The organism is Aeromonas sp. 1805, from assembly GCF_013085525.1.
Lineage (GTDB): Bacteria > Pseudomonadota > Gammaproteobacteria > Enterobacterales > Aeromonadaceae > Aeromonas > Aeromonas hydrophila.
Genome location: NZ_CP038515.1, coordinates 1,277,641 through 1,334,928, shown reverse-complemented (window position 1 = coordinate 1,334,928; position 57,288 = coordinate 1,277,641). Strand labels below are relative to the sequence as shown.

The 57,288-nt window shown below is 62.3% G+C and carries 48 protein-coding genes and 1 tRNA gene (1 of these 49 only partly in view); 24 read left to right on the top strand and 25 right to left on the bottom strand.

The features are described from left to right. The 5 genes from cysG to E5E96_RS06345 form a co-directional block, all read right to left on the bottom strand. Positions 1 to 247, bottom strand: partial view of a siroheme synthase CysG gene (gene cysG / locus E5E96_RS06365; protein ID WP_171281762.1) — the start only. The gene continues 1,160 nt to the left of window position 1, outside the view; only the first 247 of its 1,407 coding nucleotides appear in the window; the start codon lies at positions 245 to 247; its stop codon lies beyond the left edge, outside the window. 12 nt (positions 248 to 259) lie between these two features. Continuing rightward, entirely contained in the window at positions 260 to 1,072 is an 813-nt protein-coding gene (gene nirC / locus E5E96_RS06360; RefSeq protein WP_171281761.1) for a nitrite transporter NirC, read from the bottom strand. Between the two features lie 134 nt (positions 1,073 to 1,206). Further along, positions 1,207 to 1,524 carry a nitrite reductase small subunit NirD gene (nirD, locus tag E5E96_RS06355; protein WP_171283209.1) on the bottom strand — a complete coding sequence of 106 codons (318 nt, stop codon included), beginning with the start codon at positions 1,522 to 1,524 and terminating at the stop codon, positions 1,207 to 1,209. After that, positions 1,524 to 4,070: a nitrite reductase large subunit NirB gene (gene nirB / locus E5E96_RS06350; RefSeq protein WP_171281760.1), complete on the bottom strand. Its 2,547-nt coding sequence runs from the start codon at positions 4,068 to 4,070 to the stop codon at positions 1,524 to 1,526. Before nirB ends, nirD begins: the two co-directional genes overlap by 1 nt. A 287-nt stretch (positions 4,071 to 4,357) precedes the next feature. Continuing rightward, positions 4,358 to 5,269 carry a LysR family transcriptional regulator gene (locus E5E96_RS06345; protein ID WP_171281759.1) on the bottom strand — a complete coding sequence of 304 codons (912 nt, stop codon included), beginning with the start codon at positions 5,267 to 5,269 and terminating at the stop codon, positions 4,358 to 4,360. 168 nt (positions 5,270 to 5,437) lie between these two features. On the opposite strand from E5E96_RS06345, the gene E5E96_RS06340 reads away from it, so the two are divergent. Then, on the top strand, positions 5,438 to 6,862 hold the full coding sequence (locus E5E96_RS06340) for an MFS transporter (protein WP_171281758.1): 1,425 nt from the start codon (positions 5,438 to 5,440) through the stop codon (positions 6,860 to 6,862). A 92-nt stretch (positions 6,863 to 6,954) separates the two neighbouring features. Here E5E96_RS06340 and hslU read toward each other — a convergent pair whose 3' ends face one another. The 4 genes from hslU to argS all read right to left on the bottom strand — a co-directional run bounded on the left by hslU (position 6,955) and on the right by argS (position 11,685). After that, complete coding sequence (hslU, locus tag E5E96_RS06335; protein ID WP_024945162.1) at positions 6,955 to 8,283, bottom strand: HslU--HslV peptidase ATPase subunit; 1,329 nt, start codon at positions 8,281 to 8,283, stop codon at positions 6,955 to 6,957. 92 nt (positions 8,284 to 8,375) lie between these two features. Then, positions 8,376 to 8,909, bottom strand: a complete 534-nt coding sequence (gene hslV, locus E5E96_RS06330; RefSeq protein ID WP_005306539.1) for an ATP-dependent protease subunit HslV — start codon at positions 8,907 to 8,909, stop codon at positions 8,376 to 8,378. Positions 8,910 to 9,096: 187 nt separating this feature from the next. After that, entirely contained in the window at positions 9,097 to 9,936 is an 840-nt protein-coding gene (locus tag E5E96_RS06325) for an SPOR domain-containing protein (protein ID WP_011707775.1), read from the bottom strand. Positions 9,937 to 9,939: 3 nt separating this feature from the next. Continuing rightward, positions 9,940 to 11,685 (bottom strand): arginine--tRNA ligase, encoded by a 1,746-nt coding sequence (gene argS, locus E5E96_RS06320; protein ID WP_171281757.1) that lies wholly within the window; start codon positions 11,683 to 11,685, stop codon positions 9,940 to 9,942. A 313-nt stretch (positions 11,686 to 11,998) separates the two neighbouring features. Between argS and E5E96_RS06315 the strand changes: the two genes are divergently transcribed. From E5E96_RS06315 to E5E96_RS06305, 3 genes are all read left to right on the top strand, one after another. Further along, positions 11,999 to 12,565 (top strand): LON peptidase substrate-binding domain-containing protein, encoded by a 567-nt coding sequence (locus E5E96_RS06315; RefSeq protein ID WP_065475158.1) that lies wholly within the window; start codon positions 11,999 to 12,001, stop codon positions 12,563 to 12,565. Between the two features lie 132 nt (positions 12,566 to 12,697). Further along, complete coding sequence (locus E5E96_RS06310) at positions 12,698 to 13,267, top strand: sigma-70 family RNA polymerase sigma factor (RefSeq protein WP_171281756.1); 570 nt, start codon at positions 12,698 to 12,700, stop codon at positions 13,265 to 13,267. Further along, positions 13,260 to 13,925, top strand: coding sequence for a ChrR family anti-sigma-E factor (locus E5E96_RS06305; RefSeq protein WP_065475162.1), 666 nt, complete (start codon positions 13,260 to 13,262; stop codon positions 13,923 to 13,925). Before E5E96_RS06310 ends, E5E96_RS06305 begins: the two co-directional genes overlap by 8 nt. A gap of 61 nt (positions 13,926 to 13,986) precedes the next feature. Here E5E96_RS06305 and bacA read toward each other — a convergent pair whose 3' ends face one another. The 6 genes from bacA to galE all read right to left on the bottom strand — a co-directional run bounded on the left by bacA (position 13,987) and on the right by galE (position 20,571). Continuing rightward, the gene (bacA, locus tag E5E96_RS06300) at positions 13,987 to 14,802 is read right to left on the bottom strand and encodes an undecaprenyl-diphosphate phosphatase (RefSeq protein WP_011707770.1); all 816 of its coding nucleotides are present in this window, start codon (positions 14,800 to 14,802) and stop codon (positions 13,987 to 13,989) included. A gap of 192 nt (positions 14,803 to 14,994) precedes the next feature. Continuing rightward, positions 14,995 to 16,005, bottom strand: a complete 1,011-nt coding sequence (locus E5E96_RS06295) for an aldo/keto reductase (protein ID WP_171281755.1) — start codon at positions 16,003 to 16,005, stop codon at positions 14,995 to 14,997. 185 nt (positions 16,006 to 16,190) lie between these two features. After that, positions 16,191 to 17,183, bottom strand: coding sequence for a galactose-1-epimerase (gene galM, locus E5E96_RS06290; protein ID WP_171281754.1), 993 nt, complete (start codon positions 17,181 to 17,183; stop codon positions 16,191 to 16,193). Positions 17,184 to 17,247: 64 nt separating this feature from the next. Then, complete coding sequence (gene galK / locus E5E96_RS06285) at positions 17,248 to 18,396, bottom strand: galactokinase (protein ID WP_171281753.1); 1,149 nt, start codon at positions 18,394 to 18,396, stop codon at positions 17,248 to 17,250. Beyond that, entirely contained in the window at positions 18,393 to 19,451 is a 1,059-nt protein-coding gene (locus tag E5E96_RS06280) for a UDP-glucose--hexose-1-phosphate uridylyltransferase (protein ID WP_029302305.1), read from the bottom strand. Before E5E96_RS06280 ends, galK begins: the two co-directional genes overlap by 4 nt. 106 nt (positions 19,452 to 19,557) lie before the next feature. Beyond that, positions 19,558 to 20,571, bottom strand: coding sequence for a UDP-glucose 4-epimerase GalE (galE, locus tag E5E96_RS06275; RefSeq protein WP_171281752.1), 1,014 nt, complete (start codon positions 20,569 to 20,571; stop codon positions 19,558 to 19,560). A gap of 204 nt (positions 20,572 to 20,775) precedes the next feature. Here galE and E5E96_RS06270 point away from each other — a divergent pair, with 204 nt between their 5' ends. The 6 genes from E5E96_RS06270 (at position 20,776) to E5E96_RS06245 (ending at position 30,684) form a co-directional block, all read left to right on the top strand. Beyond that, the gene (locus tag E5E96_RS06270; protein ID WP_011707764.1) at positions 20,776 to 21,780 is read left to right on the top strand and encodes a substrate-binding domain-containing protein; all 1,005 of its coding nucleotides are present in this window, start codon (positions 20,776 to 20,778) and stop codon (positions 21,778 to 21,780) included. 218 nt (positions 21,781 to 21,998) lie between these two features. Then, on the top strand, positions 21,999 to 25,076 hold the full coding sequence (locus E5E96_RS06265) for a beta-galactosidase (protein ID WP_171281751.1): 3,078 nt from the start codon (positions 21,999 to 22,001) through the stop codon (positions 25,074 to 25,076). 234 nt (positions 25,077 to 25,310) lie between these two features. After that, positions 25,311 to 26,297 carry a galactose/glucose ABC transporter substrate-binding protein MglB gene (gene mglB, locus E5E96_RS06260; RefSeq protein WP_011707762.1) on the top strand — a complete coding sequence of 329 codons (987 nt, stop codon included), beginning with the start codon at positions 25,311 to 25,313 and terminating at the stop codon, positions 26,295 to 26,297. 54 nt (positions 26,298 to 26,351) lie between these two features. After that, entirely contained in the window at positions 26,352 to 27,872 is a 1,521-nt protein-coding gene (gene mglA, locus E5E96_RS06255) for a galactose/methyl galactoside ABC transporter ATP-binding protein MglA (RefSeq protein WP_011707761.1), read from the top strand. A 16-nt stretch (positions 27,873 to 27,888) separates the two neighbouring features. Then, positions 27,889 to 28,899 (top strand): galactose/methyl galactoside ABC transporter permease MglC, encoded by a 1,011-nt coding sequence (gene mglC / locus E5E96_RS06250; protein ID WP_011707760.1) that lies wholly within the window; start codon positions 27,889 to 27,891, stop codon positions 28,897 to 28,899. 51 nt (positions 28,900 to 28,950) lie between these two features. After that, positions 28,951 to 30,684, top strand: coding sequence for a methyl-accepting chemotaxis protein (locus E5E96_RS06245; protein WP_171281750.1), 1,734 nt, complete (start codon positions 28,951 to 28,953; stop codon positions 30,682 to 30,684). Between the two features lie 601 nt (positions 30,685 to 31,285). Here the strand turns inward: E5E96_RS06245 and E5E96_RS06240 are convergent. From E5E96_RS06240 to E5E96_RS06230, 3 genes are all read right to left on the bottom strand, one after another. Further along, on the bottom strand, positions 31,286 to 31,654 hold the full coding sequence (locus tag E5E96_RS06240; protein ID WP_011707758.1) for a CopG family transcriptional regulator: 369 nt from the start codon (positions 31,652 to 31,654) through the stop codon (positions 31,286 to 31,288). A gap of 1 nt (position 31,655) precedes the next feature. Next, positions 31,656 to 32,303 carry an AAA family ATPase gene (locus E5E96_RS06235; protein WP_011707757.1) on the bottom strand — a complete coding sequence of 216 codons (648 nt, stop codon included), beginning with the start codon at positions 32,301 to 32,303 and terminating at the stop codon, positions 31,656 to 31,658. A 100-nt stretch (positions 32,304 to 32,403) separates the two neighbouring features. Beyond that, complete coding sequence (locus E5E96_RS06230; protein WP_017409769.1) at positions 32,404 to 32,580, bottom strand: hypothetical protein; 177 nt, start codon at positions 32,578 to 32,580, stop codon at positions 32,404 to 32,406. A gap of 745 nt (positions 32,581 to 33,325) precedes the next feature. On the opposite strand from E5E96_RS06230, the gene arcA reads away from it, so the two are divergent. From arcA to E5E96_RS06210, 4 genes are all read left to right on the top strand, one after another. Next, positions 33,326 to 34,546, top strand: coding sequence for an arginine deiminase (gene arcA / locus E5E96_RS06225; protein ID WP_011707755.1), 1,221 nt, complete (start codon positions 33,326 to 33,328; stop codon positions 34,544 to 34,546). A 63-nt stretch (positions 34,547 to 34,609) separates the two neighbouring features. Continuing rightward, on the top strand, positions 34,610 to 35,536 hold the full coding sequence (arcC, locus tag E5E96_RS06220) for a carbamate kinase (RefSeq protein WP_073352119.1): 927 nt from the start codon (positions 34,610 to 34,612) through the stop codon (positions 35,534 to 35,536). A gap of 101 nt (positions 35,537 to 35,637) precedes the next feature. Beyond that, a complete protein-coding gene (argF, locus tag E5E96_RS06215) occupies positions 35,638 to 36,642 on the top strand; it encodes an ornithine carbamoyltransferase (RefSeq protein ID WP_017409770.1) in 1,005 nt (334 codons plus the stop codon). 123 nt (positions 36,643 to 36,765) lie between these two features. After that, the gene (locus E5E96_RS06210) at positions 36,766 to 38,169 is read left to right on the top strand and encodes a YfcC family protein (RefSeq protein WP_011707752.1); all 1,404 of its coding nucleotides are present in this window, start codon (positions 36,766 to 36,768) and stop codon (positions 38,167 to 38,169) included. Between the two features lie 177 nt (positions 38,170 to 38,346). On the opposite strand, the gene E5E96_RS06205 is transcribed toward E5E96_RS06210, so the two are convergent. The 5 genes from E5E96_RS06205 to E5E96_RS06185 form a co-directional block, all read right to left on the bottom strand. Next, entirely contained in the window at positions 38,347 to 38,838 is a 492-nt protein-coding gene (locus E5E96_RS06205; RefSeq protein WP_016352302.1) for an arginine repressor, read from the bottom strand. 217 nt (positions 38,839 to 39,055) lie between these two features. Beyond that, a complete protein-coding gene (gene pyrI / locus E5E96_RS06200) occupies positions 39,056 to 39,520 on the bottom strand; it encodes an aspartate carbamoyltransferase regulatory subunit (protein ID WP_011707750.1) in 465 nt (154 codons plus the stop codon). A 16-nt stretch (positions 39,521 to 39,536) separates the two neighbouring features. Further along, positions 39,537 to 40,457: an aspartate carbamoyltransferase gene (pyrB, locus tag E5E96_RS06195; protein ID WP_016352301.1), complete on the bottom strand. Its 921-nt coding sequence runs from the start codon at positions 40,455 to 40,457 to the stop codon at positions 39,537 to 39,539. Further along, positions 40,438 to 40,632 (bottom strand): hypothetical protein, encoded by a 195-nt coding sequence (locus E5E96_RS06190; protein WP_123785055.1) that lies wholly within the window; start codon positions 40,630 to 40,632, stop codon positions 40,438 to 40,440. Before E5E96_RS06190 ends, pyrB begins: the two co-directional genes overlap by 20 nt. A 99-nt stretch (positions 40,633 to 40,731) precedes the next feature. Then, positions 40,732 to 41,274 (bottom strand): hypothetical protein, encoded by a 543-nt coding sequence (locus tag E5E96_RS06185; protein ID WP_049045510.1) that lies wholly within the window; start codon positions 41,272 to 41,274, stop codon positions 40,732 to 40,734. 208 nt (positions 41,275 to 41,482) lie between these two features. Between E5E96_RS06185 and E5E96_RS06180 the strand changes: the two genes are divergently transcribed. The 3 genes from E5E96_RS06180 (at position 41,483) to E5E96_RS06170 (ending at position 45,364) form a co-directional block, all read left to right on the top strand. After that, positions 41,483 to 41,559, top strand: a tRNA-Trp gene (locus E5E96_RS06180). Between the two features lie 291 nt (positions 41,560 to 41,850). Further along, positions 41,851 to 43,221, top strand: coding sequence for a phosphatidylserine decarboxylase family protein (locus E5E96_RS06175; protein WP_171281749.1), 1,371 nt, complete (start codon positions 41,851 to 41,853; stop codon positions 43,219 to 43,221). A gap of 250 nt (positions 43,222 to 43,471) precedes the next feature. After that, the gene (locus E5E96_RS06170) at positions 43,472 to 45,364 is read left to right on the top strand and encodes a methyl-accepting chemotaxis protein (RefSeq protein ID WP_171281748.1); all 1,893 of its coding nucleotides are present in this window, start codon (positions 43,472 to 43,474) and stop codon (positions 45,362 to 45,364) included. 65 nt (positions 45,365 to 45,429) lie between these two features. On the opposite strand, the gene E5E96_RS06165 is transcribed toward E5E96_RS06170, so the two are convergent. Together E5E96_RS06165 and E5E96_RS06160 are read right to left on the bottom strand one after the other, a co-directional pair. Next, on the bottom strand, positions 45,430 to 45,942 hold the full coding sequence (locus tag E5E96_RS06165) for a lipocalin family protein (protein WP_171281747.1): 513 nt from the start codon (positions 45,940 to 45,942) through the stop codon (positions 45,430 to 45,432). Between the two features lie 17 nt (positions 45,943 to 45,959). After that, positions 45,960 to 46,862 carry an AraC family transcriptional regulator gene (locus E5E96_RS06160; RefSeq protein WP_010635812.1) on the bottom strand — a complete coding sequence of 301 codons (903 nt, stop codon included), beginning with the start codon at positions 46,860 to 46,862 and terminating at the stop codon, positions 45,960 to 45,962. Between the two features lie 146 nt (positions 46,863 to 47,008). On the opposite strand from E5E96_RS06160, the gene yqhD reads away from it, so the two are divergent. The 7 genes from yqhD to E5E96_RS06125 all read left to right on the top strand — a co-directional run bounded on the left by yqhD (position 47,009) and on the right by E5E96_RS06125 (position 57,159). Next, a complete protein-coding gene (gene yqhD / locus E5E96_RS06155) occupies positions 47,009 to 48,172 on the top strand; it encodes an alcohol dehydrogenase (protein WP_024945180.1) in 1,164 nt (387 codons plus the stop codon). A 507-nt stretch (positions 48,173 to 48,679) separates the two neighbouring features. Next, positions 48,680 to 50,206, top strand: coding sequence for a Re/Si-specific NAD(P)(+) transhydrogenase subunit alpha (gene pntA / locus E5E96_RS06150; RefSeq protein ID WP_011707743.1), 1,527 nt, complete (start codon positions 48,680 to 48,682; stop codon positions 50,204 to 50,206). 11 nt (positions 50,207 to 50,217) lie between these two features. Beyond that, the gene (gene pntB / locus E5E96_RS06145) at positions 50,218 to 51,702 is read left to right on the top strand and encodes a Re/Si-specific NAD(P)(+) transhydrogenase subunit beta (RefSeq protein WP_011707742.1); all 1,485 of its coding nucleotides are present in this window, start codon (positions 50,218 to 50,220) and stop codon (positions 51,700 to 51,702) included. 96 nt (positions 51,703 to 51,798) lie between these two features. Further along, positions 51,799 to 52,551: an ABC transporter substrate-binding protein gene (locus E5E96_RS06140; RefSeq protein ID WP_171281746.1), complete on the top strand. Its 753-nt coding sequence runs from the start codon at positions 51,799 to 51,801 to the stop codon at positions 52,549 to 52,551. A gap of 311 nt (positions 52,552 to 52,862) precedes the next feature. Then, positions 52,863 to 54,170: a serine dehydratase subunit alpha family protein gene (locus E5E96_RS06135; protein ID WP_049045902.1), complete on the top strand. Its 1,308-nt coding sequence runs from the start codon at positions 52,863 to 52,865 to the stop codon at positions 54,168 to 54,170. Between the two features lie 165 nt (positions 54,171 to 54,335). Then, positions 54,336 to 55,736 carry an L-cystine transporter gene (locus E5E96_RS06130; RefSeq protein WP_171281745.1) on the top strand — a complete coding sequence of 467 codons (1,401 nt, stop codon included), beginning with the start codon at positions 54,336 to 54,338 and terminating at the stop codon, positions 55,734 to 55,736. A gap of 94 nt (positions 55,737 to 55,830) precedes the next feature. Continuing rightward, positions 55,831 to 57,159 carry a CoA-disulfide reductase gene (locus tag E5E96_RS06125; protein WP_171281744.1) on the top strand — a complete coding sequence of 443 codons (1,329 nt, stop codon included), beginning with the start codon at positions 55,831 to 55,833 and terminating at the stop codon, positions 57,157 to 57,159. The last annotated feature ends 129 nt before the right edge of the window (positions 57,160 to 57,288 follow it).

The window sequence follows — 57,288 nt, the reverse complement described above, 5'->3', positions numbered from 1 at the left end:
GCCGATCGGTGGCGGCCACCACCAGCCACTTGCCCGTCAGTTGTGCCGGCGCGAATTCACCGGCCAGCCACTCGATGCTGCCGTTGGCAGCCAGTTCCGCCAGCTCGGGGTCGAGCTCGGGCGCGACCACGGTGAGCTGGGCACCGGCATCCAGCAGCAGGCGCGCCTTGCGCTCCGCTACCTCGCCGCCGCCGACCAGCAGCACGGGTTTGTTGTCGAGTCGGCAAAAGATGGGCAAGTAGTCCATGGGGCCTCCTGATCAGGCGGTTTGGGTCTGGCTGGCAGTGGTGGTGGTCTCGCTCACCGCGACCGGGCGCTCAGCCTTGGGGGTGGCATACCAGTAGCCGAGGCCCATGAAGAGGGCGCCGGAGACGGTGTTGCCCAGGGTCACCCACAGCAGGTTGTGGCCTATGCCGCCCAGGGTGTAGGCCTCGGAATGGGCACCGAACCAGGAGAGGGCGAACAGGGTCATGTTGGCGACCGAGTGCTCGTAGCCGGAGGCGATAAAGGCCAGCAGGCACCACCAGATGGCGATGAACTTGGCAGCACCCTCGGTGCGCAGCGCCATCCAGATGGCGAGGCAGACCAGCCAGTTGCACAGCACGCCCTTCATGAACAGGGTGAGCGCCGGTGCCTGGGTCTTGGCCAGCGCCACCTTGTGCGCCAGGCTGCCTGCGTCCGGCAGCAGGCTGCCGCCGTATGAGTAGATCAGCGCCACCGCGATGGAGCCGAGCAGGTTGCCGGCCCAGGTCTGCGGCAGGATGCGCAGCAGGTCGGCCATGGCGATCTTGCCGGTCTTTACCCCGAAGGTGAGGAACATGGTGTGGCCGGTGAACAGCTCGGAGCCGGCGATGACAACTAAGGTGAGGGCTATGCCGAAGGTGGCCCCCATCACCAGCGGACGGATGCTCGGATCCACCAGGTTGCCCAGGGTGAAGATGAGGATGATGCCAAGGCCCACATAGGCCCCCGCCATGGCGGAGCTGAGCCAGAAGCCGAGCTTGTCGCTGCGCTCGAAGCGGTTGATGCGGGCCGCGTTGGCGGCGCACTTGTTGATGGTTTCGGTATACATCTTTGTTTCCTTCAAGAGGGCCGCCCGCGGGCAGCCCTGATATGCATGGTGTTAGCCGATGACCCAGATCTGCGGATCACGTACTTTGACGGGGACGTAGCCCTGTACCGACATGGATCTGGGGTTTGTCGACATCAGACGGCAACCCAGACCTGCTGGTCGCGTACTTCAACGGGATAGCTTTGCACCGACATGGCAGCGTTCTCGAGGCAGTGGCCGTCGCGCAGACGGAAGTGCTGCTTCTTGAGCGGGCTGGCAACCCAGAGCTCACCCTCGTGTTCACCTACGATGCCGCGCGACAGCACGTTGGCGGCGAAGAAGGGATCCCGGTTGTCGATGGCGAACACCTCGTCCGCCGCGCTCGGGCGGAACAGGGCGATCTGGCGCCCTTCGAGCAGAGCGCACACACCGGTTCCCGGCATGATGTCGTTGAGTTGGCAGGCTAATTTCATCATTTGGTTTCCACCTCGATCTGGTAGACAGGGATGCGCTCGGCCGGGGTGGCCGGTCGGTGCTGGTCGCGTTCGCTGACGAACTGGACGTCCGGGTCGCGCTTGTCGCTGTTGATGAAGTGGCTGAAGCGTTTGAGCGCTTCCTCTTCATTGAGGGTGCGCGACCATTCGCACTCGTAGCTGTCGATAAGGCGTTGGATATCGCGTTCCAGGGTGTCGGCCAGCCCCAGCTTGTCGTCGACGATCACTTCGCGCAGGTAGTCGACGCCCCCTTCCAGATTGCCGAGCCAGACCGAGGTACGCTGCAGTTTGTCGGCGCTGGTGACGTAGAACATCATGAAACGGTCGATCAGCTTGATCAGCGTCTCACGGTCGAGATCGGAGGCCAGCAGGTCGGCGTGGCGCGGCTTCATGCCGCCGTTGCCGCCCACATAGAGGTTCCAGCCCGCGTCGGTGGCAATGATGCCGACGTCCTTGCCCTGAGCTTCCGCACATTCGCGGGTACAGCCGGAGACGCCGAACTTCATCTTGTGGGGGGTGCGAATGCCCTTGTAGCGGTTTTCGAGGAAGACCCCGAGGCCGACGCTGTCCTGCACGCCGAAACGGCACCAGGTGCTGCCGACGCAGGTTTTGGCCATGCGCAGCGCCTTGGCGTAGGCCTGACCGGTCTCGAAACCCGCCGCCAGCAGTTTGCGCCAGATGGCGGGCAGATCATCCTTCTGGGCCCCGAACAGGCCGATGCGCTGGGCGCCGGTGATCTTGGTGTAGAGCTTGTAGTCGCGGGCTACTTCGGCCACTGCCAGCAGCCCTGCCGGGGTCACTTCACCGCCGGCCATGCGCGGGATGACGGAGTAGCTGCCGTCTTTTTGCATGTTGCCGAGGAAGATGTCGTTGGTGTCCTGCAGCTGGGTATTGAGCGGGCTCAGCACATAGTCGTTCCAGCAGGAGGCGAGGATGGAGCCGACGGTCGGTTTGCACACCTCGCAGCCATGGCCGTGGCCGTGCTTGGCCAGCAGCTCGTCGAAGCTCTTGATCCCTTCCACCTTGACCAGGTGGAACAGCTCCTGACGGGAGTAGGGGAAGTGGCCGCAGAGGTGGTTGTTGACCTCGATGCCCTGCTTCACCAGCTCGGCGTTGAGCACCTGGCTGATGAGCGGCACGCAGCCGCCGCAGCCGGTGCCGGCCTTGGTGTGCTGCTTGATGGCGGCCAGGGTGGTGTGACCCTCGGCCACTGCTTGGGCTATGTCGCCCTTGGAGACGTCGAAGCAGGAGCAGATCTGGGCGCTTTCCGGCAGGGCATCCACCCCCAGGGTCGGTTTGGCACCGGCGTAGGCGGGCAGGATCAGGGTGTCCGGGTGGCTCGGCAGCGGCAGGGCGTTGAGCATCATCTGCAGCAGGTTGCCGTAATCTTCCACGTCACCCACCAGCACGGCGCCGAGCAGGCGGCTGTTGTCTTCGCTCACCACGATCTTCTTGTAGACGCCGGCCTGGTCGTCCTGGAACACATAGCTGTGGCTGCCCGGGGTGCGGCCATGGGCATCACCGATGGAGCCGACTGAGACGCCGAGCAGCTTGAGCTTGGCGCTCATGTCCGCCCCTTCGAAGCGGCTGTCGCCGCCGAGCAGATGGTCGACGGTGATCTGGGCCATCTTGTAGCCCGGTGCCACCAGCCCGAAGAAGCGGCCCTGCCAGGCGGCGCACTCGCCGATGGCGTAGATGTCGGGGTCGGAGGTGAGGCAGTGATCGTCGACAGCTACGCCGCCACGGTCGGCAATGGCCAGTTCACAGTAACGGCCCAGGGTATCCTGCGGGCGGATGCCGGTGGAGAAGACCACCACGTCTACTTCCAGCTGGCTGCCGTCGGCGAAGGCGAGGCGGTGCTGGGCGTCGCGGCCGCCGTGCATCAGGATCTCGCTGGTGCTCTTGCTGGTGTGCACCTGCACGCCCATGGATTCAATCTTGCGGCGCAGCAGCTGGCCGCCCTGACCGTCGAGCTGCTCGGCCATCAGCACTGGCGCAAACTCCACCACGTGGGTCTCGAGACCCAGTGCCTTGAGGGCGCCGGCGGCTTCGAGGCCAAGCAGACCGCCCCCGATCACCACCCCGCTCTTGCCGCTCTTGGCGGCGCTGCGGATGGCTTTCAGATCCTCGATGGTGCGGTAGACGAAGCACTCGTGGTGCTGACTGCCCTGGATGGGCGGTACCCAGGGGTAGGAGCCGGTGGCCAGCACCAGCTTGTCGTACTCGACCACAGTGCCCTTGTTGGAGTGCACTTCGCGGTTGGCCCTGTCGATTTTTTTCACCGCTTCGCCGAGCAGCAGGCGGATGCCGTGCTTGTCGTAGAAACCGGGTTTGACGAGGGAGAGATCTTCGCTGGTGTGATGGGAGAAGTAGGAGGAGAGATGGACGCGATCGTAGGCGGGACGGGATTCTGCACCGAAGACGGTGATCTCGTAGCGGCCCGGGTCGGCCCGCTCGATCAGCTCTTCGATGAAGCGGTGCCCCACCATGCCGTTGCCCACAACGACCAGTCTGACTTTGCTCATAGTTGCCTCAAGTTTGGAGTAATAAAACATCATTCTGAGGCTAGGCTACCCAGTCGGCAGGGGCAGACGATTGATGCAAATCAAGTGTCTATTTATATATCCCCTCAGGGGTAATTCCTGATAATTCAAAGCTATACATAAATAGGTATACCAGTGGTGCGATTGGTGGCGGAATGCGGATCGGGACCGCCGCCGCAGGGGCGGCCTGGCTGACCACGCAAAGCAAGGCCCGTACCGCCAAAAGACGTGAAAGATTCCTTCATTGGCAGTTTGGCGAGGGGAAGGGCCTACGACAGGGGACGGTAGGGGGGCTGGGCGCAGATATCGCGGATGAGGGTGCGCAGCCAGCGGTGGGCCGGATCCGCGTCCAGCCGGGGGTGCCAGAGCAGGGCGACCCGGATCCCGGGCAGCGTGAAGGGCAGGGGCCGTACAACCAGGTCGCCCAGCAGGGCAGCGCAGTGATGCTCCGGCACCGTGGCCACCAGATCGCTGCCGCGCACCAGCGCCAGCGCGGTGGCAAAGCCGGGTACCAGGGTGGCGACGGTGCGGGTCAACCCCAGCTTGGCCAGTGCCTCATCGACCGGGCTGTGGGGCTGGCCGCGGCGGGATACCTGCACGTGACGCGCCTCGGCGTAGCGGCTGGCGGTCAGCGGGCCGTCGCACAGTGGATGACCCGGCCGCACCACCGCGACGAAGTGGTCCTGAAACAGCGCCTGGGTACGCAGCTCGGGCGCCGTGGTGGCGCTGATGACCCCGGTCTCGAAATCCAGCTCGCCGCTGCGCAGGGGGCCGCTCTCCTTGTCGGGTTTGGCCAGAAAGTGCAGCCGCACCCCCGGCGCCTCGGCGGCGAGCCGGCTCAGCAGGGCGGCGCCGAACAGTTCCACCAGCCCCTCGCTGGCGCGCAGGGTGAAGGTTCGCTCCAGCCGCGCCGGGTCGACCTCTAGCCGTGGGCGCAGCACCTCCTCGGCTTCCTGCACCAGCCGGCCGACCTGCTCGCGCAGCAGCAACGCCCTGGGAGTGGGCACCAGGCTGCGGCCGGCCCGCACCAGCAGCGGGTCGCCGGTGGTCTCCCGCAGCCTGGCCAGGGCCCGGCTCATGGCGGAGGGGCTCAAGCCCAGTCGTCTGGCCGCGCCCGCCACGCTGCCTTCGTCCAGCAGGGCATCCAGGGTGATCAGCAGGTTGAGGTCGGGAGTGCTCATGTGCATGCCTTCATCGAGGTGGGAACAAAGGGGCCTGCTTCATCATACCCGAGAACAGGCACTCTCATGTGGCGTCCAGTGCATTGATAAGCTGCAACGGGTGCGTCTTCCGCCTGTTCACCGGCCCCACTAGCCTTGTCACCATCACCCCTTTGTGGAGCCCGGATCATGTCACCCTTCACCCGCGTTTTACCTCCCGCTGCGCGTCGCCTCGGTCTGCTGGCGCTTGGCCTCGCCACCCTGTTGCCCATGCTGGCGGGGAGCATGGCCAGCATGCTGCTGCCGGCACTGGGCGCGGACTTTGCCGCTCCCTTCGCCAGTCTGCAGTGGGTGCTGGTGGCCTATCTGCTGGGGCTCACCTGCCTGACGGTGGTGGCGGGCCGGCTGGGGGACAGGTTCGGCCGGCGCCGCCTGCTGCTCTGGGGCATGGGGCTGTTTGTGCTGGCCAGCCTGCTCTGCGCGCTGGCGCCGACCATCGGCTGGCTGCTCGCCGCCCGGGTGCTGCAGGGGGCGGGAGCGGCTTGCATGCTGGTGCTGTCGCTGGCTATGGTGGGTCAGCTGGTGTCGCCGGCCCGGCGCGGCTGGGGCATGGGGCTGCTCGGTACTCTCTCGGCCTGTGGCACGGCGCTCGGCCCCTCGTTTGGCGGTCTGCTGCTGGATATTGCCGGCTGGCAGCCGGCCTTTCTCGCGCTGCTGCCGATCGGCCTGCTGGCGCTGGTCTGTGGCCTGTTCGGTCTGCCTCGGGATGCGGCGTACACAGAGGGAGAGGGGCTCAATCTGGCGAGTCTGTCGCTCTTGCTGGTGGCGCTGCTCTGCTATGGGCTGGCCCTTACCTCGACGGGGGCGTTGTCTCTCTGGCTGGGTGGCGGGGCGCTGCTGGCCACCGCCTGGCTGGTGCGCAGCGAGCTGGGCTCTGCCGCCCCCCTGTTGCCGCTGGCGCTGCTGGGTACCCGTCGGCTGCGCGGTGGTCTGGCGGCCAGTGCACTGGTGGCCGGTATCATGGTGCTGACCTTGCTGATCGGCCCCTTCTATCTGCAGGGGGCATTCGGGCTCGACCCACTCACCAGCGGGTTGCTCATCTCGGGCGGGCCCCTGCTGGCGGCGCTGACCGGGCTGCCCGCCGGCTGGCTGGTGGACAGGGTCGGCGCCATCACAGTGGTGCGGCTGGGATTGCTGCTGATGAGCGGTGCCGCGGCCTTGCTGGCGGTGCTCAGCGCAGCCCTTGGCCCGCTCGGTTATCTGCTGCCGATCCTGTTGCTGACCGCCGGCTACGCCCTGTTTCAGACCGCCAACAACAGCGCCGTGATGGGGGGCAGCGGCGGACAGGCGCGCGGTGCCGTGGCCGGGTTGCTGACCCTGGCGCGCAATCTGGGTCAGCTGACGGGGGCGGCCGGGCTCGGCGCCCTGTTTGCCGGTCTGGCGGGCGGGGGCGATCCGGCCGTCGCCAGTGCCAGCGAGCTGCACTTCGCCATGCAGGCCAGCTTCGCCCTGAGCGGCGTGTTGCTGCTGGCTGCGCTCTGGCTGGCGGGAAGAGACCAGTGCGGTACGACTGACGATGCGACCCGGGCAGGCTGCGAGTCGGGAGGGCGCTGAAAACAAAGACGCCTCCACAGGGGAGGCGTCTTGTGATGAGATTGAGCGGTTCGCTTACAGGATAGTAAACCGCTCAGCTCCTCGTTCTCGATTTACAGGATAAAGCGGCTCAGATCCTCGTCTTCAATCAGTTTGCCGAGGTGGGCGTTGACGTAGTCGGTGTCGATGACGAAGGTCTCGCCGGACTTCTCGGAGGCGTCGTAGGAGATGTCTTCCATCAGGCGCTCCATCACGGTGTGCAGGCGGCGGGCGCCGATGTTCTCGGTGCGCTCGTTGACCTGCCAGGCCGCTTCGGCCAGACGGCGGATGCCATCCTTGGTGAACTCGATCTTGACCCCTTCGGTAGCCATCAGCGCCTGGTACTGATCGGTCAGCGAGGCGTTCGGCTCGGTCAGGATCCGCTCGAAGTCATCGGTGGTCAGCGCGGTCAGCTCGACCCGGATCGGCAGGCGGCCCTGCAGCTCGGGGATGAGATCTGACGGCTTGGCGATCTGGAAGGCACCGGAGGCGACAAACAGGATGTGGTCGGTCTTGACCATGCCGTGCTTGGTGTTGACGGTGCAGCCCTCGACCAGCGGCAGCAGGTCGCGCTGTACCCCTTCACGGGAGACATCGGGGCCCGAGCTCTCGCCACGCTTGCAGATCTTGTCGATCTCGTCGAGGAAGACGATGCCGTTGTTCTCGACCGCGGCGATCGCTTTCTGCTTCAGCTCTTCCGGATTGACCAGGCGGGCCGCTTCCTCTTCGATCAGCGCCTTCATGGCCTCTTTGACCTTGATCTTGCGTTTCTTCTTCTGGTTCTGGCCCAGGTTCTGGAACAGCCCCTGCAACTGGTTGGCCATCTCTTCCATGCCCGGCGGGGTCATGATTTCGACGCCCATCGGGGAGGCGGAGAGCTCCAGCTCGATCTCCTTGTCATCCAGCTGACCTTCCCGCAGTTTCTTGCGGAAGATCTGGCGGGTGTTGGAGTTGTCGGCTTTCTCTTCCTCGCCCCAGCTGTTGCGCGGGTTGGGCAGCAGGGCGTCGAGGATGCGCTCTTCGGCGGCTTCCTCGGCGCGGTATTTCATCTTCTCCATCTCGGTTTCGCGCACCAGCTTGATGGCGGCATCGGTCAGATCGCGGATGATGCTGTCCACTTCCTTGCCGACATAGCCCACTTCGGTGAACTTGGTCGCTTCCACCTTGATGAAGGGGGCGTTGGCCAGTTTGGCCAGGCGACGGGCGATCTCGGTCTTGCCGACACCGGTCGGGCCGATCATCAGGATGTTTTTCGGGGTCACTTCATGGCGCATCTCTTCATCGAGTTGCATCCGGCGCCAGCGGTTGCGCAGGGCGACGGCGACCGCGCGCTTGGCGTCGGCCTGGCCGATGATGTGACGATCCAGCTCGTGGACGATTTCTCTCGGGGTCATCTCGGACATGATGGCGTTCCTGTATCCGGGGCGGGCAGGGCCCACCCCTTGGAAAATGGGGTTTGGCTGGCGGCCTTATTTGGCGGCCCTATTTCGCCGACTTATTTAGCTGAATAATCCAGCACTTCGATGGTGTGGTTGCCGTTGGTGAACACACAGATGTCGCCCGCAATCTTGAGGGACTTCTCGACGATGCTCTTGGCGTCGAGCTCGGTGTTCTCCAGCAGGGCGATGGCGGCGGACTGGGCAAAGTTGCCGCCGCTGCCGATGGCGATGAGATCGTGTTCCGGCTGCACCACGTCACCGTTGCCGGTGATGATGAAGGATTTGTGCTCGTCGGCGACGGCCAGCAGGGCCTCGAGGCGGCGCAGAGCGCGATCGGTGCGCCAGTCCTTGGCCAGCGCCACGGCGGCGCGCTCCAGGTTGCCCTGATGGGCCTGCAGTTTGGCTTCGAAGCGCTCGAGCAGGGTGAAGGCGTCGGCGGTGCCGCCGGCGAAACCAGCCAGTACCTTGCCGTTGTAGAGGCGATGAACCTTGCGGGCATTGCCCTTCATGACGGTGTTGCCAAGGGAGACCTGGCCATCGCCACCGATGACGACCTGACCGTTGCGGCGAACTGAAACTATGGTAGTCACTTTACTTACCTCGCTTGAGCCGAATGACGGCCTGACTGTGCATGGCAAGAAAGATGGGGATGGCAAACCGGCTTTTCAAGCCTGCGGTGTGGCGAGACAGACGGGACGGGAGAGGCGCGGTGGCAACTGGCACCAAAAGAAACAGAGCCGGGTGTTGCCACCCGGCCCTGTGGTATGCATGCGGCGATCAGCCCTTCTTGGGGATGCAGCCACTGATGCCGGAGCCCTGCAGCTTGCGGTTGGCCGCATCGGCCGCCGCCTTGCCGCTGAAGGGACCGACCATCACCTTGTAGACGGCGCCACCGGCCCCGTTGACCACCTGCAGGCTGGAAGAGAGCCCGGCGGTGAAGGCGATGCGCGCCTTGAGCGATTCGGCGGAATCCTGCGAGCGCAGCGCGGCGCACTGCATCATGTAGCGTTCGTTGTCGGCCGTCGCGGGCGGGGTCGCCGCCTTGGCCTTGGCGGCCTCGGCCCGTTCCCGTTCCAGTTCGGCGCGCAGCTCCCGCTCCATCCGATCCCGTTCGGCCTTGCGGTCGATCACCTGCTCCTGGGCACTGGCCACCGGTGCGCCGGTCGCCGGCTTGGCCGGTTGTACCGGTTGCGGCTTGTAGGGCTGCACCTGACCGATGGGGGTACCCGGCTGGGGAATGTCGGTCGGCACCGGTTGCGGCAGCTTCTCCGGCTGCAGGGTCATGGTTTCCGCTGGCGGTGGTGGCAGCACGCCCGGCTGGGGCGGCGGCTCGGTGATATCGACCTGCTTGTTCTCCAGCCGTTCGATATAGCTCCACTTCTCCTGCGGCAGACCGTTGTTCTGTGCCTTGGGCTTGTTGGCTTTCACCTGCTCTTCGATGGTCGGGGCATCATGACCCTTGCCACTGATGGTGTAGAGGAAGCCGCCGAACCCTGCCAGCAGCGCCCCGGCCAGCAGGGCCGGGATAACAGGAAAGCGGCGAGGTGCCGCTTTCTTGGTGTTGCGACCACCCGCCCGACGTCGCGGGCGGCTGCCGACATAATCCCGGGTCGCCATCTATTACATGCGCTCCAGGGTGTGGATGCCCAGTACGCCCAGACCCAGCTTGAGGACCTTGGCGGTGGCGGCGCACAGCAGCAGGCGGCTCTGACGGGTCGCTTCGTCGACGCCATCCTTGTTGATCGGGCAGGCTTCGTAGAAGGTCATGAAGTTGCCGGACAGCTCGTACAGATAGGTACAGAGCAGGTGCGGCATGCCCTTGTCCGCCACGCCGTTGACCGCGTCGGAGAACTGGATCAGCTTTTGGGCCAGCACCTCTTCCGCTTCCTCGCTCAGGATCACATGACCGCTCAGGGTGTCGGCATCGACGCCGGCCTTGCGGAAGATGGACTGGATACGGGTGTAGGCGTACTGCAGGTATGGCGCCGTGTTGCCTTCAAAGGAGAGCATCAGATCCCAGTCGAAGATGTAGTCGGTGGTACGGTTCTTGGAGAGATCCGCATACTTGACCGCGCCCATGGCGATGGCGTGCACCACCTGGGCCTTCTCTTCGGCAGAGAGGTCGCTGTTGCGGCTCTCCAGCAGGGCGTTGGCGCGCTCTTCGGCTTCGTTCAGCAGTTCGACCAGCTTGACGGTACCGCCGGAACGGGTCTTGTAGGGACGGCCGTCCTTGCCCAGCATCATGCCGAAGGCGTGGTGCTCGAGCGGTACGGATTCCGGCACATAGCCCGCCTTGCGGGTGATGGTCCAGGCCTGCATCAGGTGCTGGTGCTGACGGGAGTCGATGAAGTACATCACCCGGTCGGCGCCCAGGGTTTCGTAACGGTATTTGGCACAGGCGATGTCGGTGGTGGTGTAGAGGAAGCCGCCATCGCTCTTCTGGATGATGACGCCCATGGGCTCGCCATCCTTGTTCTTGTACTCGTCCAGGAAGACGACGGTGGCGCCTTCGCTCTCGACCGCCAGGCCGCGCGCTTTCAGATCGGCGACGATCTCCGGCAGCATGTCGTTGTACATGGACTCGCCCATGATGTCCTTGTTGGTCAGGGAGACATTCAGGCGGTCGTAGTTGCGCTGGTTCTGCTCCATGGTCATGTCGACCAGCTTCTTCCACATGGTACGGCAGTACTCATCGCCGCCCTGCAGCTTGACCACGTAGTTGCGCGCGCGCTCGGCGAAGGCTTCGTCTTCGTCGTAGTGACGCTTGGCCTGGGTGTAGAAGGCTTCCAGATCGCGCAGCTCCATGTCGGAGGCGTGCTCGTTAGCCATCTTCTCCAGATAGGCGATCAGCATGCCGAACTGGGTACCCCAGTCACCGATGTGGTTGGCACGCACCACCTTGTGGCCGAGGAACTCCAGCGCGCGGGCGGCCACGTCACCGAGGACGGTGGAACGAATGTGGTGCACCGCCATCTCCTTGGCCACGTTGGGGGCGGAGTAGTCCACCACCACGGTCTGCGGCGCCGGCAGCTTCACGTTGGCGTTGGCAGAGGCGACCATGGCCTCCACCTGACCGGCCAGCCAGCTCGGGTCGAAGAAGAAGTTGATGAAGCCGGGGCCGGCGATCTCGACCTTGGCGATCAGATCGGAGGCGGGCAGGTGCTCGATGATGGCAGCGGCCAGCTCACGGGGATTCTTGCGGGCCGGTTTGGCCAGCAGCATGGCCAGGTTGGTGGCCAGGTCGCCGTGAGCCTTCTCCTTGCATCGGTCTACTTGCACGCGGGCTTCCAGGTCCGCCGGCAGGACGCCCGCTGACTTCAGATTGGCTACCGTTTGTTCAAGTAGATGATGAATATGCTCTTTCATAACTGACCACCAAGGTTGCGCGTCGAAAAATGACTGATATATAAGGGCGTGAATTTTACCCGCATCGGCCCGAGAAAACTATAGGGACGGCCCGCCGGAGTGGGACGGACGGATATTTCACTGCATTTGGCACCGTAATCCAGAATATTGGACGGAAATTGTGGTGCTTATCCATTTCTACTGCATATCGAAGCGGCTTGTCCAGGCTATTTTCCCCTGATTGTTAAGGGGTTTTTTATTCCAACTCGTTCTGAATGATCTGCCCCGTCGGCACGGTCGTATCAACAGGGACCTTTTACCGAGGAATCTGTCGATGAAACTGGCGCTGTTTCCCCTCTCGGCCCATCTGCTGCCCGGTGGCATCATGCCGCTGCGCATCTTCGAGCCCAGATACCAGCGCATGATCGCCCAGGCGGGAGATCAGGGCTTCGCCCTCTGCATGCTGGATCCCCGCCAGCCCGATGCGCTGCGCAACATGTACCCCATCGCCACCCGGGTGCGGATCGTCGACTTCGATCAACTGCCGGACGGCCTGCTCGGCATCACGGTGCTCGGCATGGAGCGGGTCAGGATCACCGATCTGTGGCAGGAGGCAGACGGCTTGCGGGTTGGGGAGGTGGAACAACTGCCCCCCTGGCGCACCGGCCGGCTCAATGCCGACCAGCACTCGCTGGCCAGGGCGCTGCAGGAGGTGTTCGAGGACTATCCGGAATACGCGGCCCTCTATCGCAACCCCGACTGGGGCGATGCCAGCTGGGTGGCCCAGCGCTGGCTGGAGGTGCTGCCCATTCCGGTGGAGCAGAAGCAGTGGCTGGTGGCGGCGGAAGACAACCAGCCGGCACTCTCCCTGTTGAGCGGGTTGCTGGTCGCCAGTCACTGAGCTCTCTTTGATACGGCGCCGGTGATCCTTTTGCTGCGGCGCACGTATTGGCACTCATCACCCTCTTCAAGGTACGGCGCCATGGCATATACTGGCCAATCACAATCGACTCCGCACAGGATATCGCCCCCCATGGATGACCCCGCCGGCGATCTGAAATCCCTGCTGGTGCGGGTGGCCGAGCATGGCGACAAGGCCGCCTTCGCCACCCTGTTCCAGCACTTTGCCCCGCGCATCCGCAGCTACGGGCTGCGCCACCTCGGCAGCGAGGCCAACGCCATGGAGCTGGTACAGGAGACCATGCTGCTGGTGTGGCAGAAGGCCCGGCTCTATCACCCCGACAAGGGGGCTGCCACCACCTGGATCTACACCGTGATGCGCAATCAGGGCTTCGACATGCTGCGCCGACGCCGCGCCAGCAAAGAAGAACTCTGCGCCGAAGAGCTGTGGCCCATGCTGGAGTTCAGGGCGGAAGAGGAGCACCTGAGCGGCGGCGAAGACGCCGTGCTGACCCGCCAGATGGCCCATTACGTGGGCACCCTGCCGGAACCGCAGCAGCAGGTGGTGCGCGGCATCTACCTGCAGGAGCTCTCCCAGCAGGAGCTGGCGGACCGGCTCGGTGTGCCGATCGGCACCATCAAATCCCGCCTCAGACTGGCATTACAAAAATTGAAGGAACAAGTGGAGCAAGGCCATGATTAAAGCCCATCCCGTTCAGGCCATGTTGCGCGCCTTTGCCGCCGACGAACTGCCCCTGCCGCTGGCCGTCGGCGTTTCCGCTCACTGCGAGCTCTGCCCCGATTGCGCGGCCCGGCTGCGGGCCTGCGAAGAGGAGCTGGCCCGGCAATACCTGGCGCCCACCGAAGAGTGCGAGCCCTTGCCGGCGGCGTTCGATGCCATGCTGGCCGGCATCCTGCAGCAGCCGGTGGCCAGTGCCGCCGCGTTGAGTCAGTCGGCGGCGGTCCAGCCCGAGCTGCAGGTGGCGGGCCAGTCGTACCGGTTGCCCAGGGTGCTGGCCCGTCACCACGCACCCAGCTGGCGCCACATCGGCGCCATCCGGCAGGTGAGCCTGCCGCTCGACGAGCAGGGGGCCCGCGCCAGCCTGCTGCACATAGAGGCGGGTGGCCGCATCCCGGAGCATACCCACAAGGGTTACGAGCTGACCTTGCTGCTGGCTGGCACCATCGAAGATGGCGACACCCGCTATCAGGCCGGGGACTTCATCTGGCGCGATGCCAGCCACGCCCACAGTCCGCACACCCCGGACGGCTGCCTCTGCTACACGGTGCAGGACGCGCCGGTACAGTTCACCAAGGGGTTGTCGCGGCTGCTCAACGGCATCAGCCATCGCCTCTACTGAGCCATGGCGGCAATAAAAAAGGGACCCTCGAGGTCCCTTTTTGCATGGTGTCGCGGCCGGATCAGGCGACGAACACCAGATAGACGGCGAAGGCCACCACGAAGCGGTAGATGGCGAACGGGATGAAGTCGAGGCGACGGATCAGCGCCAGGAAGGTCTTGATGGCGATCATGGCCACCACGAAGGCGGTGATGAAGCCCACCGCGAACATGGGGAAGTCGGCCATGGAGAGCAGATCCCGGCTCTTGTAGAGATCCAGCCCGCTGGCCGCCACCATCATGGGCACCGCCAGGATGAAGGAGAACTCGGCCGCCGCCTGGCGGCTGATCCCCATTAGCATGCCGCCGCTGATGGTGGCACCGGAGCGGGAGAAACCGGGCCAGAGCGCCAGACACTGGAACAGACCGATGCCTAGCGCCTGCTTGTAGCTGATGTCGTCCAGGGTTTCGGAGCGCACCGCCGGGCGAAACTTCTCGGCGATGATCAGCAGGATGCCACCGGCCACCAGGGCGTACATCACGGTTTGCGGGCCGAACAGATGGGCCTTGATCCAGCTATGGATGGCGAGACCGATGATCACGGCGGGCAGCATGCCGAGGATGATGTGCACCAGCGAGAGGGTGGCGTGTCCCTGCGCCGGTTTCTGGCCGAAGTGGATGCCAATCAGGCCAAACAGGCGGCGCCAGAACACGGCGACCACCGCCAGGATGGAGCCCATCTGGATCACCACTTCGAAGGTGGCAGCCTTGGGGCCGTCGAAGCCAAGCAGGTGGCCGACGATGATCATGTGGCCGGTGGAGGAGACGGGGAGGAACTCGGTCAGGCCCTCCACAATGCCCAGCACGAAGGCGACAAACAGGGCGTAAGACTCTGTCATGTTTCAGATCTCTTGATTATTGGTCCGGATGAAGTCGGCCCCGAGCCGAGCCAGGGGCGACCAATGATGGAGGAAAATCGGGCGGGCAACCAGTGAATATTGTATCGGCGCCAGGCCCCGCCGGCGGGAGCGACGGCGGGGCCATGGGTTTTCGTTCGGGTCAGATTTGTTCGCTGTCGGCATCGGCCCCGATCAGGCGGTGCCCTGGTTGGCCAGGATCCCCTCGATTTGCTGCAGCAGCGCCGCATCCAGCGGGGGTTGGGCCTGGGCTTCCACTGCGCTGACAATCTGCTGCGGGCTGCTGGCACCGATCAGGGCACAGCTCACCACAGAGTCGCGCAGCACCCACTGCAGCGCCAGTTGCGACAGCGGTTGGTCCCGCTGCTGCGCCAGCGCATGCAGGTCGCGGATGGTGGCCAGCTTGCCGGCGGTGATCTGCTCAGGCTTGAGGAAGGGGCTGGCACTGGCGGCGCGCGAATCCGCTGGAATGCCGGCCAGGTAGCGATCGCTCAGCAGCCCGCCGGCCAGTGGGGAGAAGGCGACCACCCCCATGCCGTGCTCGCGGCAGACCGGCAGGGTTTCGGGCTCAATATCGCGCTGGAACAGGGAGTATTTGAGCTGATTGACCAGACAGGGGGTGCCCAGCTCCGCCAGCCGGGCGGCGGCCTGCGCGGCGAGCGGGGCCGGGTAGTTGGAGAGGCCGACGTAGAGCGCCTTGCCCTGACGTACCATCAGGGCCAGCGCCTGACAGGTTTCCTCCAGCGGGGTGCGCGGATCCGGCCTGTGGTGATAGAAGATATCCACGTAGTCCAGATCGAGCCGGCGCAGGCTCTGGTGCAGGCTGGCAAACAGGTATTTGGCGCTGCCGCCATCGCCGTAGGGGCCATCCCACATGATGTATCCTGCCTTGCTGGCGATGATGAGCTCGTCCCGATAGGGAGCCAGGCTACCCTTGAGCAGCTTGCCGAAGGTGATCTCGGCCGACCCCGGCGGCGGCCCGTAGTTGTTGGCCAGATCGAAGTGGGTGATGCCCAGATCGAACGCCTGGTGCATCATGGCTTTCGCAGTGGCGGGATCGCACTCGGCGCCGAAGTTGTGCCAGAGCCCGAGAGCGATGCCGGGCAGGCGCAGGCCGTGGCGACCGGCGGGTCGATAGGCCTGGCGCTGATAGCGGTCGGGGGCGGCGAGGTAGTGATCATCCATAACGACTCCTTGCGTGGGCTTGTGTGCGAGTGGATGTGACAGGTGACCCCGCGCCCTCTTCATCCGCCATGTCGGCGTTGAGCAGAGCGCGCGGGGCCAGCGTGTAGCCAGAGTGCCGCGAAACGGTGACGCCGCCCCGGCCGCGCCTGGGATTGTCAGGGCTGGCTTGGCGGAGGGCGCCGGGGTCAGCTGGCGGTGATAAAGCGATAACGGGTCTGGTGACGATAAGTCTGCCCCGGCAACAGCCAGGGATCCCCCAGCTCGGGCCGGTTGGGGCTGTCCGGCAGTTGCTGGGCCTCCAGACAGAAGCCGGCGTGATCCTGATGGAGTCGGCCATCACGCGCCGGCGTATTGGCCAGCCAGTTGCCGGTGTAGAACTGCAGCGAGGGCTGGTTGGTGTAGACCTCCATGGCCAGCTGGCGATCCCCCGAGACCACCCGCGCCGCCCACTCGGCGCTCGGCCCGTTGAGCACGAAGGCGTGGTCATACCCCTTGGCCTGTTGCTGCTGGGGATGGCTCAGCCAATCTTGTCCGATAAGGCGTTCGTGGCGCAGATCGAACGGCCCCTCCACCGGTGTGAGCGCGAGCGGTAGCCCGCTCGGGTCAGTCGGCAGGAAACGGTCGGCATTGAGGCGGATGAGGTGGTTGCGCACATCGCCACCGTCCGGATTGTCATCGAGATTGAAGTAGGTGTGGCTGGTGAGGCTGACCGGGGTCGCGGCATCCGTGCTGGCGACGAAATCCACCACCAGATCGCACTGCTCCAGCCGGTACTCCAGCGTGACCCGCAGGTTGCCGGGAAAGCCCTGATCCCCCGCTCGGGAGAGCAGGGTCAGCCTGACCCGGTCCGCCTCCCGCTCCTTGATCTGCCAGTGCTGGCGATGAAACCCCGCCCGTCCGCCGTGCAGGCAGTGGGGTGACTGGTTGGCATCCAGCGGCCAGCGCTGGCCGTCGCGCAGCAGCTCGGCGCCGCCGATGCGGTTGGCAAAGCGCCCCGCCACTGCCCCCAGCCACACCTGCTGAGCGGGGTAGGCCTCATCGGCACAGCCCAGCAGCACTTCGCGGCGCCCGCCCGCCACCGGCAGGGTGAGGGAGGTGAGGGTGGCGCCGAAATCGAGGCCGCGCAGGCGCAACCCCTCCTCGTTTTCCAGCTCGAACGGGATCATGGCGTCGCTCATAGTCTGCCTGCACCTGTATTGCCGATCAGGCAGACGTCGCCGTCGGCCTGCATCATCAATGGGCTCATAGTTTTCCCGCCCCCGCGCTGGCGCGGCAGACGTAGCTGTCGGCCTTGAGGCCGAAGCGGGCCGGGTACTCGACATCGACCGCGGCGATCACCTCGGCCACCTTGTCGGGGTGCAGCAGGGCGACCACGCAGCCACCGAAGCCGCCACCGGTCATCCGCACACCGCCCTCGGTGCCGATCCTGGCCTTGATGATCTCCACCAGACCATCGATGGCGGGCACGGTAATTTCGAAGTCATCGCGCATGGCGGCGTGGGAGTCGGCCATCAGCTCGCCGAGGCGCACCAGATCCCCTTGCGCCAACGCGTCGGCGGCGGCCAGGGTGCGGCTGTTGTCGCCCACCACGTGACGGGCACGGCGGTAGCAGACCTCATCCAGCCCGGCCTTGCCCGCTTCCAGCGCCGCCAGATCCAGATCGCGCAGCGCCTTGACCCCGTAGTGACGGGCGGCTGCTTCGCACTGCTGGCGGCGGGTGTTGTATTCACTGTCCACCAGGCCGCGGCGCACGTTGGAGTTGACGATCAGCACCGCCAGATCGGTGGGCATGGGGATGAGCCGGGTTTCCAGCGAGCGACAGTCGAGCAGCAGGGCATGATCCTGTTTGCCGCTGGCGGAGATCATCTGGTCCATGATGCCGCAGTTGCAGCCGACGAACTGGTTCTCCGCCTGCTGGCCGTTGAGGGCAATCTCGGCCTGCGTGATGGCGAGCCCCAGTGCCTCCTTGAAAGCCTGGCCGATGGCCACCTCCAGCGAGGCGGAAGAGGAGAGGCCGGCCCCCTGCGGCACGTTGCCGGAGACCACCAGATTGAGGCCGCGCAGGGCATAGCCTCGCTCCTGCAGGTACTTCACCACGCCGCGGATGTAGTCGCTCCAGCGCTGGTCGGCATGGTGGCCGATGGGCTGGTCGAGATCGAACAGGTCGCGCTGGTTGCCGTAGTCGGCGGCGATCACGTGCACCAGGCTGTCATCGCGCAGGCCGATGGCGACGCAGGTCTCGTAGTCGATGGCGCAGGGCAGCACGAAGCCGTCGTTGTAGTCGGTGTGCTCGCCGATGAGGTTGACGCGGCCGGGGGCCCGTACCAGCAGGTCGGGTTGTTGCTCAAACTGCTCGGCAAACACGGCGCTGACGCGCTGGCTCGGGGTCATAGGGCCTCCTCGTTGGCCTGATTGGTCTGGTTGTAATGAATGGGGGAAAGCGCCCGCAGCCGTTCCGCGGCTTGTTCCGGGGTAAGGTCACGCTGGGTCTCGGCCAGCATCTCGAAGCCCACCATGAATTTGCGCACCGTGGCGGAGCGCAGCAGCGGCGGATAGAAGTGGGCATGCAGTTGCCACGCCTCTGGGCAGTCGGAGCGGGGCGGGGCAAAGTGCCAGCCCATGGAGTAGGGGAAGCTGCACTCGAACAGATTGTCGTAGCGGCTGGTGAGCTCCTTGAGCGCGATGGCCAGATCCTGCTGCAGCTCGGGGGTGAGGTCGAGCAGGGAGGGAACGTGGCGCTTGGGCAGCAGCAGGGTCTCGAACGGCCAGGCCGCCCAGAAGGGCACTACCGCCAGCCAGTGGGCGGTCTCCACCACGATGCGGGATCTGTCTTTGAGCTCCCGCTCCACGTAGTCGACCAGCAGCGGGCGGCCGTGCTCCGCCAGCCAGTCGCGCTGGTGCTGCTCTTCGCGGGCAATTTCATTGGGCAGGAAGTCGCTGCCCCACAGCTGACCGTGGGGATGAGGGTTGGAGCAACCCATGACGGCGCCCTTGTTTTCAAACACCTGCACCCACTCCCACTGGGCCGACAGCTCGGCCACCTGCTCCATCCAGGTGGTGATCACCTGCTCGATGGCAGGCAGGGGCAGCTCGGGCAGGGTCTTGCCGTGATCCGGCGAGAAGCAGATGACCCGGCTGGTGCCACGGGCGGCTTCCAGCTTGAGCAGGGGATCCTGCTGGCCACTGGCGGCCGGGGTGTCCTGCATCAGGGCGGCGAAGTCGTTGGTAAAGACGAAGGTATCCCGATAGTCGGGATTCTGGTCGCCGGTGACGCGCTTGTTGCCGGCACAGAGGAAGCAGTCGGGATCATGGGCCTGGCTCGGCGCCTGGCTCACCTTCTCGACCTGGCCCTGCCAGGGGCGCTTGGCCCTGTGGGGGGAGACCAGCACGTATTGGCCGGTCAGCGGGTTGAAACGACGGTGGGGGTGATCAACCGGGTTGAACATCATCACTCCTCAAGCTCAATAAAGGTATTGCGGACAGTGATGAGGGCAGGTGCGCCTCTCATCTGTGGCCCCTTTCCCGCGACGGGAGAAGGGAGCAAAACGGACATCACGCCTCGTACCCCTGGGGGTTGGCGGATTGCCAGCGCCAGCTGTCGGCGCACATGGCGGCCAGATCCCGCCGGGCACGCCAGCCCAGCTCGCGCTCGGCCTTGGTGGGATCGGCCCAGCATTCGGCAATGTCACCGGGACGTCTTGGTTCGATGCGATAGGGCAAGGGGCGGCCGCTGGCCGCCTCGAACGCCGTGACCATCTGCAACACGCTCTGGCCCTGGCCCGTGCCCAGGTTGTAGACGTGTACGCCACCCTTGCTGGCGCAGTGCTGCAGCGCCTTGACGTGCCCTTCGGCGAGATCCATCACGTGGATGTAGTCGCGCACGCCGGTACCGTCGACGGTGGGGTAATCGTTACCAAAGATGGAAAGGCAGTCGCGCCGGCCGATGGCGACCTGGGTCAAAAACGGCATGAGGTTGTTGGGGATCCCCTGGGGATCTTCCCCCATGGTGCCCGACTCGTGAGCGCCGACCGGGTTGAAGTAGCGCAGCAGGGTCATGCTCCAGTGCGGCTCGGCCCGCTGCAGATCCTCGAGGATCTCTTCGATGATCAGCTTGGATCGGCCGTAGGGGTTGGTGGCGCTACGCGGGAAATCCTCCCGGATGGGGGTGCTGGCCGGGTCGCCGTAGACGGTGGCCGACGAGCTGAACACCAGGTTATGGACGCCGGCCCGCTGCATCGCCTGCAGCAATACCAGGGTGCCGCTCAGGTTGTTCTCGTAGTATGCGAGGGGGAGGCGGGTGGACTCGCCGACCGCCTTGAGGGCGGCGAAGTGGATCACGGCATCGATCCGTTGCTCGCTGAAGATGCGATCCAGCAGGGCCGGGTCACGGATGTCCCCCTGATAGAAGCGGGGCTCGCGCCCGCTGATGGCGGCGATGCGAGCCAGTACGCCCGCCTTGCTGTTGCAGAGGTTGTCCACCACCACGGGCTCCATGCCAGCCGCTTGCAGTGCCAGGCAGGTGTGGCTGCCGATGTAGCCGCAGCCGCCGGTGACCAGTACTTTCATCCTCATCTCCACGCTGAAAAAAGCCTGTGAAGGAGTCTAGCCGAGGGGCCGGCGGGCAAACTGTGAACTGGCTAACAAATATGTGTAAACGATTACACTTGTTTTGATGGTCATCATTTCAGCAATATGGTTTTCCCCCCTGTTATCAGTGACATTGCTCGGTATAATGGCGCCATCCCGAGCCGTGAAATAAGTGAAAACAGCATGAGTACCATCAAGGATGTCGCCCGTTTGGCCAACGTATCGGTGGCAACGGTTTCACGGGTGATGAACAACTCACCCAAGGCCAGCGCCGCTTCCCGCGAGGTGGTTCAGAAGGCCATGGCCGAACTGGGCTACACCCCCAATGCCAACGCGCGGGCACTGGTCAGCCAGACCTGTGACACCATGGGGGTGCTGGTGGGCGACGTGGCGGATCCCTTCTTCGGCGCCCTGGTCAAGGGGGTGGCCGCGGTGGCGGTGGAGCAGGGTCTGCACCTGTTGATGGGTAATGGTTTTCACAAGGCACGGCAGGAGCGCGAATCCATCGAACTGCTGATCGGCAAGCGCTGCGAGGCGCTGGTGGTGCACAGCAAGGCGCTGAGCGACGAGGAGCTGATCGACTATGCGCTGCGGGTGCCCGGCATGGTGCTGATCAACCGCGACATCCCGGCACTCAAGGGGCGCTGCATCGCCCTCAACAACCGGCAGGGGGCCGCCACGGCGACCCGCCATCTGCTGGAGCTGGGTCACCGCCACATCGCCTTCCTCAGTTCGGATCACGCCATCGAGGATGCCATCCTGCGGCTGCAGGGCTATCAGGATGCGCTGGCCGAAGCGGGGCTGCGCGCCGATCCCGAGCTGGTGGAGAGCGGCATGCCCAACGAGGAGGGCGGTGAGCGCGCCATGCTCAACCTGCTGGCCAAGGGGCTGCCCATCACGGCCGTGGTGGCCTACAACGATGCCATGGCGGCGGGGGCCATCTCGGTGCTGGCGGACAACGGCCTCAAGGTGCCGGAGGAGGTGTCGGTGGTGGGCTTCGATGACATCATCTATGCCAGATACCTGCGCCCCAAGCTCTCCACCATGCGCTATCCGGTTGAACTGATGGCAGCCCAGGCGGCCAAGCTGGCTCTGCAGCTGGCGGCGGGGGAAAGCGAGGCGGTGCAGAGCCGCATTTACACCCCGACCCTGATCAACCGTCACTCGGTGGCGCCCGTTCGAAGCTGATCCCTTTCATTTACTTCCGTTTATCGCTCCGGATCGCCGTTTTTGCGGCGCCTGATCCGGAGCCTTCGCCTTTTACCTGCATTTAGCGCATTTTTACCCTGTTTTACTTAACAAATTCAGTGTAATCGTTTACATCTGTGTGAGCGAGATCGCCGATCACCGGGCAAAACTCCCCTACACTGCATACGTTTTCGGCGTTCATGCAGGGAGAGAGAAGAATGCTCAGGGAGATAGTGGCCCGTCAGGACTGGCAGACCCAGGCGATTACCGCAGTGAATCGGTTGCCTGCCCATACCCCCTTGTTCAGCTGGCGCAGCGAAGCCGCGGCGCGGGATGATCTCGCCTCGCCATCGCGCACCCTGCTGGATGGGGAGTGGCGTTTCTCCTTCTTCGCGGCGCCCGAGCTGGTGCCGGAGCACTGGCTGGTCGAGGATCTGCCGGATGCCTGTGCCATCAAGGTGCCGGGCAACTGGCAGCTGGATGCGGCCTACCCAGGGTTGCGGCCTGCGACAGATGTGCCCATCTACACCAACATCAAATATCCCTTCCCGTGCGATCCACCGCGGGTGCCGGCCGAGAATCCCACCGGCTGCTACTCCCGCGAGTTCAGCGTGCCGGCCGACTGGCTCGTCAGCGGCCAGACCCGGATCATCTTCGACGGGGTGGACAGCGCCTTTCACCTCTTCTGCAACGGTCGCTGGGTCGGTTACTCTCAGGACAGCCGGCTGCCTGCCGAGTTTGATCTGACCTCTTTCCTCTGCAGCGGTGACAACCGGCTGGCAGTGCTGGTGCTGCGCTGGTCCGACGGCTCCTATCTGGAAGATCAGGACATGTGGCGCATGAGCGGCATCTTCCGCTCCGTCAGCCTGCTGCACAAACCGGCCCGTCATCTGATGGACATTAGGGTCGCCCCAGAGCTGGACGCCTGCTATCGCGATGGCCGCCTCAAGATCGCGCTGCAGGCGGCCAATGGGGCTGGTCTGTCGGTGGCGGCCAATCTCTATGACGGCGGTGAGCGGGTGGCGACCCTGCGCCAGCCGATCGGCACGCAAGCCATTGACGAGAAAGGGGCGTATGACGATCGCGCCGAGTGCTGGCTCGAGGTGGCGGCCCCGCGCAAGTGGAGCGCCGAGACCCCCCACCTCTATCGCCTCACCCTGACCCTGCTGGACGAGCAGGGGGAACCTATCGAGAGCGAAGCCTATGACGTGGGCTTTCGGGCGGTGGAGATCCGTGGCGGCCTGCTGCGGGTCAACGGCCAGCCGCTGCTTATTCGCGGCGCCAACCGTCACGAACACGATGCGGCCAGCGGCCATGTGGTGACCCCTGCCGCCATCGAGCAAGATCTGCTGTTGATGAAGCGGCACAACTTCAACGCGGTGCGCTGTTCTCACTATCCCAATCACCCCGAGCTTTATCGGCTGTGCGACCGGCTCGGCCTCTACGTGCTGGACGAGGCGAACCTGGAGACCCACGGCATGACCCCCATGGGGCGGCTGGCGCGGGATCCCGCCTGGAGTAACGCCTTCTTGGAGCGGGTGACCCGCATGGTGGCCCGCGACTTCAATCACCCCAGCATCATCATCTGGTCCCTTGGCAACGAGTCGGGTTACGGCCCGGCCCACGATGCCATGTATGGCTGGGTCAAGCGGGCGGATCCGAGTCGTCCGGTGCAATACGAAGGGGGTGGGGCCGATACGCCGGCCACCGACATCATCTGCCCCATGTATGCCCGCACCCATCAGGATCAGCCTTTCCCGGCGGTGCCCAAGTGGGCGCTGGCCAAGTGGATCGGCCTGCCGGGCGAGACCCGCCCGCTGATCCTGTGTGAATACGCCCACGCCATGGGCAACAGCCTGGGGGGCTATGCCCACTACTGGCAGGCATTTCGCGATCATCCGCGGCTGCAGGGTGGTTTCGTCTGGGATTGGGTCGATCAGGGACTGGACAAGCTGACCGATGACGGCCGCTATTTCTGGGCCTATGGCGGTGATTTCGGCGATACCCCGAATGATCGCCAGTTCTGCTGCAACGGTTTGGTGTTCCCCGACCGCACCCCCCATCCCGCCCTGTTCGAGGCAAAACGTGCCCAGCAGCCGTTCGGGTTGAGGCTGCTCGAGCGGCAACCGCTGACGGTCGAGATCCGCAGCGAGTACCTGTTTCGCGAGACGGACAACGAGCGGTTGCAGTGGCGGTTGTGCGAAGACGGCGTGGTGGTGAGCCAGGGTGAATGCCCACTCACCCTGGCGCCGCAGGGAAGCGTGACGCTGACTCTGCTGGAGCGGTTGCCGGCCTTTGCGCCGGGGGCGCTCGCCTGGCTGGATCTCGCCATCGTGCAGCTTGCCGCCACGCCCTGGTCTGCGGCCGGTCACGAGGTGGCGCGCCAGCAATGCATGTTGCCTGCGCCGCTGGCGCTGCCTGTCGCCCGCACGCCGGCCACCTTTATTGAGCTGGCGGATGGCTGGCAGATCCGGGTGGCCACCAGCGAGTGGCGGTTGGACAAGGCCAGTGGCCGCGTCCACAGCTGGTGCAAGCTGGGCCGCGAGCAGCTGAAAGAGGCCATCGCCGATCACTTCTATCGGGCGCCGCTCGACAACGACATTGGTACCAGCGAGGCGGATCACGCCGATCCCAACGCCTGGATCGCTCGCTGGCAGGAGGCCGGGCTCAATGAATTGCAGCACCGCTGCCTCGACCTGGTAGTGAGCCCTGACCAAGGGGTTGTGACTGTGCGTCATGGCTACTTCGTCGGCGATACGCTCAAGCTGCTGACCCGCTGGCGCCACCAGTTCGATCAGGATGGGGCCATGCGCCTCGCCATCGAGGTGCAGGTAGCGGCCGAGATGCCCTCCCTGCCGCGCATCGGCGCCCGGCTCTGGCTGACCGACGAAGTGCTGGCGACAGGGGAGGAGGTGAGCTGGCTGGGGCGTGGTCCGCACGAGAACTATCCGGATCGCCTGCTGGCTGCCGACCTCGGTCGCTGGCAGTCGTCGCTCGATGCGCTGCACACCGCGTATGTGTTCCCGACCGACAACGGACTGCGCTGCGACACCCGCCAGCTGCAACTGGGTAGTGTCGAGGTCGAGGGGCTGTTCCATTTCAGCCTGAGCCGCTTCAGTCAGCAGCAGCTGGCACAGGCCCGCCACCAGACCGATCTGGTGGCCGAGGGAGGGCTGCACCTCTGTCTCGATGGCTTTCATATGGGGATTGGGGGCGATGATTCCTGGAGCCAGAGCGTGCGGCCGGAATATTGGTTGCAGCCGGGCGGCTACTATTGGAACTGTGTTCTACGCTGAATCTGAGCGATTGCTTAACAAGAAATAGCCTCGTTCAGGGCTTAAGTCTTGATGAGTAACTATAACTGCATGATTTTTAATTGATTTGTTGCTATGTAACAGAGTGTAAACGTTTTCATTTTGTTGTCATGATCACAGATTGTCATACAACAAACTGATTACATTAGGCTGGCGCCAGTTCACTTGGTGTACAGCATTCCCTACAAAAACAGATAGAGAGATCGGAGCATAACAATGAAAAAGATCACGACCATTGCCGCCGTACTGATGAGCCTGATGGCTGGGGCCACCGCTCATGCCGAAACCCGCATCGGGGTGACCGTCTACAAATACGACGACAACTTCATGGCGGTAGTGCGCAAGGCAATCGAGAAGGAAGCTGCGGCCAACCCTGGGGTGGAGCTGCTGATGAATGACTCCCAGAATGACCAGTCCAAGCAGAACGATCAGGTCGACGTACTGCTGGCCAAAGGCGTGAAGGCGCTGGCCATCAACCTGGTTGACCCGGCGGCGGCCCCGGTCGTGATCGAGAAGGCCCGTGGCGAGGACGTGCCCGTGGTGTTCTACAACAAGGAGCCGAGCGCTGCCGATCTCGCCAGCTATGACAAGGCTTACTACGTGGGTACCGACTCCAAGGAGTCAGGCATCATCCAGGGTCAGCTGATCGCCAAGCACTGGAAAGCCAACCCGGCCTGGGATCTGAACAAGGACGGCGTCATCCAGTTCGTGCTGCTCAAGGGCGAGCCGGGTCACCCCGATGCCGAAGCCCGCACCACCTACGTCATCAAGACGCTGAACGACGGCGGCATCAAGACCGAGCAGCTGCACATGGATACCGGTATGTGGGATACCGCCATGGCCAAGGACAAGATGGACGCCTGGATCTCCGGCCCCAATGCCAACAAGATCGAAGTGGTCATCGCCAACAACGATGGCATGGCGATGGGTGCCGTCGAGTCGCTGAAGGCCCAGGGCAAGACCGCCATCCCGGTATTCGGGGTTGATGCCCTGCCGGAAGCGCTGGCACTGGTCAAGAGCGGTGCCATGGCCGGTACCGTGCTGAACGATGCCGCCAACCAGGCCAAGGCGACTTACGAGCTGACCAAGAACCTGGCGGAAGGCAAAGCGGCCGGTGAAGGCACCAAGTGGAACATCGTCAACAAGGTTGTGCGCGTTCCCTACGTTGGTGTCGATGCTGACAACCTGTCCAAATTCGAATAATTCCCTCCTCCCGGGCAAGGGGTCTCCCCTTGCCCTCAGTTTCAACCAGATGTGATGGCTGATATGACAACACAGCAACAATCAGAATGGCTGTTGGAGATGATTGACGTCAGTAAAAGCTTTCCCGGCGTCAAGGCACTCGATAATGTCAATTTACGGGTCCGTCCTCATTCTGTGCATGCGTTGATGGGCGAGAACGGGGCAGGAAAATCCACGTTGCTCAAGTGCCTGTTCGGCATTTACGAGAAGGATCAGGGCAAGATCTTCTTCAAGGGGCAGGAGATCAACTTCACCTCCTCCAAAGAGGCGCTGGAGAATGGCGTCTCCATGGTGCATCAGGAGTTGAACCTGGTGCTGCAACGCTCGGTGATGGACAACATGTGGCTCGGCCGCTATCCCACCAAGGGGCTGTTCGTCGACCACGGCAAGATGTATCAGGACACCAAGCATATCTTCGACGAGCTGGACATCGACATCGACCCGCGGGTCAAGGTCGGAACCCTCTCCGTCTCCCAGATGCAGATGATCGAGATCGCCAAGGCGTTCTCCTACGACGCCAAGATCGTCATCATGGACGAGCCCACTTCCTCGCTGACCGAGAAAGAGGTGAGCCACCTCTTCAAGATCATCAACAAGCTCAAGGAGAAGGGCTGCGGCATCGTCTACATCTCCCACAAGATGGAAGAGATCTTCCAGCTGTGTGACGAGATCACCATATTGCGGGATGGCCAGTGGGTAGCGACCCAGCCGCTCAAGGGCATGACCATGGATCAGATCATCGGCATGATGGTCGGTCGTGAGTTGACCCAGCGCTTCCCGGAGAAGACCAACCAGCCGAAAGAGGTGATCCTCGAAGTCGAGCACCTGACGGCGAAGAACCAACCCTCCATTCAGGACATCACCTTCAACCTGCACAAGGGGGAGATCCTCGGCATCGCCGGACTGGTGGGGGCCAAGCGCACCGACATCGTCGAGACCCTGTTCGGCATCCGCGATCGCAGTGAAGGGATCATCAAGCTGCACGGTCAGCCGGTGGCGAACCACAATGCCCACGAGGCGATCCGCAACGGCTTTGCACTGGTGACCGAGGAGCGGCGCTCCACCGGCATCTATTCGCGCCTCGACATCGCCTTCAACTCCCTGATCGCCAACATGGACAACTACAAGGGTTCCATGGGGCTGCTCAGCGACAACAAGATGAAGAGTGATACCCAGTGGGTCATCGACTCCATGCGGGTCAAGACACCGACCCAGCAGACCCAGATCGGCTCCCTGTCGGGAGGCAACCAGCAGAAGGTGATCATCGGCCGCTGGCTGCTGACCCAGCCGGAGATCCTGATGCTGGACGAACCGACTCGCGGCATCGATGTGGGTGCCAAGTTCGAGATCTATCAGCTCATCCTGGAGCTGGCGAAGAAGGACAAGGGCATCATCATCATCTCGTCGGAAATGCCCGAACTGCTCGGCATCACGGATCGCATCATGGTCATGAGCAATGGCCGGGTCGCCGGGATCGTCAATACCAAAGAAACTGACCAGAGCGAGATACTGCGCCTGGCATCTCTGTACCTCTAGAGACAGGAAGACATTTATGGAGTCGGCTAAAAATTTCAATCTGATGCGGGCGCTCAAGGAGAACGGCATCTACGTGGTGCTGCTGGTGCTGCTCATGATCATCGTGATCAAGGAACCCTCCTTCCTGAGTCTCACCAACTTCAGCAACATCCTGACCCAGTCTTCGGTACGGGTCATCATAGCGCTGGGGGTGGCAGGCATCATCATCACCCAGGGTACGGATCTGTCGGCCGGTCGTCAGGTCGGCCTGGCGGCGCTCATCGCGGCGACCATGCTGCAGGCGCTGACCAACGTCAACAAGGTGTTTCCCAGCCTGGGTGAAGTGCCCATTCCGGCGGTGATCCTGCTGGTGTGCGTGGTGGGGGCCCTGATTGGTCTGGTCAACGGTCTCATCGTGGCTTATCTGAACGTCACCCCGTTCATTACCACCCTGGGCACCATGATCATCGTCTACGGCATCAACTCCCTCTACTTTGACTCGGTAGGGGCTTCGCCGGTGGCCGGTTTTGACCCCCGTTTCTCCAGCTTCGCGCAGGGGTTCATCAAGCTGGGCGGCTTCAAGCTATCCTATCTGACCTTCTATGCCGCCATCGCCAGCGTGTTCGTCTGGGTACTGTGGAACAAGACCCGCTTTGGCAAGAACATCTTCGCCATCGGCGGCAACCCGGAAGCCGCCAAGGTTTCCGGCGTCAACGTGGCGGTCAATCTGGTGATGATCTATGCGCTGGCAGGGGTGTTCTACGCCTTCGGCGGCATGCTGGAAGCGGGCCGGATCGGCAGTGCCACCAACAACCTCGGCTTCATGTATGAACTCGATGCCATCGCCGCCTGCGTGGTGGGCGGGGTGTCGTTTGCCGGTGGGGTGGGCACGGTCGCCGGGGTGATCACCGGGGTACTCATCTTTACATTGATCAACTATGGTTTGACCTATATCGGGGTCAGCCCTTACTGGCAGTTCATCATCAAGGGCGGCATCATCATTCTGGCGGTGGCGCTGGACTCCATGAAGTACGCCAAGAAGAAATAACGATTGGCAGAGAGGGTTGGCAGTGCCAGCCCTCTCTTCTGGAGGGATCCCATGCCATTCAAGGTCAAGATTTACGTCTTGCTGCTGCTGGCCATTCTGGTCACCATCGGCACTGCCTGGTTCAGCGTCAATCACTTCATCAGCGCCTATATCCGCACTCAGGCCACCCAGAACATCAACGAGCAGATCACCCTGGTCAAAGAGAAGCTGGCCAGCGACATCAATCAAAAAATCCTGCTGGCGGCCAACCTCAACTTCGGGGTGACCAACGTCAAGAAGACGCTGGAAGAGACCGGCTTTCACAATATCGTCAAGGTTATTGGCGACATGGCGTTCGACGTGAGTGGGGTCATCAACGATACGGCCAAGGTCGATGCGCTGCGCAAGCTGATCCCCGCCGCCAACAACCAGATCACCGTCAGCCCCCTGCAGCAGGTGGATGGCAAGCCCGTCATCTCCATTCTGGTGCCGCGAGGGGCCGACTCTGCCTACCTTTATTACCTCGACATGAGCGAGTTCAAGAACCTGCTGGAGAAGGTGAGCGGCGAGGGGCGTTACTTCTCGCTGGCCGATGGGCAGGGCAATGTGCTCTACAGCAGCAAGCCGCAGGGAGAGAGCGAGGCTCGTCCCAATGCGCTGGATATTCGCGGCAGCAGCTGGACGCTGACCGGCTATATCGATCTCGACTACATCCGTATCATGACCCAGGCACTCAACGGCCAGATCATCATGGCGTTGCTCGGGGTTGCCGTGGTGGTGATGGTGCTCGCCGTACTGGCGCTCAATCTCGCCTACCGTCCCATCCTTTCGCTGCGGGATCTGGTGCTGGAGCTCTCCCGTGGCAGCGGCGACCTGACCCGTCGGCTGGCGGTAACCAGTACCGATGATCTGGGCCAGATTTCGGCCGGCATCAACCGCTTTATCGAGCGGCTGCAGGAGATGATGAACGAGGTACGGCAGGCCAGCGGCCAGCTCAACAGCGGTATCGAGGGGCTGGCCAGCCAGACCGGGGCCGCCCAGTCCCTGCTGGCAGATCATGTGCGGGAAACCGAACAGGTGGTGACCGCCATCAACGAGATGAGTCGCACCGCAGTCTCCGTCTCTGAGAGTGCGGCCAGCACGGCCCAGCTGACCGGCCAGAGCCAGCAGCTGGCGAGCCAGTCCCGTCAGGTGGTGGATCAGGCCATGGCCAGCGTGATGGCGCTGGTGGATGAAGTGGAGGCCACTGCCCGCTCCATCGAGGCGATGCAGCAAGATGTGCAGCAGATTGGCTCCGTGCTGGGGGTTATCGGCAGCATAGCCGAGCAGACCAACCTGCTGGCCCTCAACGCCGCCATCGAGGCGGCCCGGGCTGGCGAGCAGGGGCGCGGTTTTGCGGTGGTGGCCGACGAGGTGCGCTCCCTCGCCGCTCGCACCCAGCAGAGCACGGCGGAGATCCAGACCATGCTGGCCAGTCTGCAGCGGGGTACCCAGACGGTGGTGGATGCCATGAGCAACACCAAGCAGAGTTGCCAGGGCGCCGCCGAGAACACCACCCGGGTCAATGAATCGCTGGATCTGATGGCGGGAGAGGTGGTGGAGATCAACGATCTTATCAGCCACATCGCCACGGCGGCGGAGCAGCAGAGCGCGGTAGCCGAAGAGATCAATCGCAACATGAGTGCGATTGCCGAGGTGATCCGGCAGCTGACTCACAACGGGGAGGAGACGGTAGCCAGCTCCGCCGCGATGCAGCAGACCTACGACAGGCTGCGGGAGATTGTGGGCCACTTCCGGCTCGAGTAGATGCCGGAGGTTGGCCGCCGAAGAAAAATAGCCAAAAAAGATGGGGGCGACTTGCGTCGCCCCCGATAGTCTTATCGCTCATGTCCTTGAACGAAGTTGCTCCCTGCAATCCCTGACTATACCTCTTCCTTTAGGTTTCCCCTTCCCAATCCTTTGGGGTGTCCTTTAGCCATCATGGCCTGACGAGTCATCCGTTCCCGTCGCACTTTCTCCGTCCTGGGAGGTGTCCTTTACCACATCCTGTGGTGAGTCCATTTGCCCAACCCTGGCAGCCAGTCTTCCTGACCGACTTCATTGCGTCCGTGCAGGAGTAACTATAAGGATTTCACGGGGCACGACAACGGCAGATTGAAAAACGTTTTTACGCATCTCGTTACGAAGGAAACTTGTTTCGATATATTTCATTTTAAATCAGTGGTTTGTTTTATTTGTGTTCAGGTTTTTTGATCCTATCTTCCGACTATCGCGAGAGCTTTTTCGGCGCTTTACTCACGAGGTGAATGGCGAATATCTCACAAGCCGTTTAACCGGGGTTCAGAAAAGGATAAGGGGAGCAGAGCGCGGGGAACTGGGGGCGATAATCAGTGTCACGACTGTCGTGTCAGTTGTGTTCCTGCAGCCGTTCATAGATGGTTTGGCGCTCTTCCGGGCTCAAGGAGGAGAAGTAATGGGTAAACAGACGCAGCAACAGGGATTTGTTCATGCCATCCTGCTGGGTCAGGCTGCCAAGCTCATCGATGGCGGTGGTACTCAGGGAAAAGGTCGCTTTTTTGTAGCTGGGTTTCAGGTGTTCACCATTCTCGATGAAGGCGAGTGCTGTGAGGGCTTCCTCCCGATGCAGATTCAGCTCCAGGCTGACAACCTTGGGTTTGCCCTTGGCGTAGAAGTCAGCATCTTCGATGAACTCGTCAATGGTGAACTTCTTCTGATGATGCAGATTGTGTTTCTTCTTCAGGTCGGCAAGGCCCATCTCACACCCCCAGCTCCAGAAACTCCTTGGCGATGGCCCGGATCTCTTCGGCCGATTTGCCATCCGGTTCTATTTCCATCACCGACAGCCCCTTCTCCTCGCTGTCGTCGTAGACATTGCGGCCATAGGTAATGGAGTTGAGAACGTCGACACCGAAGGAAGAGCACACCTCCTTGGCCTCCAGGATCCGTTTCACCTGATTGGGCAGGGCAGGGCACTGGGTCAGCACCACGGCCGCCCGCAGGCTGGGGTTGACCATCTTGCAGGTGGTGATGAGGTCTTCCATGTGCGGCAAGGTCTTGAGGTCGCGGCGCTTGGGGCGCAGCGGGATCAGGGCGTGGGTGGCAACTGCCATGGTGGAACGCAATGCCCGGTTGTCCTGGCCGCCGCAATCGACAATGAGATAGTCATAGCGGTTCTTCAGGCTGAGCAGGTCGTTGCGGATGTTGCCGTAGAGCTGAACACAATTTATCTGGGGCAGGTCCGGATTGTCATTGCGCTCCTGGATCCAGTCCGAGGTGGTGCGCTGTGGATCGCAATCGACCAGCAACACCTCGCCATGAAACTGGGTCCTAAGGTAAACCGCCAGATTCTGGGCCAGGCAACTCTTGCCGCTCCCCCCTTTTTCGCCACCGACCAGCAGGATCATGACCGTCTCCTATCCCTATGAAAAACAGCTGCATTGAGTATAGGAGGGGGTTGGGCCATGACAAGCCAAGAGGAGGTGGCCTCCTCTTGGGCTCTCACTCTCAGTAGTGCTGGCTGCCGCCATACCACTGACAGACATAGGCCGGCACCAGCATCTGGGGAGCCTTATCGACCTGGCATACCACCAGCGGCATGGCCGGCGCCCCTTCTGCACTGACCAGTGCTGGGGTCATGGGCAGCAGCAGGCTTGCAAACAACAGCAGTGATTTGATCTTCATGGTTAGCTCCTTGGTGATAAAACGGGTGTGATCCTGATCACTTTCTGAGTTAAGCCGAGGTGGTTGGTGACGCAAGGTGCTGAAATAAATTCAACTAATGAAAAAAGTTTGAAAAGAGCCGATGGCAGGCGTCCTGAAAAATGAGCGGCCAAGATGCGGGCTGGGTGCATATCCATATAAATGATGAGCTGGCAGGTGCGCCGCAGCGGGCCTGCGCGAGCGGGTTAGACGAGATGCCATGATCTGGGACAACAAACAGATTATTCAGTGAGCAGGCAGGCAATGACTATTTATTTCCCCGTATCACCGCTCTGAAATCTCATAAAATTCATTTTTTTGCATATTAAATTCAATGAATGTTGATTCTGTTTTTATCTATATGAAATTGAAGGTTTTTTGTTTTCCTATATATCCCTTAGTAGATATAGTGGATGAATGAAACAAGAAGAAATATGAAAAATTCACGATGAAAAGTGCGTATTTAAACGAAGGTGATGAATGGGAGATTGTCAGTTCTGTTATCCCTATCAAAGAATAAACCGTGATTTTATTCAGTTATAAGTGAATGTGATCAATGTCTAAGTTTGGCGTGATTGGCAGGTCTAACCTCGGTCTAGAAAGGCAAGGGCAGGATAGAACACAAGCCGATTACCCTACATAAAGAATATCCCGCCTTAGCCACGAGCATGAATAGAAGGAATCTATTCAATCACTCGCAGGGACCACTGCTAGACGGAATATAATCATGAGCAAATTTTATGTAGGTTCTGAAGTTGGCCAATTGCGCCGTGTCATGTTGCACCGCCCCAACCTCAGTCTGAAGCGTCTGACTCCTTCCAACTGCCAGGATCTGCTGTTTGATGACGTCCTGTCGGTTGAACGTGCCGGTCAGGAGCACGACAAATTCGCTCAGGTACTGCGCGATCAGAATGTCGAAGTTTTCCTGCTGACCAATCTGCTGGCCGAAACTCTGGACGTGCCGGAAGCCAAAACCTGGCTGCTGCAACATCAGGTCTCCGACTATCGCCTCGGCACCTCCTTTGCCAACGACGTGCGCTGCTTCCTGGCAGACATGCCGCACCGTGAACTGGCCCGCATTCTCTCCGGCGGCCTGACCTACTCCGAGATGCCCTACAGCGGCGTCAACATGGTCGTCGGCATGCACGCCCCAACCGACTTCATCATCGAGCCGCTGCCCAACCACCTCTTTACCCGTGACACCTCCTGCTGGGTCTATGGTGGCGTTTCCATCAACCCCATGGCCAAGGCCGCCCGTCGTCGCGAGACCAACCACGTGAAGGCCATCTACCGCTGGCACCCGCAGTTCGCCGGTCAGGACTTCATCAAATACTTCGGTGATGAAGATCGCGACTACGACAACTCCACCATCGAGGGGGGTGACGTGCTGGTCATCGGCCGCGGTTCCGTGCTCATCGGCATGTCCGAGCGCACCACACCGCAAGGGGTCGAGCATCTGGCTCGCGGCCTGTTCAAACACGGCCAGGCCAAACAGGTCATCGCCATGCAATTGCCGAAACACCGCAGCTGCATGCACCTCGATACCGTCATGACCCACATGGACATAGACACCTTCTCCGTTTATCCGGAAGTCATCCGCAAGGATGTGAACTGCTGGAGCCTGACTCCGGGCGGCGCCACCGGCATGAACATCAAGGAAGAGGGTTACTTCGTCACCGCCATCGAGAAGGCGCTGGGTGTCGATCAGCTCAAGCTCATCACCACCGGCGGTGACACCTTCGAGGCCGAGCGCGAGCAGTGGAACGATGCCAACAACGTGCTGACCGTGCGCCCCGGCGTGGTGGTGGGTTACGAGCGCAATACCTACACCAACGAGAAGTACGACAAGGCAGGCATCACAGTGCTGCCCATCCCGGGTGAAGAGCTGGGACGTGGTCGCGGCGGCGCCCGCTGCATGAGCTGCCCGATGGAACGCGACGGCATCTAACAAGACGGCGTGGCGCCGGCAAGAGGCCGGCGCCACAGATACCAAGACTCGAGAGTAACACTCATGAAAAAACCAACTGTCGTCGTCGCCCTGGGTGGCAATGCTCTGCTCCGTCGTGGCGAGCCGCTCGAAGCTGACATCCAGCGCAAAAACATCGCCACTGCGGCCAAGACCATCGCCCTGATCGCTCAGGAGTACAACGTGGTGCTGGTGCATGGCAACGGCCCACAAGTCGGTCTGCTGGCCCTGCAAAACAGTGCCTACACCAAGGTATCCCCCTATCCGCTGGATGTGCTGGGTGCCGAGTCCCAAGGCATGATCGGCTACATGCTGATCCAGGAGCTGAAGAACCTGATGCCGAGCCGCAACGTCACCGCGCTGCTGACCCAGGTGCAGGTTGATCCCAAGGATCCGGCGTTTGCCAATCCGACCAAATTTATCGGCCCCGTCTACGAAGAGGCTGAAGCCCGCACCCTGGCGACCGAGAAGCACTGGGTGGTCAAGGCTGACGGCAAGTTCTTCCGCCGCGTGGTGCCGTCCCCGCTGCCCCAGCGCATCGTCGAAGGCGACGCCATCGAAACCCTGATCGCCCAGGGTCACCTCATCATCTGTACCGGTGGTGGTGGCATCCCGGTGACCTGGGATGGCCAGAGCCTGACCGGCATCGAAGCCGTCATCGACAAGGACATGTCTGCCGCCTATCTGGCCAAGCAGATCAAGGCCGACGCCCTGCTGATCCTGACCGATGCCGATGCCGTCTATCTGGATTGGGGCAAACCGACCCAGCGTCCGCTGCGGATCACCAGCCCGGATGAGCTGGCCGGGGTCAAGTTCGATGCCGGCTCCATGGGACCGAAAGTCGAAGCCTCCTGTGAATTTGTCAAAGCTACCGGCGGCATGGTCGGCATCGGTTCGCTGGAAGATGGCCTGGCCATCCTCAAGGGCGAAGCCGGTACCAATATCGTCGCCACCCGTACCGTGAATGCGTAATTGAAACTCGGCCCTCCGGGGTCTGCACAAATCTGTACTGAAGAATGCGTAGTCAACACTACTGCCTAAATTGGTCTGAACAAATATAGAGAGAACTCATCATGGCTTTTAATCTGCGTAACCGTAACTTCTTGAAATTGCTGGACTTCACCCCGCGCGAAATCCAATACATGATCGATCTGGCCATCGACCTGAAGAAAGCCAAATACGGTGGCTATGAGCGTAAACACCTGACCGGCAAAAACATTGCCCTGATCTTCGAGAAGACCTCCACCCGTACCCGTTGTGCGTTTGAAGTGGCGGCCTTCGACCAGGGGGCGCAAGTCTCCTACCTCGGCCCAAGCGGTTCCCAGATTGGTCACAAGGAGTCCATGAAGGACACCGCCCGGGTACTGGGTCGCATGTATGACGGCATCGAATACCGTGGCTACGGTCAGGAGATCGTGGAAGAGCTGGGTGCCTATGCCGGTGTACCGGTCTGGAACGGCCTGACCAACGAATTCCACCCGACCCAGATCCTGGCCGACTTCATGACCATGCTGGAGCACGGCAAGGGCAAGCGTCTGGATCAAATCAAGTTCGCCTACCTGGGTGATGCCCGCAACAACATGGGCAACTCCCTGATGGTCGGCGCCGCCAAAATGGGCATGGACATCCGCCTGGTTGCGCCGAAAGCCTTCTGGCCGGAAGAAGAGTTGGTTGCCAAGTGCCGCCTGATCGCCGAAGAAACCGGCGCACGCATCACCCTGACCGAAGATGTCAAAGAGGGTGTGCTGGGTACCGACTTCCTCTACACCGACGTCTGGGTTTCCATGGGTGAAGCGAAAGAAGCCTGGGATCAACGCGTCAAACTGATGACCCCGTATCAGGTCAACATGGATGTCATCAACGCCACCAAGAACCCGGATGTGAAGTTCATGCACTGCCTGCCGGCGTTCCACAACGATGAGACCACCATGGGCAAGGAAGTGGCTGACAAATATGGTATGAAAGGCCTGGAAGTGACCGAGGACGTGTTCGAATCCGAGCACAGCATCGTGTTCGACGAGGCCGAAAACCGGATGCACACCATCAAGGCAGTGATGGTTGCTACGCTGGGCGACTAAGGTCGCAGTAGTGGTGCCGGGGGGTGACCCCCGGCTTTTCGACCATGTGACAGCGGCATAATACCTCTAACCCTACGACCCGCAGCCTGCATGGATACCACACCCACAGAAGGAAGCTGGACCATGACCAAATTCAAGTTCCCGTCAGCCTACACGATACTGTTCGTGCTGATCGCCCTGGTGGCCGCCCTGAGCTGGATAGTGCCGGCCGGCAAATATGAAATGACCATGAACGAGGCCCTCGGCAAGGAAGTGCCGGTGGCTGGTACCTACAAACTGGTGGAGGGCAATCCCCAGGGGATCGTCGATGTGCTGCTGGCACCTATCGACGGTCTTTATAACCATGACACCTATCAGGCAGGCGCCATCGACGTCTCCCTGTTCATCCTGATCATCGGTGGTTTTCTTGGCATTGTGACCAAGACAGGCGCCATCGATGCCGGTATCGAGCGTGTAACCGACCGTCTGCGCGGCCGGGAAGAGTGGATGATCCCGATCCTGATGGCGCTGTTCGCCGCGGGCGGTACCATCTACGGCATGGCGGAAGAGTCGCTGCCGTTCTACACCCTGCTGGTGCCGGTGATGATGGCCGCCCGCTTCGACCCGGTGGTGGCTGCCGCAACCGTATTGCTGGGGGCCGGTATCGGTACCCTGGGCTCTACCATCAACCCGTTCGCCACCGTGATTGCCGCCAACGCGGCCGGTATCTCCTTCACCGACGGCATCTGGTTGCGCGTCGCCATGCTGGTTGCCGGCTGGCTGCTGTGCGTGGCCTATGTGATGCGTTACGCCAAGATGGTGCGCAACGACCCGAGCAAATCCCTGGTGGCTGACAAGTGGGAAGAGAACCGTGCCCACTTCCTTGGCAACAAGAGCGACCAGATGCTGGAGTTCACCCTGACCCGTAAAATCGTGCTGGGTATCTTCGTCGCCGCCTTCGCCGTGATGATCTACGGGGTGGCTGTGCTGGGCTGGTGGATGGCGCAGATCTCCGGCGTGTTCCTGGCCGCCGCCATCATAGTCGGTGTCATCTCCCGCATGAGTGAAGAGGAGCTGACCTCCAACTTTATCGACGGTGCCCGCGACCTGCTCGGCGTCGCCCTCATCATAGGTATCGCCCGCGGTATCGTGGTGGTGATGGACAACGGCATGATCACTCACACCATCTTGCACAGTGCAGAAGGGATCGTGACCGGCCTCTCCACCGTGGTGTTCATCAACGTGATGTTCGTGCTGGAAGTGGTGCTCTCCTTCCTGGTGCCGTCCTCCTCCGGTCTGGCCGTGCTGACCATGCCGATCATGGCACCGCTGGCCGACTTCGCCAACGTGGGTCGCGAGCTGGTGGTTACCGCCTATCAGTCCGCCTCCGGCCTGGTGAACCTGGTGACCCCGACCTCCGCCGTGGTCATGGGTGGCCTGGCGATTGCCAAGGTGCCCTACGTACGCTGGCTGAAATGGGTGGCCCCGTTGCTTGGCCTGCTGACCGTGCTGATCGTGGTCTGCCTGAGCCTGGGTGCAGTGCTCTGATCCACCACGAAGAGAAAGCTGAAAACGGGAGCCGGTGGCTCCCGTTTTTTATGGCTGATTCATGACGATTCAAGCCGTGGGGAGGGGAGAACGGGTGAGGATGAGCCGCCTTGGCGCATATCAGCGGCAACAAAAAGGCGACCTTCTGGTCGCCTCGATTTCTTCGGGGGAGAGGGCTTAGCGGGCTTGGGCCAGGGTGCGTACCACGGCGGCGTGGGCCTGACGGGTGCGGCTGATGTGGCGCGGGGCAACCAGCACCACGTCGTTGCCGGCGACGGCGCCCATGATCTCGGGATTGGCGTTGCGATCCAGCAGGCGGGCCACCACGGTGGCGGCGCCCGGGGTGGTGTGGATCAGCACCATCTGCTGGTTGTGCACCACTTCGCGCACCATGTCGTGGATGGAGCGGGTACTGCCAGCGGGCTCCAGTTGCTCGTCCACCAGGGTGTAGACCTTCTTGCCGTTGGCGTTTTGGGCCTTGGCCACGCCGAGCCGGCGCAGCAGACGGGAGATGGTGGACTGGCTGATGTCAGCGAAACCGCGCTCCGACAGCTCGCGGCGGATCTCCTCCTGGGTGCTGTAGCAGTGCTGACCGATGATCTGGCGACAGGCATCCAGCTGGGCCAGATCGGGCTCTTGTTCCACGGGACGACTGAGGGTTTTGACCACGGCGAATTCCTTTGATGATGACCGACGGTAAACGCTCGATATCTGCCGCATTCGCTGAATATCAGCAAAAAATACTGGCAATCAATGCACTGGCAGGAAATGAGCGGGAATAGCTCTGTTTGGATGGCAAATTATAACCAACTGGTTATTTGGTGATGTGACAGGGGTCAAAAATGGGCCCCTTGGGGCCCACCTGGATATCTTTTGAGTCTGGCTATCAGTAGCGTTCGCTGACGATGTCCTGGGTGAAGGACTTCTCGCAGTACTTGCACTTCATCCGCACCACGCCTTTCACCTCCCGCACCCGGAAGTAGCTGTCCACCGGCTCGTTGTGGGAGATGCAGTTGGAGTTGGGGCAGTGGAACACCCCGGCGATGAACTCCGGCAGCTCCAGCTGGTGTTTCTTCACCACGGCGAAGTCTTCGATGATGTTGACGGTCGCCTTGGGGGCGAACAGTGCCAGCTGGTTGGCCTGCTGCTCGGTCAGGCGGGTGTTCTCGATCTTGATGAGATCCTTCTTGCCCAGCGCGCCGGATTTCAGGTTGAAACCGACGGTGATGCGCTCCTGGGTCTCGATCAGCTGGAACAGCTTGAGGATCTTGATGCCCTGGCCGGCGGGGACGTGGTCGATGACGGAGCCGTGACGGATGGCTTCGACTTGCAGTTGGTTCTTCTCGGACATGATATACCCCTTTCCCTTAGACGGTTTCGTTCAGTACCAGAGCCAGCAGCGCCTGGCGTGCATAAACCCCGTTCTCCGCCTGCTGGAAGTAGTAGGCGTGGGGCGTCTTGTCGACCGCGACGTCGATCTCGTCGACGCGGGGCAGGGGGTGCAGGATCTTCATGGTGGGCTTGGCGCCTTCCAGGGTGGCCACTTCCAGCACGAACTTGGCGGCCATGTGCTTGTATTCGGTCTCGTCGAAGCGCTCTTTCTGGACCCGGGTCATGTAGAGGATGTCGAGCTCCGGCATCACCTCTTCCATGGTCTCGTGCACGCTGAACTGGATGCCCTTCTCTTCCAGCTCCTCGCAGATGTAGTCCGGCATCGCCAGCGCTTCCGGCGAGATGAAGAAGAAGCGGCAGTTGAACAGGCTGAGGGCCTGGGCCAGCGAGTGCACGGTGCGGCCGTACTTGAGGTCACCGACGAAGGCGACATTGAGGCCGTCCAGCTTGCCCTGCGTCTCGTGGATGGAGAAGAGGTCGAGCAGGGTCTGGGTCGGATGCTGGTTGGAACCGTCACCGCCGTTGATGACCGGTACCCGGGAGAACTCGGAGGCGAGGCGGGCGGCGCCCTCTTTCGGATGACGCATCACCACTGCATCGGTGTAGGAGCCGATGATCTTGATGGAGTCGGCCAGGGTCTCACCCTTCTTGGCGCTGGTGTTGCCACCGTCGGCGAAGCCGATGATGTTGCCGCCCAGGCGCTGGACCGCGGTCTCGAACGACAGGCGGGTACGGGTGGAGGCTTCGAAGAAGCAGCTGGCAACCAGCTTGTCTTTCAGCAAGCGGGTGTCGGGCTCGGCCTTCAACCGCTGTGCGGTTGCGACCACCAGTTCCATGTCGGGCCGGGTCAGGTCCGAAATGGAGATGACATGTTTCTTATAGAGTGGATTGGTCATCGTCTGCATTCCCTTTGACATCAATGAAGGTTTTTCGGGCACAAAAAAAAGCCCCTGAAACAGGGGCTTTTTTTAAAAACAATTGGGGATCTGTGGGTCGGGAACCGGAAACAACGGGGCCGCTCTGGTGCGCTCCACCCGTCTGCAAGGCTGTTTTTTTCAGCAAAAACTGCATCGTCCTGTCCTGACCTTTTTTCAAACCGGACAGATTATAGAGTCGCATTTTGAATTGTCAAAAATTTATTTCAAAGGCAAGATTTGCGCGGAAAAACGTTTAACTGTCGCGAACTGGCCGGCAAACCCACACCTGGTGTTCGGCCTGCAAGGGCTGCGCATCTTCGGCCATGCTGCGCAGATAGGCGAGTCTGTGGTGTCCCTCCAGCAGGCAATAGGGTTGTGGCAGCGGGTGACCGTCCGGGTAGCTGCTGCCCGCCGCCGACGCCAGCACTATGATGGGTTCGGACCAGGTACCCTGACTCAGCATGTACTCCCCGAGCCAGGAGCGACGGACGTAACGGTTGTGCCTCAGCATCTCGCCCCAGCGTTCGACCACCTCCATATGGCGGGAGCCGGTCTGCTCGATGATCCTGGCGGTGGGCCAGCTTTCACACTCGAACTGGTGGCGGGCGAGATCGATAAAGCTCCAGTTGGATTCAAAACCGCGCCAATGGCGGTAAATCCACTGGGAGAGCACATTGTCGGGAATGAAGGGCACCAGCGGGGCGACCCGTGCCAGATAGTCCGGCAGGGCCTCGGTTTTGCTCTCATCCCGGAAGTTGAGCGGTGCAAGTTGTTGAAGTAACCGATAATTGAGCATGAGCAGCCTCCTCATTGCCTGGCCACCTCTTCACCCTACCCCCATTGCCGCTGCTTTCCTACCCAAACAAGGCTGTAAATACAGCGAGTTACCCCCTTTGGCTGCAAAAAGTGACGAGATCTGCTCGTCCTTTGTGCAATCGCACCGAAAGTGAGAAAAAAGCCTTTACCTTTGATCCCGGCTTTGTATAATTCGCCTCGTTTGTTGCAGGGGCGTAGTTCCAATTGGTAGAACAGCGGTCTCCAAAACCGATGGTTGCGGGTTCGAGTCCTGCCGCCCCTGCCATTTTTCAGAGAAGCCAGCTCATTGAGCTGGCTTTTCGCTTTTCCGGGCCTCTCGTTTTTCCCGTCGTCCCTTGCCCCGCCTGCTGTAGCAGGGCGTTCCCTCCCGTTGTACTCGTTCATCCCGACCGCTAGTCGTTGTTGCGCCGGTTTGCCCTGTCGTTTCTGGCAATCGTCCCGCCGCGCTCCCTGTGCTACATAACAGGGTCGGTGCCCTGGCATGCCGTTGGCAGGCCGGCACTCAATGCTCAAGCCGTGGATTGTGGGCGTGAACATCAGCTGAGGAGAGCGAACCATGAACAAGGCAGTTGAAACCCGATTGAACAAGTCCCGTCCCGGTGGCTGGATCCCCCGCGATGGCGCCCATATCGAGCGCTGGATCCGGCGGATCAAGCACTACGTGACCCAGCAGCCGCGTGCGCTGGTGCCCCCCATCGCCGAGCTGCGGGATCTGGTCCATGCCGATCCTGCGCTGCATGCCCAGGCCGAAGCCATGTTCAAGGAAGCCTGGCGCCACAAGCACCTGACCCCGCTCGGTCAGCCGGAGGTACGCTCGTTCGAGGAGTTCCTGGGGCTGCTCAACGGCATCATGACCACGGCACCCGAGGCGTATCAGGACATCCCCAGCCACGAGCCATCCGGTCTCATCGGCTTTCCCATCAATGCCCTGCTCGACTGGCCCATGGCCACCCAGGCCGGCTATCACTTCTTTGCCAACGCCCTGATCAACCAGCAGTTCAAGAAGATCCTCGACTACTGGGCCCAGTTCCTGCAAAGCCCGGCTTCCCGCTACGTGTTGAATGAACCGGTCAGCCGGCTGGATCAGGAGACCCTGGTGGTGCCTTGGCTCGGCAAGGTGGCCAAGGCCGAGATGGTCAAGGTGGCGAACGAGGCGGTCGGGGAGGGGCCCAACCCCACGCCGGGCAGTTTCGAGCAGATCTTCGAGTGCGAGCCGGCGGCCGAATACCACGGGTTCAGCTGCTGGGACGACTTCTTCACCCGACGTTTTCGGGCCGGGGTGCGGCCGGTATCTGCGCCGACGGATGACAGTGTCATCGTCAACGCCTGCGAGTCGGCGCCGCTGCAGGTACGCAAGGAGGTGAGCCGCAGCGATCAGTTCTGGCTCAAGGGGCAGCCCTATTCGCTGGACAACATGCTCGATTTTGACGATCTGGCGCCCCGTTTCGAAGGCGGCACCGTCTACCAGGCCTTCCTCAGCGCGCTCAGCTACCACCGCTGGCACAGCCCGGTGAGCGGTACCATCCGCAAGGTACGCATCGTCAACGGCACCTACTATCTGGAAAACCAGTTCGAAGGCTTTGCCGACCCGCAGGGGGCGGATCCCAGCGCCCCCAACAATTCCCAGCCGTTCCTCACCTCGGTGGCGACCCGGGCACTCATCTTCATCGAGGCCGACAACCCCAAAATCGGCCTGATGTGCGTGGTGCCGGTGGGGATGGCCGAGGTGTCGAGCTGCGAGATCACGGTGCAGGCGGGGGATCGGGTGCAGAAGGGGGAGCCGCTCGGCATGTTCCACTTCGGCGGCTCCACCCACTGCCTGCTGTTCCGCCCCGGGGTCAGGCTGGAGTTCGACTTCCATGGCCAGACCCCAGGGCTGGATGCGACCAATATGCGGCTCAATACCGCCATTGCCCGGGTCAAGTAGCCCTGCCGGGCAGAGTATGGGAGGCCGCCTGCGGGCGGCCTTGTTGTTGTCATGGGGAGCTGCTTTTTCGCCCCTTCATGCGGGTTGTCAGCAGCATGGAATAGCGATCCAGTAATGACGAGTAGCGGGTTCTGTTGTTGATAGATGTAAAAATATTGGGATTCACTAAAGTCTGTTCAGCATGTGGCCGATAGCCTTGATTAAATAAGGGTCTCTCCCTGGCCCGTCACAACAACAAGGATCCGTAGTCATGACACTTTCGTTGCGCGGCAAGCTGCTGGCCACCAGTCTGGGGGTGGTGCTGCTGATGGCCTCACTGCTCGGCATCGTTGCCTTTCACACCCTCAAATCCCGCACCATGAGCGCCATCCAGAGCGAGGCGGTCAACTATGGTCACGCCTACTCGGTGGCTATCGGCGACTGGATGGCGGATCGCAAGAACACGGTGCACGCGCTGGTGAACCTGATCGCCGACAATCCGCAGGCCGAGCTGGTGCCGCACTTGAAGCAGGCCTACACCTCGGGCGGGTTCGGGCTTACCTACTTTGGCTCGACCCAGGGGGTGATGACCCGCCAGGACCCCTCCCTCAACACCGGCAACTATGACCCGCGCGAGCGCCCCTGGTATCAGGACGCGGTGAAGGCGGGGCAGCTCATCGTCACCGCTCCCTATGTCAGCGTCACCATGCAGAAGCTGGTGGTCACCCTCTCCGAGCCGGTGCTCCATCAGGGCGAACTGGTCGGCGCCGTGGGGGCCAACCTGGCGCTCGACAAGCTGATCGACGAGGTGCTGGCGATGCAGGTGCAGGGTGAGGGATACGCCATGCTGCTCGACAGCAGCGGCCTCATCGTCGGCCATCCCAACAAGGAGCTGGCGCTCAAGCAGATAGCGGAGCTCTCCCCCGACCTGTCGGCGGCCACCTTCCAGCAGTGGGGCCGCGAGAACAACGAGCTGCACGCCGCCACCCTGGACGGGCGTGACGTGCTGCTGGCGGTGCAGCCGGTGGCGGGCACCGACTGGCTGCTGGCCATGGTGATGTATCGCGACGTGCTGGAGGCGCCGCTTGCCACTCTGCTGTGGCAGTTGGTGGGGCTGACGTTGGTGCTGATGCTGGTGTTCAGCGCCCTGCTCACCGCCATGTTCAAGTATCTGTTTGCCGATCTGGGCCGGGTCGCTGGTGCGCTGCACGACATCGCTCACGGCGAGGGGGACCTTACGGTGCACATCAACACTCGCAGCAAGGATGAGGTGGGTCAGCTGGCGGAGAGCTTCAACCAGTTCGTGGCGCGGCTGCATGGCATCGTCAGCCGGCTGCGCGACGTCACCGTCGAGCTGGCGGCCCAGTCCCGCGCCCAGGCGGCAGGGGCCCAGTCTCGCAGCCAGCGGGTACGCCAGCAGCAGGACGAGATCGTGATGGTGGCGACCGCGGTGACCGAGATGGCCTCCGCCACTCAGGAGATCGCCGGCAACGCCGAGTTTGCCGCCACTACCTCCGGCGATGCGGTCAAGCTGGCGGTTGCCGGCCAGTCACAGGTCGGTCAGAGCCAGCGCAGCATCACCGGGCTGGCGGACGAAGTGGCCGATGCCAGCCAGATCATTGTGGAGCTGGATGCCCACGCCCAGAAGATCAGCGGCATTTTGGCCACCATCAGCGGCATCGCCGAGCAGACCAACCTGCTGGCGCTCAACGCGGCCATCGAGGCGGCCCGGGCCGGCGAGCAGGGCCGCGGTTTTGCAGTGGTAGCGGACGAGGTGCGGGTGCTGTCGCGCCGTACCCACGACTCCACCGACGAGATCCAGCAGATGATCGAGACCCTGCAGCAGACCACCCGCCGGGCGGTGAGCGGCATGGAGACCAGCCGCCAGCTGGCGGGCACCAGCGTGGAGGATGCTGAGTCCGCCAACTTGAGCCTGGGGCAGATCAACGAGGCGATCGGCGCCATCAGCGACATGGCGACCCAGATTGCGGCGGCGGCCGAAGAGCAGACCTCGGTCACCAGCGAGATCAGCCGCAACACCGAGAACATCCGCCACGTCTCCCAGGAGCTGGCCGAGCAGGCCAATCAGGAGGCGGCCCAGGCCGCCGAGCTGAAGGCGCTGACCGAGCGGCTGGAGCAGGAGATCGGCCGCTTCCGGCTCTGAACATCAGGCGAACGTCCATGAAAAAGGGCAGCCCGCAGGCTGCCCTTTCTTGTTTCACGACAGGTTCAGGGGGTCTGTTTGACCCAGATCAGCTGATCGGTGGCAAAGCCCAGCGACTTCGCCTTGGCGATCAGCGCATCCACTTTGTCCTTGGGCGGATGGGGTGAGCGGGCGAGGATCCAGAGGTAGTCGTGGTTGTAGCTGGTCACCAGTGAGAGCTGGTAATCGGGGTCCAGCTCGATGACGTTGTAGCCGCCGTAGAAGGGGCCGAAGAAGCTCACCTTGAGCCGTGCCTCGTCCGGTTTGTCGACGAAGTAGGCCTTGCCCTCGGCTTCACGCCAGCTGCCGTCACTCTGCTTGCCGCGGTTGAGCACCTTGACCCCGCCGTCGTCGCGCAGGCTGTAGGTGGCGCTCACCTGCTCCAGTCCGCGCTCGAAACCGTGGTCGAGGCGGGCGATCTCGTGCCAGGTGCCAAGATAACGATCGAGCTGGAAGCCGGTAACGGGGCGGATGCCGTCGGCGAGGCCGGTACAGGCCGTCAGCAGACAGGCGGTGAGCAGGCAAAGCAGTGCACGCATGAACAATTCCTCTCTGGTTATCCCTCTATGATGCGCAGCTGGCCTTCCCGAAAGCGGGAGGCCTGATCCGTCGGCGTGCTGCCGAAGAAGCGCTTGTACTCCCGGCTGAACTGGGAGTTGCTCTCGTAGCCGACCCTGGTTGCCGCGGTGCCCGCCTTGATGCCGTCGTGCAGCATCATCATCCGCGCCTTGTGGAGGCGAAACGACTTGATGTACTGCAGCGGCGAGGTGGCGGTGACCGCCTTGAAGTGGTGGTGGAAGGCGGAGACGCTCATGTTCACCTCCCGCGCCAGCTCCTCCATGGTCAGGTTGTCGGCGTAACGCGACTCTATCATACGCAGCACCCGGGCAATCTGGCCCACATGGTTGTGACGGTTGGCGAGCGCCTGCAGCGCGGGGCCGCCCCCCTCGTGCAGGGCGTAGAACAGCATCTCCCGCACCGTCTGCGGCCCCAACACCCGGGCGTGATGGGGCTTGTCCATCAGATCGATCAGCCGCTCGGCGGCGCAGAACATGGCCTCCGACAGGGGCACCGAGTGCACGCCGCTCTTTTGCGGGGCGGGGGCGGGCAGGGCATCTCCCAGCTCCAGCAGCAACTCCTGCAGGGTCACCAGGTTGATCTCGAGGGAGAAGCCGATGAGGGGCTGCTCGGGGGAGGCGAAGCACTCGCACTCGCAGGGCAGCGGCAGGGTCATTAGCAGGTAGTGGTTGGGGTCGTAGCGAAACACCTGATCCGCCAGATAGCCCACCTTGTGCCCCTGCAGGATCACGATCATCCGCGGCTGATAGAGCACCGGGGTACGGCCGTGGTATTCGGTGGTGTAGATGAGGCTCACCTGATCCACTGGCGAGGGAGTGATGCCGGGGGCAGTGACGTGACGAGCCAGCTTGGCTGCGAGATCGGTGTAGCGGGTCTGCATGGGATGCTCTTGGGTTCTGTTTTGGCTGCTTTGTAGGAATAGGCAAAAATAAAGCAGGATGTTGCCTTGATGGTATTGGTTGTCTGGAGAAAAATGCAATCACATTTTTGCGGCCAGGCCGCCAGATACTCACAAAGGCAATGTCGATGAACAACTTTACCCTGCATACCCCGACCAAGATCCTGTTCGGCAAGGGCCAGGTCGCCCAGCTGCGTGAACAGCTGCCGCGCGATGCCCGCATCCTCATCACCTACGGCGGCGGCAGCGTGGTACGCAGCGGCCTGCTGGCCCAGATCCGCAGCGAGCTGGCCGGCATGACCCTGTTTGAATTCGGTGGCATCGAGCCCAACCCCACCTATGAAACCCTGATGGGAGCGGTCGAGCTGGCCCGCGCCGAACGGGTCGACTTCCTGCTGGCCGTCGGCGGCGGCTCCGTGCTCGACGGCACCAAGTTTATCGCCGCAGCGGCCCATTACGACGAGAGCCGGGATCCCTGGCACATCCTCGAGACCGTGGGCAACGAAGTGCGTTCCGCCATCCCGCTCGGCGCCGTGCTGACCCTGCCGGCTACCGGTTCCGAGATGAACATGGGCGCCGTGGTGACCCGTCGCAGCAGCGGCGACAAGGTGCACTTCTTCTCGCCCTTCGTGATGCCGCGCTTCGCCGTGCTCGATCCGGTGCTGACCTACACCCTGCCGGCCCGTCAGGTGGCCAATGGGGTGGTGGATGCCTTCATCCACATCCTGGAGCAGTACCTCACCTATCCGGTCAACGCCAAGGTGCAGGATCGCTTCGCCGAAGGTCTGCTGCTGACCCTGCTGGAAGAGGGCCCCAAGGCGCTGGTGGAACCGGAAAACTACGAGGTGCGCGCCAACATCATGTGGAGCGCCACCCTGGCGCTGAACGGCCTGATCGGGGCCGGTGTACCGCAGGACTGGGCGACCCACATGCTGGGTCACGAGATCACCGCCTTGCACGGCCTCGACCACGCCCAGACCCTGGCAGTGGTGCTGCCGGCCCTGCTGCAGGCCAAGCGCCAGCAGAAACACGCCAAACTGCTGCAATACGCCGAGCGAGTGTGGGATCTGCGCAGCGGCAGTGAAGCGGAGCGCATCGATGGCGCCATCGCCGCCACCCGCGACTTCTTCGAGCGGATGGGGGTCAAGACCCGGCTGCGGGATTACGGCGTGGCGGACGCAGGAATTGATACCCTGCTCGGCAAGCTGGCAGAACACGGCATGACCGCCATCGGCGAGCACGGCGATATCGACCTGGTGCAGAGCCAGCATATTTATGAGGCGGCCTGGTAAGCGGGGCGCACTGGCCCGTCACCATCGAAACGATTAAATAGCAGGGGCCGGATCCGCTCATTTGGCGGGTAGCCGGCCCCTTGTCTGTTACAAAACAGTTACTTTTTTCGTTTTCGGCCCGATATCTGTGATCCGTGCGGATTTCGTAAGAACAAAAAGCGCTAAGATAGAGGGCCGGTAAAACATTTTTTTTGACTGGTTGGATCACTTTTTCCAGCGCTTTTTACTGGTATAAGTTGCTAATTTGGTTTGTTTTTTTAAATCATGGTCCGGGATGGGCTGAATTCTGTACGCGCCCCGCCGGGACTGCGGTTGTAATAAAACTCCAAAATTTGATACTAATCACCTTCGCGCCTGAAAAGCGGGGGCCTGGCCATGACAGGAGGTTGAGGTAAAGCCTACTGATTTTCATAACAAAGGGCCCGTGACCTGCACTTTGGTCATGTCTTGTTTCGCCAGAAATGCGACACTGGGCAGCGATTGTTTATTAACCATCAGGGAATAGTCATGCAGATTGGAATACCGAGAGAGAGTCTCGCCGGTGAGACCCGGGTCGCAGCGACCCCGGCCACCGTTGAGCAGCTGAAAAAGCTCGGCTTCGAGGTCGCCATCGAGGCCGGTGCCGGCCTGCTGGCCAGCTTCGATGATGCCGCCTTCGAGGCTGCCGGTGCCAGCGTGGTGCCGAGCGTCTGGCAAGCCGACCTCATCTTCAAGGTCAATGCGCCGACCGATGCCGAGATCGCACAAATTAAAGATGGTGCCACCCTGGTGAGCTTCATCTGGCCTGCCCAGAACCCTGAGCTGGTCAAGAAGCTGTCCGCGCGCAACATCAATGTGATGGCGATGGACATGGTGCCGCGGATCTCCCGTGCCCAGTCCCTCGATGCCCTCTCCTCCATGGCCAACATCGGTGGCTATCGCGCCGTGGTGGAAGCCGCGCACCAGTTCGGTCGCTTCTTCACCGGCCAAATCACCGCAGCCGGCAAGGTGCCGCCTGCCAAGGTACTGGTGATCGGTGCCGGCGTCGCCGGTCTGGCCGCCATCGGTACTGCCGGTTCCCTCGGTGCCATCGTGCGTGCGTTCGATACCCGTCTGGAAGTGGCCGAGCAGATCGAGTCCATGGGTGGCGAGTTCCTCAAGCTGGACTTCGGTGGCGAGGATGGCTCCTCCTCCGACGGTTACGCCAAGGTGATGAGCGAAGAGTTCATCGCGGCCGAGATGGCGCTGTTTGCCCAGCAAGCCAAGGAAGTGGACATCATCATCACTACCGCCCTGATCCCGGGCAAGCCGGCACCCAAGCTGATCACCAAAGAGATGGTGGACAGCATGAAGCCGGGCTCGGTGATCGTGGACATGGCTGCCCAGGCTGGCGGCAACTGCGAATACACTGTGCCGGGTGAACTGCATGTCACCGGCAACGGCGTCAAGGTGATCGGTTACACCGACCTGCCGGGCCGCCTGCCTGCCCAATCCTCCCAGCTCTACGGTACCAACCTGGTCAACCTGATGAAGCTGATGTGTAAGGAGAAGGACGGCAACGTTGCCATCAACTTCGAAGACGTGGTGCAGCGCAACATGACGGTGATCCAGGCCGGTGAAGTGACCTTCCCGCCGCCCGCCATCTCGGTCTCTGCCGCCCCGCAAAAACCGGCTGCCGCCAAACCGGCCGCCAAGAAGGAAGCGGCCAAGCCCTCCAACAAGAAGTTCGTGTTCGGTGCCCTCGGCATCGCCGCCTTCGGTTGGGTTGCTGCCGTGGCGCCTGCGGCGTTCCTCTCCCACTTCACCGTATTCATCCTGGCCTGCGTGGTCGGTTACTACGTGGTGTGGAACGTCTCTCACGCCCTGCACACGCCGCTGATGTCGGTCACCAATGCCATCTCCGGCATTATCGTGGTCGGTGCCCTGCTGCAGATTGGGCAAGGGTCGACCCTGGTCACCGCATTGGCCTTCGTCGCCGTGCTGATTGCCAGTATCAACATCTTCGGTGGCTTCACCGTCACTCAGCGCATGCTGAAGATGTTCCGTAAGGATTAAGGGGGTTTAACGTGTCTCAAGGACTGGTAACAGCATCCTATATCGTTGCCGCCGTGCTCTTTATCCTCAGTCTCGCGGGACTGTCGAAGCAAGAGACGGCCAAGCATGGCAACCTGTTCGGTATCGCGGGGATGGCCATCGCCCTGCTCGCGACCGTGTTCAACCCGGAAACCAGTGGCGTGCACTGGATCATTCTGGCCATGGTGATCGGCGGTGCCATCGGCGTGCGTCTGGCGCTCAAGGTCGAGATGACCGAGATGCCCGAGCTGGTGGCCGTGCTGCACAGCTTCGTGGGTATGGCAGCCGTGCTGGTGGGCTTCAACAGCTTCATCGATCTGCACCCCTCCGCGCCTGCTGAAGTGGTCGTGTCCGTCGGTTCCAACCTGGATGCCACCCTGGCAGCCGCCCGTGCGGCGTTCGAGCAGGCGGCCAGCGTCGCCCAGGTCGAGCACCTCTCCGGCGCCATGCTGAACATCCACCTGGTCGAGATCTTCCTCGGCGTCTTCATCGGTGCGGTGACCTTCACCGGTTCCGTGGTGGCGTTCGGCAAGCTGCGTGGCCTCATCTCCTCCAAGCCGCTGATGCTGCCGCACCGCCACAAACTGAACCTGCTGGCCGTGGTCGCCTCGCTGGCGCTGATGGTCTACTTCGTCAACGCGGGCGGTTCTACCTTCGCCCTGCTGGTGATGACCCTGATCGCCTTCGCCTTCGGCTGGCACCTGGTGGCCTCCATCGGTGGCGCCGACATGCCGGTGGTGGTCTCCATGCTGAACTCCTACTCCGGTTGGGCGGCGGCGGCGGCGGGCTTCATGCTCTCCAATGACCTGCTGATCGTGGTGGGTGCGCTGGTGGGTTCCTCCGGTGCGATCCTCTCTTACATCATGTGCAAGGCGATGAACCGCTCCTTCATCTCGGTGATCGCCGGTGGCTTCGGCTCCGACGGCGTGGCCTCCACGGCCGACCAGGAGATGGGTGAATACCGCGAAACCAGCGCCGAAGACGTGGCTGACCTGCTGAAGAACTCCAGCTCCGTCATCATCACCCCGGGCTACGGCATGGCGGTGGCACAGGCCCAGTATCCGGTGGCTGAAATCACCCAGAAGCTGCGTGATCGCGGCGTCAAGGTGCGCTTCGGTATCCACCCGGTGGCCGGCCGTCTGCCAGGCCACATGAACGTGCTGCTGGCGGAAGCGAAAGTCCCGTATGACATAGTTCTGGAAATGGACGAGATCAACGAAGACTTCAGCGATACCGACACCGTGCTGGTGATCGGTGCCAACGACACCGTCAACCCGGCCGCCATGGAAGATCCGGGCAGCCCCATCGCCGGCATGCCGGTGCTGGAAGTGTGGAAGGCGCAGAACGTCATCGGCTTCAAGCGCTCCATGAACACTGGCTATGCCGGTGTGCAGAACCCGCTGTTCTTCAAGGAGAACACCCAGATGCTGTTTGGCGATGCCAAGGCCAGCGTCGAGGCTATCCTGAAAGCGCTGTAAGCGCCGGAGAGGAAAGCAAAAAAGGAGGCTCCGGCCTCCTTTTTTATTACTCACTTTTTGGTATATCCTCAGCCAATACACAGAGGAGATCACTGCATGGTGTGGCGTAAAGGATGGATCCTGCTTTGCCTCTGGTGGGGGTGGGCGGTACAGGCGAGCGAGCCACCGACCCTGACCCTGCTGACCGAGCTGTGGCCGCCCTATGTGATGCGGCTCGATGACGGCAGCCTGGGCGGTGCCGATCTGGAGCTGGCCCGCACCGTGCTCAAGCGGATGGGTTACCGGACCACGGTCAAGGTACTGCCCTGGAAGCGGGTGCTGCAGGAGGCCAGGCTCCAGCGCGGTGATGCCATCGTCGATGCCTTCTTCGAAGAGCGCCGGCTGGAGTGGTTGCACTATCCGGATGAACCCCTCTCCCAGAGTGGAGAAGTGCTCTTCTTCCCGTTCGCCAGACCCGTCGACTTCCAGGGGCTGGCCAGCCTCAAAGGGCTGCGTATCGGTACCCAGGCCGATTACGCCTACGGCGAGGAGTTCCTCACCTCGGCCCTGTTTACCCGGGTGGCCATGACCGGGGAGAGCAACATGATCAAGCAGTTGCACCTGATGATGGCGGGGCGGCTCGATGGGGTCGTGATGAACCAGATGGTGGGCCGTTACCTGCTCAAGGGGCAGGGGCTGCAGGATCAGGTCGGTCACAGCGAAAAACTGGTGAGCGAGAGCAACCGCAATTTTCTCGCCTTTACCCACAGGCCCGGCAACGAGCGGCTGGCCTATCAGTTCTCCCTCGCCCTCAAGGCTTTCAAACAGACCCCCGAATATCAATCCCTGCTGACCCGTTACGGGCTCTGACTTTCCCCGCTGCCGGCTGAACCAGGTCGGCAGCGACCTGCCGTGCGCTTGTTCACATTTTGTGGCACTTCACCGCCAGTTGGGCATAATGCCTGCGCAAAAAGCGAAGCGGCTCAAATTTATTTGAGTCCTATTGCTTTAGAGTTACCAAAAGTTGATCGGATTGCCCAACGACTCAGGCGGCCCCGATCATCGGCTCGACCCTCGACCGGCTGCAGCCGACCCGGCATCTCCCGCCATACTGGTTATATGTCGCTCCGCCACTGCGCGGTGGACAGCACAATGACAAGCCCGCATCGGGCACCGTGAACATGAGATACATCGCAATGAAAGCACAATGGACCGACTTTATTACCCTGCTCAAGCGTGAAGTGGTGCCGGCCCTTGGCTGCACCGAACCCATGTCGGTGGCGCTGGCGGCGGCCAACTGCCGCAAGCTGCTGGGGCAGGTGCCGACCCGCGTCAGCGTCTGGGTCAGCGGCAATCTGTTCAAGAACGGCATGGGGGTCGGCGTGCCGGGTACCGGCATGATAGGTCTGCCGGTGGCGGCCGCCGTCGGCATCACCGGTGGCAACCCGGATGCCGGGCTGGAGGTGCTCAAGACTCTCACGCCGGATCAGGTCGACGCCGCCAAGGCGCTGCTGCCCGCCATCAAGGTGGATGTGAAGGACGTGCCGGACGTGCTCTACGCCGAGGTGCTGGCACAGGTGGAGGGGCACAGCGCCCGGGTGGTGATCTGTACCGACCACACCCGCATCATCCTGATGGAGCGAGACGGCGAGGTGCTGATGGCGCAGGACAGCGCCCCCGGCGTGCAGATCCAGGCCGCCCCTTCCAGCAAGCCAGCCATGACCCTGCGCGAGATTGTCGAGTTCGCCCTGCAGGTGCCGCTGGCCGAGATCGACTTCATCCGCGAGGCGGCCACCATGAACCAGGCGCTGGCAGATGAAGGGTTGCAGGGGTATGGCCTGCGCATCGGCAAGATCCTCACCGAGCAGGTGGAGCGCAAGCTGCTCTCCGATGACCTGATGACCCTGGCCATGCGTTTGTCGTCCGCCGCCTCCGATGCGCGGATGGATGGTGCCATGCTGCCCGCCATGTCCAACTCGGGCTCCGGCAACCAGGGCATTGCCGCCACCATGCCGGTGGTGGCGGCCGCCCGCTTCCTCCAGGCGAGCGATGAGCAGCTGACCCGGGCGCTGGTGATGAGCCACCTGGTGGCCATCTACATCAAGACCTACCAGAACAAGCTGTCGGCCCTCTGCGCCGCCAGCACCGCCGCCATGGGGGCGGGGGCCGCCATCACCTGGCTGCTGGGCGGCCAGTTCGAGCAAATTAGTCACTGTATCAACAACATGATCGGCGACGTTTCCGGTATCATCTGCGACGGCGCGGGCAGCGCCTGTTCCATGAAGGTCTCTACCTCCACCTCGGCGGCGGTCAAATCGTCGCTGATGGCCATCAACAACCTGCACGTGCCCCAGAGCGAAGGCATCGTCTCCGACGATGTGGATCAGACCATAGCCAACCTGGGTCGCCTCTCCAAACAGGGGATGCTGGATACCGATATCGAGATCATCAACATCATGCGGGCCAAGCAACAAGGCAAGGCCGAGTGATGCAAGAGGGTGGCGCAGGCCACCCTCCGTTTTTCTGCCTGTTGACGCCACCCCGGCCACACCGGGGGGCGAGCCGCCACGATGCGGCGCGTTTCAGGGGAGAGTGCGCACTGGGCACTCGTCCGTACACCTCGGGCCCGGCCCGATCATTTGGGGAATATCGTCATGACTCTTAGCGTTATAGGTAATCTGGCCATCCTGGTCATGTTGCTGCTGTTTCTCTATCGGTTGCAGCAAACCCACGTCAGCTTCACCCGCCGGGTCTTCTCGGGGCTGGGGCTGGGCATCCTGTTCGGTGCCGCCCTGCAGCTGCTCTACGGCGCCGGTTCCGACGTGCTGGTACAGACCGGCGACTACCTGGACATCGTCGGCAGCGGTTATGTGCAGCTGCTGCAGATGATCATCACGCCGCTCATCATGGTCTCCATCATCGGCGCCATCCTCAAGCTCAACGGCGGTACCGCGCTCGGCAAGATCAGCGCCATGACCATAGGCGTGCTGATCTTCACCACCATGATCGCCGCCGGGGCGGGCATCCTGATGTCCAACCTGTTCGGCCTGACCGCCGAGGGGCTCACCGCCGGCGCCGCCGAGACCGCTCGTGGCGCGGCCCTGCAGACCACCCTCGGCAGCGTCGAGAGCATGTCCTTTGCCAAGATGGTGCTGGAGTTCATCCCGGCCAACCCCTTCCTCGACATGACGGGCGCGCGCAAGACTTCCACCATCGCCGTGGTGATTTTCTCCATCTTCATCGGTTTGTCGGCCACCGGCATCGCCCGCAAGAAGCCGGAGATCTTCGCGAGTTTCGGTCACTTCATGCAGGTTGCCCACGTCATCGTGATGCGGATGGTGACCCTGGTGCTGCGCCTCACCCCCTACGGCGTGCTGGCGCTGATGACCAAGGTGGTGTCCGGCTCCAACTATGCCGATATCCTCAATCTGCTTAGCTTCGTCATGGCCTCCTACGGCGCCATCGCCATCATGTTTGCGGTGCACCTGCTGCTGGTGAGCCTGGTGGGCATCAACCCGGCTCGCTTCCTGAAGAAGATCATGCCGGTGCTGGCCTTTGCCTTCACCTCCCGCACCAGTGCGGGCTCCATCCCGATGAACGTGCAGACCCAGACCAAGGCGCTCGGCATTCCTGAAGGGATCGCCAACTTCGCCGCCTCGTTCGGTTCGACCATCGGCCAGAACGGCTGCGCCGGCATCTATCCGGCCATGCTGGCGGTGATGATTGCGCCGACCGTGGGGGTCAACCCCATGGATCCGGGCTTCATCATGACCCTGATCGCCATCATCACCGTCAGCTCCTTCGGGGTGGCAGGCATTGGCGGCGGCGCCACCTTCGCCGCCTTGATCGTGCTCTCCGCGCTGGACTTCCCGGTGGCATTGGCCGGTCTGCTCATCTCCATCGAGCCGCTGATCGACATGGGCCGTACTGCGCTGAACGTCTCCGGCTCCATCACCGCCGGTACCGTCACCAGCCGTCTGCTGGGGGAGACCGACATGGCGGTATTCAACAGCGAGCATGAGGTGTGTCTGGACGGCGAAGAGTCGACCATCTGATCCGTCTGTCCGGGGGAGTCGACTCTTGCCCCGGCGAGCAACCAATGAAGAGCGGGGAGGGCATGCCCTCCCCGTTGCATGGAAAGGAGCGAGTATGAGAATCGTGATCATCGGTGGCGAAGCCGCCGGCATGAGTGCGGCGGCCAAGGCGCGCCGACTGGCCAAAGAGGCCGAGATAGTGGTGTATGAGGCATCCGAGGTGATCTCCTTCGGTGCCTGTGGTCTGCCCTACTTCGTTGGCGACGAGTTTCAGGAGCCCGGCTACATGGCCGAGTTCACCCCGGAGCAGTTCGCCGCCAAGGGGATCGAGGTCAAGACCGGCCACCGGGTGCTGGGCCTGGATGCCACCGCGCAGACGCTGACCGTGGAGCACAAGGGCGACACCTTCACCGATCGTTACGATCGGCTGATGATCGCCACCGGCGCCCGCGAAGTGATGCCCCCCATCCCCGGCCTGCAGCAGGAAGGGGTATTCGGTCTGCGTCGGATGGCCGACGGGTTGGCCCTCAAGGCCGCCGTGCAGGACAAGGCCAACGGCCGTGCCCTGGTGATCGGCTCCGGCTTTATCGGGCTGGAGGTGGTGGAGGCACTGGTGCATCAGGGTAAAGAAGTGCGTCTGATCGAGCTGGCGGAGCGGGTTATCCCCGATGCGTTTGACGGCGAGATCACCCAGCACATCGAAACCGAACTGCGCGAGCAGGGTGTCTCTCTCCATCTGGGTGAGCGAGTTGAAGCGCTACTGGGGGAGGGCCGGGTGACCGGCGTGCGGACCAGCCAGGGTGAGTACGAAGCCGATATCGTGGTGGTCTGCACCGGGGTCAAACCCAATACCGAGTTCCTGGCCGATACCGGCATCGAGCGGCTCGGCAACGGTGCCATCAAGGTGGACCGGCAGGGGCGCAGCTCGCTGGCCAACGTCTGGTCGGCCGGTGACTGTGCCAGCGTCTGGCACGCCGTGAAGCAGCAGCAGGTCTATGTGCCGCTCGCCACCATCGCCAACAAGCTGGGGCGCATGGTGGGCGAGAACCTGGCGGGGGCCGAGCAGGAGTTCCCGGGCACTCTGGGTTCTGCGGCGCTCAAGGTGTTGGGGCTGGAGGCGGGCCGTACCGGCCTCTCCGAGCAGGAGGCCAAGGCGATGGGGATTGATTACCGCACCGTGGTGATCAAGGACAAGTGCCATACCAACTACTGCCCGGGCCAGTCCGACATTCACGTCAAGCTGGTCTATGAGGCAGGCAGCAAGCGGCTGCTGGGGGGCCAGATCCTCGGTCGCAAGGGGGCGGTACACCGCATCGACGCGCTGGCGGTCGCCATCACCATGGGGGTGACCACCGAGCAGCTCGGCATGCTGGACTTTGCCTATGCGCCGCCCTTCTCCCGCACCTGGGATGTGCTCAACGTGGCGGGCAACGTCGCCAAGTAACGCACGGCATGACGGCGTGGCTGATGTGCGCCGTCTCTCCCCATGCCGCCGGCACGGGGGGAAGGGACTGATGGTCATGTCATCCATGAAAAGCGCCCATAAAAAAACCGGAGCCAGTGGCTCCGGTTT

Bases quoted from the DNA above. Each gene is read 5' to 3' on its own strand.
- E5E96_RS06235 (WP_011707757.1), bottom strand. From the start codon at position 32,303: ATGATCCTGCTGGTCGGTGGCGAAAAAGGGGGGAGCGGCAAGAGTTGC.
- galM (WP_171281754.1), bottom strand. From the start codon at position 17,183: ATGAGCGACGCCATGATCCCGTTCGAGCTGGAAAACGAGGAGGGGTTG.
- nirC (WP_171281761.1), bottom strand. From the start codon at position 1,072: ATGTATACCGAAACCATCAACAAGTGCGCCGCCAACGCGGCCCGCATC.
- arcA (WP_011707755.1), top strand. From the start codon at position 33,326: ATGAGCAAATTTTATGTAGGTTCTGAAGTTGGCCAATTGCGCCGTGTC.
- E5E96_RS06295 (WP_171281755.1), bottom strand. From the start codon at position 16,005: ATGGATGATCACTACCTCGCCGCCCCCGACCGCTATCAGCGCCAGGCC.
- E5E96_RS06315 (WP_065475158.1), top strand. From the start codon at position 11,999: ATGAAACTGGCGCTGTTTCCCCTCTCGGCCCATCTGCTGCCCGGTGGC.
- galE (WP_171281752.1), bottom strand. From the start codon at position 20,571: ATGAAAGTACTGGTCACCGGCGGCTGCGGCTACATCGGCAGCCACACC.
- E5E96_RS06165 (WP_171281747.1), bottom strand. From the start codon at position 45,942: ATGCGTGCACTGCTTTGCCTGCTCACCGCCTGTCTGCTGACGGCCTGT.
- pyrI (WP_011707750.1), bottom strand. From the start codon at position 39,520: ATGTCCGAGAAGAACCAACTGCAAGTCGAAGCCATCCGTCACGGCTCC.
- E5E96_RS06170 (WP_171281748.1), top strand. From the start codon at position 43,472: ATGACACTTTCGTTGCGCGGCAAGCTGCTGGCCACCAGTCTGGGGGTG.
- E5E96_RS06280 (WP_029302305.1), bottom strand. From the start codon at position 19,451: ATGTTCAACCCGGTTGATCACCCCCACCGTCGTTTCAACCCGCTGACC.
- E5E96_RS06140 (WP_171281746.1), top strand. From the start codon at position 51,799: ATGGTGTGGCGTAAAGGATGGATCCTGCTTTGCCTCTGGTGGGGGTGG.
- E5E96_RS06210 (WP_011707752.1), top strand. From the start codon at position 36,766: ATGACCAAATTCAAGTTCCCGTCAGCCTACACGATACTGTTCGTGCTG.
- E5E96_RS06135 (WP_049045902.1), top strand. From the start codon at position 52,863: ATGAGATACATCGCAATGAAAGCACAATGGACCGACTTTATTACCCTG.
- mglC (WP_011707760.1), top strand. From the start codon at position 27,889: ATGGAGTCGGCTAAAAATTTCAATCTGATGCGGGCGCTCAAGGAGAAC.
- argS (WP_171281757.1), bottom strand. From the start codon at position 11,685: ATGAAAGAGCATATTCATCATCTACTTGAACAAACGGTAGCCAATCTG.
- E5E96_RS06230 (WP_017409769.1), bottom strand. From the start codon at position 32,580: ATGAAGATCAAATCACTGCTGTTGTTTGCAAGCCTGCTGCTGCCCATG.
- nirB (WP_171281760.1), bottom strand. From the start codon at position 4,070: ATGAGCAAAGTCAGACTGGTCGTTGTGGGCAACGGCATGGTGGGGCAC.
- E5E96_RS06175 (WP_171281749.1), top strand. From the start codon at position 41,851: ATGAACAAGGCAGTTGAAACCCGATTGAACAAGTCCCGTCCCGGTGGC.
- E5E96_RS06325 (WP_011707775.1), bottom strand. From the start codon at position 9,936: ATGGCGACCCGGGATTATGTCGGCAGCCGCCCGCGACGTCGGGCGGGT.
- yqhD (WP_024945180.1), top strand. From the start codon at position 47,009: ATGAACAACTTTACCCTGCATACCCCGACCAAGATCCTGTTCGGCAAG.
- galK (WP_171281753.1), bottom strand. From the start codon at position 18,396: ATGACCCCGAGCCAGCGCGTCAGCGCCGTGTTTGCCGAGCAGTTTGAG.
- hslU (WP_024945162.1), bottom strand. From the start codon at position 8,283: ATGTCCGAGATGACCCCGAGAGAAATCGTCCACGAGCTGGATCGTCAC.
- pyrB (WP_016352301.1), bottom strand. From the start codon at position 40,457: ATGACCAATCCACTCTATAAGAAACATGTCATCTCCATTTCGGACCTG.
- pntA (WP_011707743.1), top strand. From the start codon at position 48,680: ATGCAGATTGGAATACCGAGAGAGAGTCTCGCCGGTGAGACCCGGGTC.
- E5E96_RS06190 (WP_123785055.1), bottom strand. From the start codon at position 40,632: ATGCAGTTTTTGCTGAAAAAAACAGCCTTGCAGACGGGTGGAGCGCAC.
- E5E96_RS06345 (WP_171281759.1), bottom strand. From the start codon at position 5,269: ATGAGCACTCCCGACCTCAACCTGCTGATCACCCTGGATGCCCTGCTG.
- E5E96_RS06305 (WP_065475162.1), top strand. From the start codon at position 13,260: ATGATTAAAGCCCATCCCGTTCAGGCCATGTTGCGCGCCTTTGCCGCC.
- E5E96_RS06265 (WP_171281751.1), top strand. From the start codon at position 21,999: ATGCTCAGGGAGATAGTGGCCCGTCAGGACTGGCAGACCCAGGCGATT.
- nirD (WP_171283209.1), bottom strand. From the start codon at position 1,524: ATGAAATTAGCCTGCCAACTCAACGACATCATGCCGGGAACCGGTGTG.
- E5E96_RS06270 (WP_011707764.1), top strand. From the start codon at position 20,776: ATGAGTACCATCAAGGATGTCGCCCGTTTGGCCAACGTATCGGTGGCA.
- E5E96_RS06125 (WP_171281744.1), top strand. From the start codon at position 55,831: ATGAGAATCGTGATCATCGGTGGCGAAGCCGCCGGCATGAGTGCGGCG.
- E5E96_RS06130 (WP_171281745.1), top strand. From the start codon at position 54,336: ATGACTCTTAGCGTTATAGGTAATCTGGCCATCCTGGTCATGTTGCTG.
- bacA (WP_011707770.1), bottom strand. From the start codon at position 14,802: ATGACAGAGTCTTACGCCCTGTTTGTCGCCTTCGTGCTGGGCATTGTG.
- argF (WP_017409770.1), top strand. From the start codon at position 35,638: ATGGCTTTTAATCTGCGTAACCGTAACTTCTTGAAATTGCTGGACTTC.
- E5E96_RS06160 (WP_010635812.1), bottom strand. From the start codon at position 46,862: ATGCAGACCCGCTACACCGATCTCGCAGCCAAGCTGGCTCGTCACGTC.
- arcC (WP_073352119.1), top strand. From the start codon at position 34,610: ATGAAAAAACCAACTGTCGTCGTCGCCCTGGGTGGCAATGCTCTGCTC.
- E5E96_RS06340 (WP_171281758.1), top strand. From the start codon at position 5,438: ATGTCACCCTTCACCCGCGTTTTACCTCCCGCTGCGCGTCGCCTCGGT.
- E5E96_RS06310 (WP_171281756.1), top strand. From the start codon at position 12,698: ATGGATGACCCCGCCGGCGATCTGAAATCCCTGCTGGTGCGGGTGGCC.
- mglA (WP_011707761.1), top strand. From the start codon at position 26,352: ATGGCTGATATGACAACACAGCAACAATCAGAATGGCTGTTGGAGATG.
- E5E96_RS06185 (WP_049045510.1), bottom strand. From the start codon at position 41,274: ATGCTCAATTATCGGTTACTTCAACAACTTGCACCGCTCAACTTCCGG.
- E5E96_RS06245 (WP_171281750.1), top strand. From the start codon at position 28,951: ATGCCATTCAAGGTCAAGATTTACGTCTTGCTGCTGCTGGCCATTCTG.
- E5E96_RS06240 (WP_011707758.1), bottom strand. From the start codon at position 31,654: ATGGGCCTTGCCGACCTGAAGAAGAAACACAATCTGCATCATCAGAAG.
- mglB (WP_011707762.1), top strand. From the start codon at position 25,311: ATGAAAAAGATCACGACCATTGCCGCCGTACTGATGAGCCTGATGGCT.